The sequence below is a fragment of the Gemmobacter denitrificans genome, from assembly GCF_036964905.1.
In the GTDB taxonomy this organism is placed as follows: Bacteria; Pseudomonadota; Alphaproteobacteria; order Rhodobacterales; family Rhodobacteraceae; genus Gemmobacter; species Gemmobacter denitrificans.
The window spans coordinates 1-56281 of sequence record NZ_JBALHR010000009.1 but is presented as its reverse complement, the minus strand read 5'-3'; the positions used below and the strand labels follow the sequence as shown (position 1 = coordinate 56281).

54 protein-coding genes (1 of these 54 cut by a window edge) are annotated in these 56281 nt (G+C 62.6%); 25 read left to right on the top strand and 29 right to left on the bottom strand.

The features are described from left to right. The 5 genes from V6590_RS14295 to V6590_RS14275 form a co-directional block, all read right to left on the bottom strand. Positions 1 to 725, bottom strand: the 5' portion of a protein-coding gene (locus tag V6590_RS14295) for an alkane 1-monooxygenase (protein WP_335424251.1). It extends 388 nt beyond the left edge of the window; only the first 725 of its 1113 coding nucleotides appear in the window; its start codon is at positions 723 to 725; its stop codon lies off the left edge, out of view. A 71-nt stretch (positions 726 to 796) separates the two neighbouring features. Then, positions 797 to 1831 (bottom strand): A/G-specific adenine glycosylase, encoded by a 1035-nt coding sequence (mutY, locus tag V6590_RS14290; protein ID WP_335424249.1) that lies wholly within the window; start codon positions 1829 to 1831, stop codon positions 797 to 799. A gap of 65 nt (positions 1832 to 1896) precedes the next feature. Further along, positions 1897 to 2571, bottom strand: a complete 675-nt coding sequence (locus V6590_RS14285) for a pirin family protein (RefSeq protein WP_335424247.1) — start codon at positions 2569 to 2571, stop codon at positions 1897 to 1899. A gap of 21 nt (positions 2572 to 2592) precedes the next feature. Next, positions 2593 to 3198 (bottom strand): alpha/beta hydrolase, encoded by a 606-nt coding sequence (locus V6590_RS14280; RefSeq protein ID WP_335424244.1) that lies wholly within the window; start codon positions 3196 to 3198, stop codon positions 2593 to 2595. Positions 3199 to 3202: 4 nt separating this feature from the next. After that, on the bottom strand, positions 3203 to 4132 hold the full coding sequence (locus V6590_RS14275) for a VOC family protein (RefSeq protein WP_335424241.1): 930 nt from the start codon (positions 4130 to 4132) through the stop codon (positions 3203 to 3205). Between the two features lie 179 nt (positions 4133 to 4311). Here V6590_RS14275 and V6590_RS14270 point away from each other — a divergent pair, with 179 nt between their 5' ends. Further along, a complete protein-coding gene (locus tag V6590_RS14270; RefSeq protein WP_335424239.1) occupies positions 4312 to 5052 on the top strand; it encodes a sulfite exporter TauE/SafE family protein in 741 nt (246 codons plus the stop codon). Then, a complete protein-coding gene (locus V6590_RS14265) occupies positions 5052 to 6194 on the top strand; it encodes an HPP family protein (protein ID WP_335424237.1) in 1143 nt (380 codons plus the stop codon). The genes V6590_RS14270 and V6590_RS14265 overlap by 1 nt, the downstream gene beginning before the upstream one ends. Before the next feature lie 83 nt (positions 6195 to 6277). Here V6590_RS14265 and adh read toward each other — a convergent pair whose 3' ends face one another. The 5 genes from adh to ahcY form a co-directional block, all read right to left on the bottom strand. Further along, the gene (gene adh, locus V6590_RS14260) at positions 6278 to 7798 is read right to left on the bottom strand and encodes an aldehyde dehydrogenase (RefSeq protein ID WP_335424235.1); all 1521 of its coding nucleotides are present in this window, start codon (positions 7796 to 7798) and stop codon (positions 6278 to 6280) included. Positions 7799 to 7945: 147 nt separating this feature from the next. Continuing rightward, positions 7946 to 8896, bottom strand: a complete 951-nt coding sequence (locus V6590_RS14255) for a GAF domain-containing protein (protein WP_335424232.1) — start codon at positions 8894 to 8896, stop codon at positions 7946 to 7948. 144 nt (positions 8897 to 9040) lie between these two features. Further along, on the bottom strand, positions 9041 to 9385 hold the full coding sequence (locus tag V6590_RS14250) for a DUF2853 family protein (RefSeq protein ID WP_335424230.1): 345 nt from the start codon (positions 9383 to 9385) through the stop codon (positions 9041 to 9043). A gap of 116 nt (positions 9386 to 9501) precedes the next feature. After that, complete coding sequence (locus V6590_RS14245; RefSeq protein WP_335424228.1) at positions 9502 to 10068, bottom strand: class I SAM-dependent methyltransferase; 567 nt, start codon at positions 10066 to 10068, stop codon at positions 9502 to 9504. 127 nt (positions 10069 to 10195) lie between these two features. Then, the gene (ahcY, locus tag V6590_RS14240; protein WP_335424227.1) at positions 10196 to 11596 is read right to left on the bottom strand and encodes an adenosylhomocysteinase; all 1401 of its coding nucleotides are present in this window, start codon (positions 11594 to 11596) and stop codon (positions 10196 to 10198) included. Between the two features lie 85 nt (positions 11597 to 11681). Here ahcY and V6590_RS14235 point away from each other — a divergent pair, with 85 nt between their 5' ends. Beyond that, positions 11682 to 12296: an HD domain-containing protein gene (locus V6590_RS14235; RefSeq protein ID WP_335424225.1), complete on the top strand. Its 615-nt coding sequence runs from the start codon at positions 11682 to 11684 to the stop codon at positions 12294 to 12296. Here V6590_RS14235 and V6590_RS14230 read toward each other — a convergent pair. From V6590_RS14230 to V6590_RS14220, 3 genes are all read right to left on the bottom strand, one after another. Beyond that, the gene (locus tag V6590_RS14230; protein ID WP_335424224.1) at positions 12293 to 12601 is read right to left on the bottom strand and encodes an H-NS histone family protein; all 309 of its coding nucleotides are present in this window, start codon (positions 12599 to 12601) and stop codon (positions 12293 to 12295) included. The two genes, V6590_RS14235 and V6590_RS14230, sit on opposite strands and share 4 nt — an antisense overlap. A gap of 96 nt (positions 12602 to 12697) precedes the next feature. Beyond that, on the bottom strand, positions 12698 to 13252 hold the full coding sequence (locus V6590_RS14225; protein ID WP_335424222.1) for an ActR/PrrA/RegA family redox response regulator transcription factor: 555 nt from the start codon (positions 13250 to 13252) through the stop codon (positions 12698 to 12700). 60 nt (positions 13253 to 13312) lie between these two features. Further along, the gene (locus V6590_RS14220) at positions 13313 to 13945 is read right to left on the bottom strand and encodes an SCO family protein (RefSeq protein ID WP_335424220.1); all 633 of its coding nucleotides are present in this window, start codon (positions 13943 to 13945) and stop codon (positions 13313 to 13315) included. A gap of 109 nt (positions 13946 to 14054) precedes the next feature. Between V6590_RS14220 and regB the strand changes: the two genes are divergently transcribed. The 7 genes from regB (at position 14055) to addA (ending at position 25471) form a co-directional block, all read left to right on the top strand. Next, entirely contained in the window at positions 14055 to 15413 is a 1359-nt protein-coding gene (gene regB, locus V6590_RS14215; protein ID WP_335424218.1) for a sensor histidine kinase RegB, read from the top strand. Positions 15414 to 15474: 61 nt separating this feature from the next. Further along, entirely contained in the window at positions 15475 to 17076 is a 1602-nt protein-coding gene (locus V6590_RS14210) for a PAS-domain containing protein (protein WP_335424216.1), read from the top strand. A gap of 42 nt (positions 17077 to 17118) precedes the next feature. Next, positions 17119 to 17583 (top strand): tRNA (adenosine(37)-N6)-threonylcarbamoyltransferase complex ATPase subunit type 1 TsaE, encoded by a 465-nt coding sequence (tsaE, locus tag V6590_RS14205; RefSeq protein ID WP_335424214.1) that lies wholly within the window; start codon positions 17119 to 17121, stop codon positions 17581 to 17583. Further along, positions 17580 to 18581, top strand: coding sequence for an aminoglycoside phosphotransferase family protein (locus V6590_RS14200; RefSeq protein WP_335424212.1), 1002 nt, complete (start codon positions 17580 to 17582; stop codon positions 18579 to 18581). The genes tsaE and V6590_RS14200 overlap by 4 nt, the downstream gene beginning before the upstream one ends. After that, positions 18560 to 19255, top strand: a complete 696-nt coding sequence (locus V6590_RS14195; protein ID WP_335424210.1) for a nucleotidyltransferase family protein — start codon at positions 18560 to 18562, stop codon at positions 19253 to 19255. The genes V6590_RS14200 and V6590_RS14195 overlap by 22 nt, the downstream gene beginning before the upstream one ends. Then, positions 19248 to 22175, top strand: coding sequence for a double-strand break repair protein AddB (gene addB / locus V6590_RS14190; protein WP_335424206.1), 2928 nt, complete (start codon positions 19248 to 19250; stop codon positions 22173 to 22175). Before V6590_RS14195 ends, addB begins: the two co-directional genes overlap by 8 nt. Further along, positions 22172 to 25471: a double-strand break repair helicase AddA gene (gene addA / locus V6590_RS14185; RefSeq protein ID WP_335424204.1), complete on the top strand. Its 3300-nt coding sequence runs from the start codon at positions 22172 to 22174 to the stop codon at positions 25469 to 25471. The genes addB and addA overlap by 4 nt, the downstream gene beginning before the upstream one ends. Here the strand turns inward: addA and V6590_RS14180 are convergent. Both V6590_RS14180 and V6590_RS14175 read right to left on the bottom strand, forming a co-directional pair. Next, positions 25468 to 26328, bottom strand: coding sequence for a ribokinase (locus V6590_RS14180; protein ID WP_335424202.1), 861 nt, complete (start codon positions 26326 to 26328; stop codon positions 25468 to 25470). The genes addA and V6590_RS14180 overlap by 4 nt on opposite strands. Before the next feature lie 15 nt (positions 26329 to 26343). Next, positions 26344 to 28599 carry an NADP-dependent malic enzyme gene (locus V6590_RS14175; protein WP_335424200.1) on the bottom strand — a complete coding sequence of 752 codons (2256 nt, stop codon included), beginning with the start codon at positions 28597 to 28599 and terminating at the stop codon, positions 26344 to 26346. Positions 28600 to 28725: 126 nt separating this feature from the next. Here V6590_RS14175 and mutS point away from each other — a divergent pair, with 126 nt between their 5' ends. Next, positions 28726 to 31365, top strand: coding sequence for a DNA mismatch repair protein MutS (gene mutS / locus V6590_RS14170; protein ID WP_335424198.1), 2640 nt, complete (start codon positions 28726 to 28728; stop codon positions 31363 to 31365). A 31-nt stretch (positions 31366 to 31396) separates the two neighbouring features. Here mutS and V6590_RS14165 read toward each other — a convergent pair whose 3' ends face one another. Further along, positions 31397 to 31930 (bottom strand): nucleotide exchange factor GrpE, encoded by a 534-nt coding sequence (locus V6590_RS14165; protein ID WP_335424196.1) that lies wholly within the window; start codon positions 31928 to 31930, stop codon positions 31397 to 31399. Positions 31931 to 31953: 23 nt separating this feature from the next. Then, positions 31954 to 33027: a heat-inducible transcriptional repressor HrcA gene (gene hrcA / locus V6590_RS14160; RefSeq protein ID WP_335424194.1), complete on the bottom strand. Its 1074-nt coding sequence runs from the start codon at positions 33025 to 33027 to the stop codon at positions 31954 to 31956. 117 nt (positions 33028 to 33144) lie between these two features. On the opposite strand from hrcA, the gene rph reads away from it, so the two are divergent. From rph to V6590_RS14140, 4 genes are read left to right on the top strand one after another with little or no spacing between them, the layout of a single operon-like run. Next, the gene (gene rph, locus V6590_RS14155; RefSeq protein ID WP_335424192.1) at positions 33145 to 33858 is read left to right on the top strand and encodes a ribonuclease PH; all 714 of its coding nucleotides are present in this window, start codon (positions 33145 to 33147) and stop codon (positions 33856 to 33858) included. Between the two features lies 1 nt (position 33859). Beyond that, the gene (gene rdgB, locus V6590_RS14150) at positions 33860 to 34468 is read left to right on the top strand and encodes an RdgB/HAM1 family non-canonical purine NTP pyrophosphatase (protein ID WP_335424190.1); all 609 of its coding nucleotides are present in this window, start codon (positions 33860 to 33862) and stop codon (positions 34466 to 34468) included. Then, positions 34465 to 35646 carry a radical SAM family heme chaperone HemW gene (gene hemW, locus V6590_RS14145; protein ID WP_335424188.1) on the top strand — a complete coding sequence of 394 codons (1182 nt, stop codon included), beginning with the start codon at positions 34465 to 34467 and terminating at the stop codon, positions 35644 to 35646. The genes rdgB and hemW overlap by 4 nt, the downstream gene beginning before the upstream one ends. Then, positions 35646 to 35999: a YbaN family protein gene (locus tag V6590_RS14140; RefSeq protein ID WP_335424186.1), complete on the top strand. Its 354-nt coding sequence runs from the start codon at positions 35646 to 35648 to the stop codon at positions 35997 to 35999. Before hemW ends, V6590_RS14140 begins: the two co-directional genes overlap by 1 nt. Here the strand turns inward: V6590_RS14140 and V6590_RS14135 are convergent. The 7 genes from V6590_RS14135 to hemJ all read right to left on the bottom strand — a co-directional run bounded on the left by V6590_RS14135 (position 35974) and on the right by hemJ (position 43360). Then, on the bottom strand, positions 35974 to 36894 hold the full coding sequence (locus V6590_RS14135) for a ParB/RepB/Spo0J family partition protein (protein WP_335424184.1): 921 nt from the start codon (positions 36892 to 36894) through the stop codon (positions 35974 to 35976). The genes V6590_RS14140 and V6590_RS14135 overlap by 26 nt on opposite strands. Before the next feature lie 2 nt (positions 36895 to 36896). Next, on the bottom strand, positions 36897 to 37721 hold the full coding sequence (locus V6590_RS14130) for a ParA family protein (protein ID WP_335424182.1): 825 nt from the start codon (positions 37719 to 37721) through the stop codon (positions 36897 to 36899). Further along, positions 37714 to 38331 carry a 16S rRNA (guanine(527)-N(7))-methyltransferase RsmG gene (gene rsmG, locus V6590_RS14125; protein WP_335424180.1) on the bottom strand — a complete coding sequence of 206 codons (618 nt, stop codon included), beginning with the start codon at positions 38329 to 38331 and terminating at the stop codon, positions 37714 to 37716. Before rsmG ends, V6590_RS14130 begins: the two co-directional genes overlap by 8 nt. Beyond that, complete coding sequence (gene mnmG, locus V6590_RS14120; RefSeq protein WP_335424438.1) at positions 38328 to 40190, bottom strand: tRNA uridine-5-carboxymethylaminomethyl(34) synthesis enzyme MnmG; 1863 nt, start codon at positions 40188 to 40190, stop codon at positions 38328 to 38330. The genes rsmG and mnmG overlap by 4 nt, the downstream gene beginning before the upstream one ends. Positions 40191 to 40201: 11 nt before the next feature. Continuing rightward, positions 40202 to 41494, bottom strand: coding sequence for a tRNA uridine-5-carboxymethylaminomethyl(34) synthesis GTPase MnmE (gene mnmE / locus V6590_RS14115; protein WP_335424178.1), 1293 nt, complete (start codon positions 41492 to 41494; stop codon positions 40202 to 40204). Between the two features lie 16 nt (positions 41495 to 41510). Then, a complete protein-coding gene (rho, locus tag V6590_RS14110; RefSeq protein WP_335424436.1) occupies positions 41511 to 42782 on the bottom strand; it encodes a transcription termination factor Rho in 1272 nt (423 codons plus the stop codon). A gap of 128 nt (positions 42783 to 42910) precedes the next feature. Continuing rightward, positions 42911 to 43360 carry a protoporphyrinogen oxidase HemJ gene (gene hemJ, locus V6590_RS14105; RefSeq protein WP_335424176.1) on the bottom strand — a complete coding sequence of 150 codons (450 nt, stop codon included), beginning with the start codon at positions 43358 to 43360 and terminating at the stop codon, positions 42911 to 42913. A gap of 406 nt (positions 43361 to 43766) precedes the next feature. On the opposite strand from hemJ, the gene V6590_RS14100 reads away from it, so the two are divergent. Genes V6590_RS14100 through dnaQ form a run of 4 tightly spaced genes read left to right on the top strand, consistent with a single transcriptional unit; the run spans position 43767 to position 46483 of the window. Next, positions 43767 to 44366 (top strand): Maf family protein, encoded by a 600-nt coding sequence (locus V6590_RS14100; protein WP_335424174.1) that lies wholly within the window; start codon positions 43767 to 43769, stop codon positions 44364 to 44366. Then, the gene (locus V6590_RS14095; RefSeq protein WP_335424172.1) at positions 44363 to 45202 is read left to right on the top strand and encodes a shikimate dehydrogenase; all 840 of its coding nucleotides are present in this window, start codon (positions 44363 to 44365) and stop codon (positions 45200 to 45202) included. Before V6590_RS14100 ends, V6590_RS14095 begins: the two co-directional genes overlap by 4 nt. Continuing rightward, entirely contained in the window at positions 45199 to 45795 is a 597-nt protein-coding gene (gene coaE / locus V6590_RS14090; RefSeq protein WP_335424169.1) for a dephospho-CoA kinase, read from the top strand. Before V6590_RS14095 ends, coaE begins: the two co-directional genes overlap by 4 nt. Continuing rightward, positions 45788 to 46483, top strand: a complete 696-nt coding sequence (gene dnaQ / locus V6590_RS14085) for a DNA polymerase III subunit epsilon (protein WP_335424167.1) — start codon at positions 45788 to 45790, stop codon at positions 46481 to 46483. Before coaE ends, dnaQ begins: the two co-directional genes overlap by 8 nt. Here dnaQ and secB read toward each other — a convergent pair whose 3' ends face one another. Next, positions 46484 to 46978, bottom strand: coding sequence for a protein-export chaperone SecB (secB, locus tag V6590_RS14080; protein WP_335424165.1), 495 nt, complete (start codon positions 46976 to 46978; stop codon positions 46484 to 46486). 52 nt (positions 46979 to 47030) lie between these two features. Beyond that, positions 47031 to 47501, bottom strand: a complete 471-nt coding sequence (locus V6590_RS14075) for an FxsA family protein (RefSeq protein ID WP_335424163.1) — start codon at positions 47499 to 47501, stop codon at positions 47031 to 47033. A 97-nt stretch (positions 47502 to 47598) separates the two neighbouring features. On the opposite strand from V6590_RS14075, the gene V6590_RS14070 reads away from it, so the two are divergent. The 3 genes from V6590_RS14070 to V6590_RS14060 are packed head-to-tail and all read left to right on the top strand — an operon-like array spanning position 47599 to position 49881. Beyond that, on the top strand, positions 47599 to 48255 hold the full coding sequence (locus V6590_RS14070; RefSeq protein WP_335424161.1) for a Tim44/TimA family putative adaptor protein: 657 nt from the start codon (positions 47599 to 47601) through the stop codon (positions 48253 to 48255). Further along, the gene (gene mltA, locus V6590_RS14065) at positions 48255 to 49277 is read left to right on the top strand and encodes a murein transglycosylase A (RefSeq protein ID WP_335424159.1); all 1023 of its coding nucleotides are present in this window, start codon (positions 48255 to 48257) and stop codon (positions 49275 to 49277) included. Before V6590_RS14070 ends, mltA begins: the two co-directional genes overlap by 1 nt. A gap of 1 nt (position 49278) precedes the next feature. Continuing rightward, positions 49279 to 49881 carry a Smr/MutS family protein gene (locus tag V6590_RS14060; RefSeq protein ID WP_335424157.1) on the top strand — a complete coding sequence of 201 codons (603 nt, stop codon included), beginning with the start codon at positions 49279 to 49281 and terminating at the stop codon, positions 49879 to 49881. A 3-nt stretch (positions 49882 to 49884) separates the two neighbouring features. Here the strand turns inward: V6590_RS14060 and V6590_RS14055 are convergent, their stop codons facing one another. Genes V6590_RS14055 through hslV form a run of 3 tightly spaced genes read right to left on the bottom strand, consistent with a single transcriptional unit; the run spans position 49885 to position 52919 of the window. Continuing rightward, positions 49885 to 51012, bottom strand: coding sequence for an alpha/beta hydrolase (locus V6590_RS14055; RefSeq protein ID WP_335424155.1), 1128 nt, complete (start codon positions 51010 to 51012; stop codon positions 49885 to 49887). A gap of 60 nt (positions 51013 to 51072) precedes the next feature. Continuing rightward, positions 51073 to 52365, bottom strand: a complete 1293-nt coding sequence (gene hslU / locus V6590_RS14050; RefSeq protein ID WP_335424153.1) for an ATP-dependent protease ATPase subunit HslU — start codon at positions 52363 to 52365, stop codon at positions 51073 to 51075. Beyond that, the gene (hslV, locus tag V6590_RS14045; RefSeq protein ID WP_335424434.1) at positions 52362 to 52919 is read right to left on the bottom strand and encodes an ATP-dependent protease subunit HslV; all 558 of its coding nucleotides are present in this window, start codon (positions 52917 to 52919) and stop codon (positions 52362 to 52364) included. The genes hslU and hslV overlap by 4 nt, the downstream gene beginning before the upstream one ends. Positions 52920 to 53055: 136 nt before the next feature. Between hslV and glf the strand changes: the two genes are divergently transcribed. From glf to V6590_RS14030, 3 genes are all read left to right on the top strand, one after another. Continuing rightward, the gene (gene glf, locus V6590_RS14040) at positions 53056 to 54201 is read left to right on the top strand and encodes a UDP-galactopyranose mutase (protein ID WP_335424150.1); all 1146 of its coding nucleotides are present in this window, start codon (positions 53056 to 53058) and stop codon (positions 54199 to 54201) included. Between the two features lies 1 nt (position 54202). Beyond that, the gene (locus tag V6590_RS14035) at positions 54203 to 55165 is read left to right on the top strand and encodes a glycosyltransferase (protein WP_335424148.1); all 963 of its coding nucleotides are present in this window, start codon (positions 54203 to 54205) and stop codon (positions 55163 to 55165) included. Between the two features lie 394 nt (positions 55166 to 55559). Next, positions 55560 to 56281: BapA prefix-like domain-containing protein (locus V6590_RS14030; RefSeq protein ID WP_335424146.1), on the top strand; the 722-nt coding region annotated here is incomplete at its 3' end.

Here is a 56281-nt window from a genome sequence, read left to right as displayed (position 1 = left end):
AAGGCAAAGAGAAACACGCCCAACCAACCGCCGATAGCATAGGCCAGCACCAGCGCCAGCGCCTGCAATGCCGTATAGCGCCAGAACGGGTTGGACAGATGCCAGACCGACCTGCCCGCCCGGTTTTGCCGCGCGGTCTCGGCTTGCCATGCCGATGCCGGACAGGAACGCAGCACGCGTAGGAAAAACCGGTGAAAACCTTCGTTATAGCGGGCCGTCACCGCATCGCGGGGTGTGCCGACATGGGTATGATGCACCAGCAGATGTTCACTGCGGAAATGGCTGTACAGCACCAGCGCCAACAGCAGATCAGCAAGCCAGCGTTCCATCCGGTCGGCCTGGTGCATCAATTCATGCGCATAGACGATGCCAATCGACCCGGACATGACCCCGATCCCGAAGAACAGGCCCAAAAGCTCCGGCCAGGAATACCCGGCGCGGCTGGCCCACCAGATGCCACCATAGATGACCAGCGCCTGCAAAGGCAGCCAGATCAGCGTGATCGCGCGATACCAGAACAGATCCTCATCCTCGGTCTCGGGGTCGGGATTGTGGGTGTCGTGGCCCAGCAGAACATCGAGCAGCGAGGTCAGCGCCCAGGCATAGGCCGGGATCAGGATCACCCACCAACCGCCCTGCGTGATGGCGAGCAAGGCCAGCGGCAACAGGCCGACCGACAGCCAGAAAGGCAATGCGGCACGAAGCGAGGCGAATTCGGCAGGCATGGGGGTTCATCCGTTTTGCGCCGATGATAGGGGGCAGGCCGGGGGCACTCAACCGGCAAAAAGGCGCAGGCTCAGGCGATCAGGCTCCAGGCCTTGCGCATCACCGTGGGCAGGCTGGCCGGGCTGAAGCTGCTGCGCGGCTGGAACTGACCGCGCAGCGGGCTTGCCATGGTTTCGGCGGCCAATACCGTCAGGATCAGGTGAAAATGCGTGAAGGTATGGCGCACCTCGCCCACCGTCTGCCACTCTGCCCTCAGGGGGGCGGGCAGATCGGTGCCATCCCAGCCGGTGGAGGGAAAGCCCGCCATCCCGCCCAGAAGCCCGCTGTCAGGCCGCTGTTCCAGCAGAATCGCACCATCGCCGGGCCGCGTTGCGATCCAGATCTGACCGTGACGCACCGGCTTGGCAGGCTTGGCCAGTTTGCGCGGCAGGCTGGCCGCGATCCCCGCCGCGCGACCCGCGCAATCCGCCATCCAGGGGCAAAGCCCGCAGACCGGTGACCGGGGGGTGCAGATCGTGGCGCCAAGGTCCATCACCGCCTGCGCATAATCGCCCGGGCGATCCTTGGGCGTCAGCGCGGCGGCCAGTTCGGTCAGCCGGGGCTTGACCGTCGGCAACGGGGTTTCCACCGCATGAAGCCGCGCCATCACCCGTTCGACATTGCCATCAACCACGGTCTCCGGCCGGTCAAAGGCAATCGCCGCCACGGCGGCGGCCGTATAGGGGCCGATCCCGGGCAACTGGCGCAGCACCTCCAGCCGCGAGGGGAACTGCCCGCCATGATCGGCCACCACGGCGCGCGCGCATTTCAGCAGGTTGCGGGCCCGGGCGTAATAGCCCAGCCCCGCCCATTCCGCCATCACATCCTCGTCGCGCGCTGCGGCCAGATCGGCCACCGTGGGCCAAAGCGCGGTAAAACGTCGAAAGTAATCGCGCACCGCCGCAACCGTGGTTTGTTGCAGCATCACCTCGGACAGCCAGACCCGATAGGGATCAGGCACCACACCTGCCTGCCGGTCGGCAGGCGGCACCCGCCAGGGCATGGAGCGGTGGTTTCGGTCATACCAGGCCAGCAACTGGCCCGCGAGGGGGGCTGTATCGGTCATAGGCGCAAGATAGGCCACCGGCTGCCATATGCCAGCCCCGAAAGGCCTGCCATCATGTCACCGGATCAAGGCATGTCGAACAACAGGGCAAAGCCATCGCTGTGCCAGTGCAGATCATGCGCGGGTTCATCGGCCAGTTGCACACCGTCCCCGCCGCGCAGCCGTTCCTGCCCCAGCCATGCCAGACCTTCGACCAGGTGAAGAAAGGTCTTGCGCGGTGCTGTGGCCTGCAACCGGGTGACCGCCCCTTCGCCGGGCCGCAACACGGTGACCCTGGTATCTGACCCCAGCGGCAACAGCCCGCCAGGGCCTGCCAGCACCGCCTCGCCCTTGGGCAAGGCCGCCTGCGCATAGCCCGGCACGCCACCGCGCCGGTCGGGGATCAGCCAGATCTGCAGCAGGTGGGTGGGTTCGGTCTCTGACGGGTTACGTTCAGAATGAACGATCCCGGCCCCGGCCTGCATCAACTGCGCCTCGCCCGCCCGGGTGATGCCGCGATTGCCCAGATTATCCTCATGCGCAATCGCGCCTGACAGAACGATGGTCAGAATGTCCATGTCGGCATGATCATGCGCGGGGAACCCGGCACCGGGGGCGATATGGTCCTCGTTCAGCACGCGAAGCCGGGCAAAGCCGGGCCGCTTCGGATCGGCAAAGCTGCCAAAGGCAAAGCTGTGCCTTGCATCCAGCCATCCGGTCTGGGTGCGTCCGCGCGCGGTGGAATCATGGATCAGCAGCATGGCCGCCGCCTTTCTGCGGGATCACCCCGCCTGAAGAAATGTTGTGATGCGCGCAATCTCTTCGCCGCGCACCTCATGCCCGCCGTCATGCAGCGCCAGATCGACATCGGCACCCTGCCCCTGCAGCCATCCGGCGAGCCTTTCGGTGAGCGGCAAAGGGCAGATCGGATCACGGCGACCTGCTGTCATCAGGCACGAAAAGCCGTTTAGAGCCACATTTGGCGTCGGATCAAAGGGGATCAGCGGATGCATCAGCACCGCACGGTCGAACAGTCGTTCTGCGGCGAACAGGACAGAGGCAAGGATATTCGCCCCGTTGGAATAGCCCAATGCATAGACCGGGCCGTCATGCCCCTGACGATGGGCCCGCACAAACCCCGCCATTTTGCCAGTGGCGCAGGAAAGATCGGCCATGTCATAAACACCTTCGCCAGTGCGACGAAAGAACCGCGCCGCGCCATGTTCCGATACATCACCCAAGGGCGCGACAATCCCGGCGCGGGGCAGGATACCCTCCAGCAGGCCGGTAAACTGATGTTCATCGCCCCCCGTTCCGTGAAAGGCAAAGATCAACGGCTGCCCGGGTTCGGGTGCCTTGAAATAGTGTCTATATGCCGACTTAGACATGGTTTCAGTCCTTCAACGGGGGCAGCAGACGTTCGATCTCGGCCCGCAGATGCGCATGCTGCGCCGGGATTTTCAGCGCTTCGCCCAGATGTGCGCTGTCTTCATCGCGGTCAAATCCGGGTTCGTTGGTCGCCACTTCGAACAGAACCCCACCGGGCGTGCGGAAATAGATCGCCCAGAAGTAATCGCGGTCGATCACCGGCGTTACCTGCCAGCCGGTATCCAGCAGCGCCTTGCGCACTTCGGCCTGCGCCGCGCGGTTATCCACCGCAAAGGCCACATGATGCACCGAACCGGCCCCAAGCCGCGCCCCGGTCAGCCCCGGCAAGGTTTCCAGTTCCACAATATCGGCCCCATTGCCGCCCTGCACCGCAAAGCGCGTCAGGTTGCCCTGCCTGTCCACCTCTTCATAATTCATGAAGCGCAGCAGTTCGGCCATGGCCCCGGTATCGCGCAAGCGGATCGAAACGCCGCGAAACCCCTTGATGCCCTGATCTGCCGCAACCGGCCCGGCAAAGGCAGGGCGGGGATCATCTTCCACCTCGATCAGTTCAAAACCGTCCCTATCCGGCCCTTTGAAGGCAAGCCGCGCCTCGCCAAAACCGGTGCTTTCGGTCAGTCCGGCCACCCCCAACCCGGCAAGCCGGTCGCGCCAGAAACCAAGGCTGCCCTTCGCAACGGCGAATTGGGTGGCCCCAACCTCGCCCGTGCCTGCGCGCCCCGGGGCCATATGCGGAAAGGGGAAATAGGTCATCACCGAACCCGGCGTGCCGCGTTCGTCCCCGTAGTAAAGGTGATACACCTCGGGCGCGTCAAAGTTCACCGTCTTCTTCACGCGGCGCAGACCAAGCGTGCGGGTGAAGAAATCATTGTTCGTCTGGGCATGCGCCGCCATTGAGGTGACGTGATGCAGGCCCCTGATCTGATGCAACATGGTCGTTTCCCCTTGTTTGCCGTTGCCCCAAAGATGGGCGCGGCAGCCCTGCGCGTAAATCGGGCAAGGGCGGACAAGTCTTTGGCGATTTTCGCACAGATCCGACGCAAGGGCGGCGGTTCAGCGCTTTTCCTTTCGGCCCAAAACTGCGCAATCTGCCGGAAAGAGGGGGACAATCGATGATCGAGATCGCCGCCATGTTTGCCGCCGGGTTTCTGGCCGGGGTGCTGAATGCGATTGCCGGGGGCGGCACCTTCATCACCTTTCCCACGCTGGTCTGGCTGGGTGTGCCGGTCATTTCGGCCAATGCGACCGCCACGCTGGCCGCCCTGCCCGGCTATGCCGGCAGCGCCTGGGCCTTCCGGCAGGACATGGCGGGGCTGCCCTTGCGGCGGCTGATGCTGCTGACGGCATTTGGCGGGGCGATCGGGGCTGCTTTGCTGATCGTCACGCCGCCGGGCGTGTTTCGCGGCATCGTGCCCTGGCTGTTGCTGGCGGCGACGCTGCTGTTTGCCTTTGGCCCAAGGCTGCTGGCGGCGCTGCGCGCGCGGGGGCGGGGCGATGCCGGGCCGGTCACTGCCGGGGCCGCGCTGCTGGCTGTTGCCATTTATGGTGGTTATTTCAATGGCGGGCTGGGCATCGTTTTGCTGGCGGCCTTCAGCCTGCTGGGGCATCAGAACCTGCATGCGATGAACGGCATGAAGAACCTGGCCTCGACCGTGCTGTCGGCGATTTCGGTGCTGGCCTTCATCGCCGCGGGCCTGATTGCCTGGAAAGCGGCGGCGGTGATGGCGCTGGCCACCACCTTGGGTGGCTATGCGGGCGCGCGGATCAGCCGGCGCATCACCCGCACCGATCTGCTGCGCCATTTCGTTGTGGCGGTGGGGCTGGCGATGACGCTGGCTTTTCTGGTGCTGTGATGGCGCTCTGGCGCGGGCTTGGGCCTGCCATCCCGCCCGGCAACCGGTCCGACACGATCCGCGCGGTCATCGGGGCGTTGATCGGGCTGGGCCTGACGGAACTGGTGCTGTCCCCCATGGCAGACCCGATGCTGGGCCTGTTCCTGATTGCCCCGTTCGGGGCCACCGCCGTTCTGGTGATCGCCGTTCCCAACAGCCCGCTGGCACAGCCCTGGTCGGTGGTGGTCGGCAATGGTCTGGCGGCGCTGGCGGGGGTAACGGTGGCGCTGCTGGTTCCGTCGCCCATGGCTGCGGTGCCGATCTCGGTCGCGCTGGCGATCGCGGCGATGATCCTTGCCCGCGCCGTGCATCCGCCTGCGGGTGCGATTGCGATGACTGCCGCGATGAATCCCGATCTGGTGGCTGCCTTGGGTTATGGGTTCGCGCTGTCGCCGGTGTTGCTGGGCAGCGCGATGATCGTGGGGTTCGGCATGATCTGGGCGCGGCTGACCGGGCGGCGCTATCCGTTCCGGCAATTTGCCGAACCCAATGCAGCCCGCACTGCAGACCCTGCCCCGATGGCCCGGATCGGCCTGACCGAAACGGAACTGACCGATCTGCTGCAAACCTATCGCCAGTCGCTGAACCTTGGCGTCGAAGATCTGGTGCGGCTGATCGGGGCGGCGGCGGCACAGGCAGCCAGCAATCGCCTTGGCCCGCTGACCGCTGCGGATGTGATGTCGCGCGACCTGATCACGGTCACCCCCGAAACGCCCCTGCCCAGGGTGACCGATCTGTTCCGCCGCCACGGCTTTGCTGCGCTGCCTGTGGTTCAGCAAGACCAGCGTTTTGTCGGGCTGATCTTTCAAATCGACATGATCCGAACTGCAGGGAAAGGCAGCGCGCCGAGACAGGGGAAACTTGCGGCGGCCATGCGCCATCTGGCCAGAAAGCGCCGCGCAGAGCCGATTCTGGCACAGGATATCCTGACACGCACCGCGCCGCAGGCCAGCCCGGATATGCCGATTGGCACCCTGCTGCCACTGCTGGCCCAGGGGCATGACAGTGCCGTTCCGGTGCTGGAGGGCGAAAGGATCATCGGCATCGTGACCCAGACAGACCTGATCACCGCGCTCGTGCGGTCGGGCCTGTGCCCGGACTGAACGCGAAAAGGGGCACCTTGCCGGTGCCCCTTTCGATCTGATGATCCGATGGTGACCGGGGGCAATCCGCTCCCGGACCTGGCTCAGAAGAAGCCGAGCTTGTTGGGGTTGTAGCTGACCAGCATGTTCTTGGTCTGCTGATAATGGTCCAGCATCATCTTGTGGGTTTCGCGCCCGATGCCCGACTGTTTGTAACCACCAAAGGCTGCATGGGCCGGATAGGCGTGATAGTTGTTGACCCAGACGCGGCCCGCCTCGATCGCGCGGCCAAAGCGGTAGGCGCGGGTTCCGTCCCGGGTCCAGACACCGGCACCAAGGCCATACATCGTGTCATTGGCGATCTGCAGCGCCTCGGCCTCGTCCTTGAAGGTGGTGACCGACACGACCGGGCCAAAGATTTCTTCCTGGAAGACCCGCATCTTGTTGTGGCCTTTCAGGATCGTGGGCTGGATGTAATAGCCCCCGGCCAGATCACCGTTGAAGCGCGCGGCATCGCCGCCCACCAGAACCTCGGCGCCTTCTTCGCGGCCAATGGCCAGATAGGACAGGATCTTTTCCTGCTGCTGCAGGCTGGCCTGTGCGCCAACCATGGTTTCCATGCTGCGCGGATCGCCCTGCTTGATCGCCTGAACCCGGGCAATGCAGCGGGCGATGAATTCCTCGTAGATGTCTTCCTGGATCAGGGCGCGCGACGGGCAGGTGCATACCTCGCCCTGATTGAAGGCAAACAGCACGAAGCCTTCGACGGCCTTGTCAAGGAAGGCGTCATCCTGTGCCATCACATCGCTGAAGAAGATGTTGGGCGATTTGCCCCCAAGTTCCAGCGTGACCGGGATCAGGTTCACGGTCGCCGCTTCCATGATCTTGCGGCCCGTTGCGGTGGAACCGGTGAAGGCGATCTTCGCGATCCGGCCCGAGCGGGCCAGCGCGTCACCGGCTTCGGCCCCGCGACCATTGACGATGTTCAGCACGCCGGGCGGCAGCAGATCACCGATCAGTTCGGCCAGAACCATGATCGCGGCCGGGGTCTGTTCGGCGGGCTTCATCACGATGCAATTGCCAGCCGCCAGCGCCGGGGCCAGTTTCCACGCCGCCATCAGGATGGAAAAGTTCCACGGGATGATCTGGCCGACAACGCCCAGCGGTTCGTGGAAATGATAGGCCACGGTGTCGTGGTCGATCTCGCTCATCGTGCCTTCCTGGCTGCGCAGGACGCCGGCGAAATAACGGAAGTGATCCACCGACAGCGGGATATCGGCAAAGGTGGTTTCGCGGATCGGCTTGCCATTGTCCCAGGTTTCGGCGGCGGCCAGCAGCGGAAGATTGGCCTCGATCACATCGGCGATCTTCAGCAGGACGTTCGACCGGTGCGCAGCGCTGGTCTTGCCCCAGGCGTCTTTGGCGGCATGGGCGGCATCCAGCGCCAGGTCAATATCCGCCTTGTCGGACCGCGCGACTTCGCAGACCTTTTCGCCGGTGATCGGGGTGATGTTGTCCATGTAATGGCCGTTCACCGGGGGCACGAACTTGCCACCGATGAAATTGTCGTAGCGGGTCTTGAAAGGCGAAGCCAGCAGCGCGGCCGGATCGGTCATGACGTTCATCTTGAGTCCTCCTCCTGGGCCGCCTCCTCGCGGCCGATGGGAGAAGGATGGGGCCTGGCCCTGAGTCGGTCACCGGGGGGGCAAGCCGCCGATCCTCCTGACTGTCGCAATCCTGCGACAGGGGCGGGGTGTGATTTCACACCCGTGTCAGGATCGGCCCAACTTGCGGTGCAACGTGGCGCGGCTGAGCCCAAGCGCCCGTGCCGCAGCCGAAACATTGCCCGAGGCGCGGGCCAGCGCACGGTTCAGCACCGCCCTTTCGCCGCCTTCCAGATTGTCATGGGCATCAAGGCCCAGAAGATCGGCCAAGGGCATCGGCTGGGCAGACAGGTCGCCCTTCAGGCCCAGATGGCTGCGCGCGGCACGGGTGGCACCGATCACCAGATCATCGGCATCAACCGCCAGCAACGCGCCCAGACCGCGATCCAGCCCCGGCACCAGCACCATGCGCGCCCGGGGAAACCGGGCATGGAACAGATCGGCCTCAACCTTGCGGGCGGCTTCGGTCACCGTATGGCCCAGAAGTGTGGCAACGGCCTCGGCCATGTCGGCCTTGGCGGTGGATACGTCGATCACCGCCGCCAGACGCCCATCCGGGCCATGAACCGGCGCCGATGAACAGCTCAGCCCGGTATTGCGGGCCAGAAAATGCTGATCGCGATGGATGGTGATGCTGCGGCCTTCAACCATGCAAGTGCCGATGGCATTGGTGCCGACATCCGATTCGGTCCACCGGGTGCCTGTCCACAGGCCCGCCGCCGCAAAATCGCGGTCCTCGGCCGGGTTGCCGCGCCGATCCACCGCGACGCCTTGCGCATCGGCCAGCACCACACAGGCCCCCAGCCCGCCGACAATCTGGAACAGCCGGTCCAGATGCGGCTGGGCACTGGCCAGAAGCGGCCCCAGCCGATCGCGCGCCAGATGCAGCTCTGTCTCGGTCAGTCGGTCCGCGCGGGGGCGTTGCGCGGGGTCCAGTCCGTAAAGCTGCGCCGACCGCGCCCAGGACGCCCCAAGCGCCGACCGCGCCGCCAACCCGCCATTCAGCGCCGTTTCAATTCGTGTGGCATGGTGGGTGGAAGGCAGCGGCATCTTCGTCATCTCCGGGCGGCAGGAACGCCGCCAGCATGGCGCAATACGCAGCGCAGGCAATGGGACGATAGTCGCACCCCCAACGAAAAAGCCCGTCGGAAGAACCGGCGGGCGTAATGGCGGCGCTTGGCCGCAAAGGTCGGCAGGCAGGGCTTACTTTGCGTAAACCGCTTCCTTCCCGAAATGCTTGGTCAGCATGTAATAGACGACGGCGCGGTATTTGTTGCGCTCGGACCGGCCATAGATGTCGATCACCGCATTGATTGCTTCCATCAGCGCCGGGCCATCGGCCAGACCCAGCTTCTTCATCAGGAAGTTGGTCTTGACCCGCTCCAACTCGGCGTCATCTGACGCGGCAACGGTTTCTGCATCGGCATTGTAGATGGCCGGACCACACCCGATGGTGACCTTGGTCAGCAGGTCCATATCGGGTTCCATCTTGCACTTGTCGCGCAGGGCGGTGGCATATTTCTGGATCAGTTCGTCGCGTTTGCTCATGCAAATCTCCTGTCTGTCGTCCCCTTCACGGGGATCATCCCCCGCCACGGGCGGGAGATTAGGCCAGGACAGGCTGCATACAAAGGGAATAATCCGCGCTTATTCCCCCGCAGGCATCAGGCCGCCGGTCGATCCAGCTTGACCATCCACTGATTGGCCATCAGCGTCAGCTTTGCCTGATCGCCCAGTTCGGCCAGCATCTTTTCAACGGCGGTTTTCACCGGGGCGCCCTGTGCATCGGACATCCAGTTGAAATCGTCTCCGGCAATGATCCCGTCATGCTTCACCTTCTTCAGCGACATGGCGATGTCATTGTCGATGAAGGGCGCATTGTGGTTGCCGTCCAGATAGACCCAGTCGAGCGAGGCATCAGGCAGCGCCGCCAGCGCCGCATCCGACATGGCGCGATGGATCTTCACCCGGGCGTCATCCTTGAACTTGGCGACGACGTCCTGGTATTTGACCTCCATCAGCTCTTCGTTCTTCTTGCGGCCAAAACCGGTATTGCCGAATTCCGGCTGATAGAGCCATGGGTCGATCAGGTGCAGTTCCGTCGGCGCACAGATCTCCAGGATCACTTCGCTGAACGCCCCCTCCCAGACGCCGACCTCGGCCACACGGGCCCCTTTCGGCAGGGCGGCCAGAAGCTTGCGGCGCACCTTTTCACGTTTGGTCATTTCCATCTGTCTGCCCTCACACCTCTTGCGCTTTTGCGCATGTTTTACACTGACAATAGCCGGTTTCCGGCGTTTTCCACAGAAAAGGCGGGCCAGTGCCGATGCAATCCGGCCCGCCTGATGCAAACCCGCCTCAGTAGCGGTAGTGATCCGACTTGAACGGCCCTTCGACCTTCACGCCGATATAATCGGCCTGATCGGGGCGCAGTTCGGTCAGTTTCACGCCGATCCGCTTCAGATGCAGACGGGCGACCTTTTCATCCAGCGCCTTGGGCAGGATATAGACGCCCGGCGCATAGTCCTGGCCCTTGGTCCACAATTCGATCTGAGCCAGAACCTGATTGGTAAAGCTGGCCGACATCACAAAGGACGGATGGCCGGTGGCATTGCCCAGGTTCAACAGACGGCCTTCGGACAGCAGAATGATGCGATTGCCCGAAGGCATTTCGATCATGTCCACCTGATCCTTGATATTGGTCCATTTGTGGTTCTTCAGGGCAGCCACCTGAATTTCATTGTCGAAATGGCCGATATTGCCGACGATGGCCATGTTCTTCATCGCGCGCATATGCTCGATGCGGATCACGTCCTTGTTGCCGGTGGTGGTGATGAAGATGTCGGCGCTATCGACCACATCTTCCAGCAGCACGACCTCGAATCCGTCCATTGCTGCCTGCAGCGCGCAGATCGGATCGACCTCGGTCACCTTCACCCGGGCACCCGCACCCTGCAGCGAGGCGGCAGAGCCCTTGCCCACATCACCATAACCGCAAACCACGGCAACCTTGCCGGCCATCATCGTGTCGGTGGCGCGACGGATGCCATCGACCAGCGATTCCTTGCAGCCGTATTTGTTGTCGAATTTCGACTTGGTGACGGAATCGTTCACGTTGATCGCCGGGAAAGGCAGCTGGCCCTTCTTGTGCAGATCATACAGGCGATGCACGCCGGTGGTCGTTTCTTCCGACACGCCCTTGATTTCGGCGCGCTGCTTGGTGAACCAGCCGGGGCTTGCAGCCAGACGCTTCTTGATCTGGTTGAACAGGCAGACCTCTTCTTCCGAGGTCGGCACTTCGATCAGGCCGGTTTCGCCCGCTTCGACGCGTGCCCCCAGCAGGATGTACAGCGTCGCATCGCCGCCATCATCCAGGATCATGTTGCAGGTGCCGCCTTCGCCGCCGAACTGGAAGATCCGGTCGGTATAATCCCAATATTCCGCAAGGGTTTCGCCCTTGATCGCGAAGACCGGGGTGCCGCTTTCCGCGATCGCCGCCGCCGCGTGATCCTGTGTCGAAAAGATGTTGCACGAGGCCCAGCGCACATCGGCACCCAGCGCCTTCAGCGTTTCGATCAGCACGGCGGTCTGAATGGTCATGTGCAGGCTGCCCGCGATGCGTGCGCCCTTGAGCGGTTGGGCCGAGCCATACTCTTCACGCAGTGCCATCAGCCCCGGCATTTCGGTTTCCGCAATATCCAGTTCCTTGCGGCCAAAACCTGCCAGCGCGATGTCCTTGACGATGTAATCCTTCGGCATCCGCCGCTCTCCTTGCCTTGTCATTTGGTGCTGAGATAGCACTCTGATGCGATGCGGACAATGTTCAGGGAAAATTGGTCGAATTATGACGGAAAAGCGAAACAATCGCGCAAAGCCCGCGCGGGCCTGGCAGCGCATGCTGTCGGGGCGGCGGCTGGACTTGCTGGACCCGACGCCGATGGACATTGAAGTGGCCGATATTGCCCATGGCCTGGCCTTTGTCGCACGCTGGAACGGCCAGACCCATGGCGACTATCCCTATTCCGTGGCCGAACATTCCCTGCTGGTCGAGGCGATCTTTGCCGAGCAGAACCCCGGCATCGGCGCGCGCTGGCGTCTGGCGGCCCTGCTGCACGACGCGCCCGAATATGTGATCGGTGACATGATCAGCCCGGTGAAAGCGGCAGTAGGCCCGGCCTATGGCGAATTGGATGCCAGATTGACAGCGGCCATTCATATCCGCTTTGGCCTGCCCGCCCAATTGCCTGCGCCAATCAAAAAGGCGATCAAGGCCGCCGACAAGGTTTCCGCCTGGATGGAGGCAGTTCAGATCGCAGGCTTTTCCGTGGAAGAAGCGAACCGCCTGTTTGGCAGGCGGCCCGCGCTTTGCGATCGGTTTGAAATCCGGTTGCGTCCTGCGCCGGAAGTCCGGGCCGATTATACGGCCCGCCATGCGGCCTTGTTGGCCGAAATGGGTTAGGCCGACAGATCTTCGGGCGTCTTGCCTTCGGCCAGAGCCTCGGCAAACCAGCGCGGCTTGCGGCCACGTCCCGACCAGGTATCCGACGGATTGGCGGGATTGGCATATTTGGCCGAGGCCGGTGCGCGCTTGCGGGTCACCTGCACGCCGGTCAGTTCGGCAAGGGTGAACCCCATTTCGCGCGCCCGCTCTTCCAATTCGGCCAGCGCTTCTTTCTTCTTGCGGTCTTCGTAACCTGCGATCGCCTTGGCGACCTGGTTCTGCAAATCCTTCAACTCTTTAAGCGAAAGGGCATTAAGATCCATGATACGGTCCTCTGGGTTCCAGAGGGCAGAAATTGTCCTCTGGCCGATTTAGTGGTGCCGCATTTTATGGATCAACAATCGCGCTCTGGCAATTGATTATTTCGGGCTGCGCTTTGCGAGAATACGCTGCAGGGTGCGCCGGTGCATATTCAGCCTCCGGGCAGTTTCTGATACGTTCCGATCGCACATTTCGTACACCCGCTGGATATGCTCCCAGCGCACTCGGTCTGCCGACATCGGATTTTCCGGCGGTTCGGGCAGCAATTCCCCACGCGCCAAAAGCGCATTCGTTACTTCATTTGCATCTGCTGGTTTAGAAAGATAATCAATCGCGCCAATTTTAACGGCCGCAACAGCAGTCGCAATTGCACCATAACCAGTCAGCACAACGATGCGACAATCGGGGCGCCGTTCGCGCAGGGCTTCGACCACATCCAGGCCGTTGCCATCTTCCAGCCGCAGATCGACGACCGCATAGGCGGGGGCGCGCGCCATGGCGATGGCCTTACCAGCAGCCACGCTTTCTGCGGTTTCGGGGATGAAACCGCGCTTTTCCATGGCCTTGGCCAGACGCTTTACAAAGGCCTCGTCATCATCGACCAGCAGAAGGGATCTGTCCGGGCCAAGTTCGGCCGTCATGTCCTCAACCATCTTGCGTCACCCTTCGCATTTTCCCATCAGCGGCAAACCTAGGGCGGTATGACCGGAAGGTCAATTTTTCACAAGCTTTTGCGCGGCATCGACATAACAGGCGACGTTATCGGCCATCTGCTGCGGCGTGGTTTCGCGCTTGTAGAATTCGGCAAAGCCGGTGCCGGGCAGAACCAGATAGGTAAAGGTCGAATGATCGACCAGATAGAATTCATCCTCGGCCGGTTGCGCCTTGAAATAGGTCTTGTAGGCCTGCGATGCCGCCTTCACCTGTTCCGGGCTGCCGGTCAGACCGATCATCTTCGGGTGCAGGTTTGCCGCAAAATCCTTCACCACTTCGGGCGTATCGCGCTGCGGATCGATGGAAATGAACACCGGGGTCACATCAACCCCCTTGGCATCCAGCAGATCGATCGCCTCGGCGTTGCGGGCATTGTCCAGCGGGCAGACATCGGGGCAGAAGGTATAACCGAAATAGACCAGCGAAGGCTTGGTGATCACCTCGGCATCGGTCACCGTTCGGCCATCGCCATTGACCAGCGTGAAGGGTCCGCCAATCGCCCCGCCCCCGACGGCACCTGCCCGGCAGGCGGCAAAGGGGTCAGAGTTGCGGGGCATCTGGGTATAAACGATCAGCCCCCCGATCATGGCCACCACTGCCGCCATCGCAACCCCTGCATACAGCCTTTGCATCCCGCTCTCCCGCGCTATGTGACGTGATCCGCATCCGGCCGCATTGATCCACCAGTTGCGCCCCGGTAACAATGCCAAAGTAACCGCCTGCGACAGCATGGGCCAGCATATGAACCTTCCCGATATCGTGAACATCGCGGCTGACAGCCGGACCGATTTCCTGCGCCTGCGCACCCTGACCCTGATCCGCTGGACCGCGATTGCCGGGCAGGTGGCGGCGCTGCTGGTGGCCGATCCGATCTATGGCATCGATCTGCCCCTGGGGATGTGCCTGTTGGTTGTCGGGGCTTCGGCCATTGCCAATCTGGTGTTCACCTTTCTCTATCCGCAGAATACCCGGCTGACCGATCAGCAGGTGTTTCTGGTGCTGCTGTTCGATCTGGCGCAACTGGCGGCGCTGTTGTGGTTGACGGGCGGGCTGAGCAATCCTTTTGCGCTGCTGATCCTTGCCCCCGTCACCATTTCGGCCACCACGCTGGAAGGCCGCGCCACGATGATCCTGGGCGCAACGGCGGTGGCGCTGGTATCGGTATTGGCCTGGTCGGCCCTGCCGCTGGTGTTGCCGGGCACGGGTGAACTGGCCATGCCGCCACTGTTTGCCGTCGGGTTCTGGCTGGCCATCGTCATCGGCATTGCCTTTCTGGGAAGCTATGCGCACCGGGTTTCCGCTGAAATCCGGTCGATGCAAAAAGCCTTGCTTGCCACGCAGATGGCGCTTGCCCGCGAACAGAAGCTGACAGATCTGGGCGGGGTGGTGGCGGCAGCAGCGCATGAGCTGGGCACGCCTCTGGCCACGATCAAGCTGGTCAGCGCCGAGCTGATGGAAGAGCTGGACGATCTGCCCGATCTGCGGGCCGATGCCGAACTGATCCGCGAACAGGCCGACCGGTGCCGCGATATCCTGCGGTCCATGGGACGTGCGGGCAAGGATGATCGCCATTTGCGGCAGGCCCCCTTGTCGGTGGTGCTGCGCGAGGCGGCGGAACCGCATCTGTCCCGTGGCAAGACCGTGCATTTCCTGCTGGAAGGCCCCGATCCTGCCGAAAGAGAGCCTGACATCCTGCGCCGCCCCGAAATCATCCACGGGCTGCGCAACCTGATCCAGAACGCGGTCGATTTCGCCGCCAGCGACGTCTGGGCCGAGGCGCGCTGGTCAGACGGCCATCTGACCCTGCGCATCGTGGACGATGGCCCCGGCTATCCGCCGCATGTGATTGGCCGGATCGGCGATCCGTTCATGCGCAGCCGCAGGCCCTCTGACACGGCGCAGCGCCCGGAATATGAAGGGATGGGCCTAGGCCTGTTCATCGCCAAAACCCTGCTGGAACGCAGCGGTGCCGAACTGACATTTGCCAATGGCGGCCCCGAAGCCGCGCCCCGCAGTGGCGCGATTGTCGAACTGACATGGCCCATGGCGCGCATCGCTGCCGCGCGCGAGGCGCTTGGCGAGAACACGCCAAATCACTGACCGATCAAAACCGGGTGACCTTGATTAACCACGCCTTAACCCTTTTCCCGACATCCTTGGCTTGATACGTCTTGAACTGGGGGAAAAGATGGATCTGGATCTGCCGATGGCCCTTGGGCTGCTGGTGACCTCGATACTGGCGGCGATCACCGGGGTGCTGGCGGTGGCAGCGCTGCAAAAGCGCGGCGACAGCCGCCGCGGCACCATCTTTGCAGATCGCGGGGGCGGAACCACGTTTCTGTTTGACGGCGATGCGCTCGTCGATGCGACCCCCAACGCCCGCGCCCTGCTGTCGCTGGGCTCGGCGGGTGGGGCGGCCTGGTCACGGCTGCGCGCCCATATGCAGGACCGTTTTCCCGATTTCGACAGGGCGCTGGACAGATTGCCCGACGAAGGGGTTCTGGCGCTGACAGCCACTGACCGATCCATGGTGCTTTCTGCCGAAATGCGCGGCGGGCTGACCCGCATCACCTTGATGGATATGGAAGAAGAACTGTCCAGCGGTGGTGCCGATCTGCTGACACTTCGCGCGATCACCGAGGAACTGGCGCAATTGCGTTCGGTTCTGGCACAGGCCCCGATCATGGCCTGGCGTGAATCGGCGCAGGGGCAGATCGTCTGGGCCAATTCGGCCTATCTGCTGCGCGCCAGCCAGGACCTTGATCCCGGGCAAGACATGACCTGGCCCCTGCCCCGACTGTTCGAAACCGGCGCTGCGCCCCACAATGGCAGCAACCAGCGCCAGAAACTGCAACGCAGCGGCGGCAAGGAAAACTGGTTCGAACTGGTGCAGCATCAGGACGGCCAGAACCAGGTGAATTACGCCCTGCCCGCCGATGCGCTGATTGCGGCCGAAGATGCACTGCGCGATTTTACCCAGACGTTGACCAAGACCTTTGCCCATCTGCCAATCGGGCTGGCAATCTTTGACCGGCAGCGCCAACTGGCCCTGTTCAATCCTGCCCTGCTGGAACTTACGGGTCTGCCGCCGGATTTCCTGTCAATGCGCCCCACGCTGTTTGCCCTGCTGGACGGGATGCGCGAACGCAACATGATCCCGGAACCCAAGGATTACCGGACCTGGCGCAAACAGATGGTCGATCTGGAAAAGGCGGCCTCCAGCGGCCTTTACGAAGAAACCTGGAGCCTGCCGGGCGGCCAGACCTATCGCGTGATCGGGCGGCCGCACCCCAACGGGGCCATGGCACTGATGATCGAGGATATCTCGACCGAGATTTCGCGCATCCGCCGCTATCGTGCCGATCTGGAACTGGGGCAGGCGGTGATCGACGAATTTGATCAGGGCTTGGCCGTGTTTTCCTCAACCGGGCAATTGGTGATGACCAATGCCGCCTATGACGATCTCTGGGGCAATGATCCGTCCACTTCGGTTATCAATGCCACCATTTCCGGCCTGTGCAATCATTGGCGCGATCATTGTGCCCCCACGACGTTCTGGGCCGAAGCGGCCAGGTTTCGCACCTGCGAGATCAGCCGCGATCAAGGTCTGCATAGCGAATTGCGTCTGGTCGATGGCCGTTTGGTGGAGTGCCGGTTCAGCGCCCTGCCCGGCGGATCAACCCTTGTCCGGTTCCGTCTGCTGGGGCGGGATGGCAGCGGTTTGCAAGGCGATACCCGCAGTCCCGCGCTGAAGACCGCCTGACACGGGCTTGCAGCCGCAGCGGGGGCGGGTAAGATCGCGGCCATGACCCGTCTTGATCTTTTCCTGCCCGATGACACGGCAACCACGCGGCTGGGCCAATGCTGGGCGGAACAGGCAGGCCCGGGCATGACCTTGCTGCTGTCGGGCCAGATCGGTGCCGGAAAGACCCATTTTGCGCGCGCCCTGATTCAGTCCCGGCTGGGGGCGGGGACCGAGGTGCCCTCACCCAGTTTCACCCTGATCCAGACCTATGAAGATGACCGGGGCGATATCTGGCATGTCGATCTGTACCGCCTGTCCCATCCCGATGAGGTGATCGAACTGGGGCTGGAGGCAGCCTTTTCCAGCGCGATCTGCCTGATCGAATGGCCCGACAGATTGGGCAAGCTCGCCCCGCAAGACGCAATCAGGCTGGAGTTTTACGTCGAAGGCGACGGGCGACGGGTTGTCATGACAGGGCCAGAACCCATCCTGACGCGGCTGTCCGACGATTGGGGCCGGGCATGACCACCCGCCGCGATCTGTCAGACCGGTTCATCACCCGCGCCGGATGGGCGCAGGCCGAACGGCGCTTTCTGGCGGGGGATGCATCGGACCGCAGCTATGATCGCCTTGTGATGGCGGGGCAAAGCGCGGTCTTGATGGATGCCCCCCCGGGCAAGGGCGATGATCCTGCCGCCTTTATCGCGATTGCGCGGCACCTGACGGGCCTTGGCCTTTCGGCCCCGCATATTCTGGCGCAGGATCTGGATCATGGCTTTCTGCTGATCGAGGATCTGGGCGATGCGCTGTTTGCCAGACTCCTTGCGCAATCGCCCGGGCGTGAGCTGCCGCTTTATGCGCTCGCCGCAGATGCCCTGCTGCATCTGCAGGCCACCCCCGCGCCCCCCGGCCTGATCGACCTGACCGCTGCCGAATGGGCGGAAGCGGCCACCTTTGCGCTGGATTGGTATCGCCGGGGAATCACCGGCGATACGGGCGACCGTGCCGGATTTGTCCGGGCGCTGACCGATGCGATGGGCCGCCACGCCGATGGGCCGCGCGTGCTGATCCTGCGCGATTTTCACGCCGAAAACCTGCTGCACCTGCCCGACCGTTCCGGGGTGGCGCAGGTTGGTCTGCTGGATTTCCAATTGGCGCAGATGGGCCAGCCCGCCTATGATCTGGTGTCGCTGCTGCAGGATGCCCGCCGCGACGTCAGCCCCGACACCGAAGCGGCGATCCTAGCCCGTTTTGCCGCCCGAACCGGCACGACAGAGGCCGCCTATGCCACGCTTGGTGCGCAACGCGCGCTGCGCATCATCGGCGTTTTTGCCCGGCTGTGTATCCATGGCGGCAAACCGGGCTACCTGCGGCTGCTGCCCCGCGTCTGGGGCCAGTTGCAGCGCAATCTGGCCCATCCCGCGCTGGCCGATCTGGCCGCAATCTGCCGCGACACGCTGCCCGAACCCAGCCCCGACCATCTTGCAAGGATTGCCGCGCAATGCCCCAGCCCCGCGCCCTGATGCTGTTTGCGGCGGGCTTTGGCACCCGGATGGGCGCCCTGACCGCCGACCGGCCCAAACCGTTGATCCCGGTTGCGGGCCGGGCGCTGATTGATCACGCGCTCGATCAGGCCGAGGGGCTGGCGCTCGATCGGATCGTGGTCAATGTGCATTACCGCGCCGATCAAATCCGCACCCATCTGGCAGGCCGACCCGATGTGATGATTTCCGACGAAACAGCCGCGATCCTTGAAACCGGCGGCGGGCTGCGGGCGGCCCTGCCGCTATTGGGCGCAGACCCGGTCTTTGTCATGAACAGCGACAGCGTCTGGACCGGGCAGAACCCGCTGGTGCAGCTTGCCGCCGCATGGGATCCGGCGCGTATGGATGTGCTGCTGCTGCTGCTGCCCGCCGCCGATTTCACCGGCCATCGCGGCAGCGGCGATTTTCTGATGGATGCCGATGGGCGGTTGCAACGCGCCGCAGGGCAGCCGGGGCTGACCTATATCGGCGCCCATATCACGCAAACCGACCGTCTGGCCGATATTCCACAGCAGGTCTTTTCGCTCAATCTGCTCTGGGATCAGGCGATTGCCCGTGGCCGGGCTTTCGGGTTGATCCATCAGGGTGGCTGCGCCGATGTGGGCCGCCCGGACAGCATCCCCCTGGCCGAGGCCCTTTTGGCCGATGTTTGACCCCAGCCCCAAACCCCGCGTCTTTGCCCTGGCCCCCGGCGTGGATTTTCCCGCCGGTCTGGTACAGGGCCTGACCGAACGCATGCAGGGCCAGCCGCCCGAGGCGATGGCGCGGGTGCAGCTTTTCGTGAACACGCAAAGGATGCGGCGGCGGATCACCGAATTGCTGACCCGGTCGGGCGCGCGCTTTCTGCCGCGTATCCGTCTGGTCACCGATCTGGCGCTCGAGGCTGCCTTGCAAGGCATCCCCGCCGCCGTGCCCCCCCTGCGCCGCAGGTTGGAGCTGACGCAACTTGTGGCGCGGCTGCTGGATGCGCAGCCCGATCTGGCCCCGCGATCCGCGCTGTTCGATCTGGCCGACAGTCTGGCCGGGCTGATGGATGAAATGCAGGGCGAAGGCGTGCCGCCCGAGGTGATCCAGCACCTGGATGTATCGAACCATTCGGCGCATTGGACGCGGACGCAATCCTTCATGCAGATCCTTGCGCCGTTTTTCGGCACCGACGAGGCCCCGGACCCCGAGGCCCGGCAACGCCGCGTGGTCGAGGCTTTGGCGCAGCTGTGGCACACCGCTCCGCCCGCCGATCCGGTGATCGTGGCCGGGTCAACCGCTTCGCGCGGCACGACGCTGCTGTTCATGCAGGCCGTCGCCGCGCTGCCGCAGGGGGCGCTGGTGCTGCCCGGCTATGACCGCGACCTGCCCGCGGCGATCTGGGACAGCATGGCCGATGCGCTGACCGCCGAAGACCATCCGCAATACCGGTTTCGCCGGTTGATGGACCGGCTGGCCCTGACCCCGGATGACATTGACGACTGGACCGACCTGCCACCCCCCAGCCCGGCGCGCAACCGGCTGGTGTCCTTGTCGCTGCGCCCCGCGCCGGTGACCGATCAATGGCTGGTCGAAGGCGCGCGGCTGGATGATCTGGCCGAAGCCACATCGGGCATGACGCTGATCGAGGCTGAAAGCCCGCGCGACGAAGCGCTGGCGATTGCCCTGATCTTGCGCGAAGCCGCCGAAAACGGCACTGTGAGCGCCCTTGTGACCCCCGATCGGAACCTGACCCGGCAGGTAACCGCCGCGCTGGACCACTGGGGCATCGTCCCCGATGACAGTGCCGGGCGGCCGCTTGCGCTGTCTGCGCCCGGTCGGCTGTTGCGCCACATCACGCGCGTGATGGGCACAAGGCTGACGGCCGAGGCCCTGCTGACCGTGCTGAAACATCCGCTGGTGGCCAGCGATGCCCGGCGCGGCGAACATCTGCGGCTGACGCGCGAGCTGGAACTGAAGCTGCGCAAATATGGCCCGCCCTTCCCTGATGCCGAAAGCCTGCGGCACTGGGCCAGCCAGCATGACGATGGCCCGGTCTGGGCCGAATGGGTGATCGACACGCTTCTGGGGCTGGAAAGCCTGGGGCGCGCAACCTTGGTAGATCACCTGGCGGGCCATCTGACACTCGCCGAACGGCTGTGCCGCGGGCCATGGGGCAAGGGGACCGGTGCGCTCTGGCTGCATGCGGCGGGGCAAGAGGCGGCCAGAGTGGTGGGTGCCCTGCAGGCCGAAGCTGCAGCAGGCGGTATTCTGGGGCTGGCCGATTACCGCGATCTGTTCGATGCGGTAATCAGCCGGGGCGAGGTGCGCGAAGACATCCCGCCGCCGCATCCGCATCTGATGATCTGGGGCACGCTGGAGGCCCGGGTTCAGGGCGCCGAACTGGTGATCCTGGGCGGGTTGAACGATGGCATCTGGCCGCAATTGCCGCCGCCCGACCCCTGGCTGAACCGCAAGATGCGCAAGGATGCGGGTCTGCTGTTGCCGGAACGCCGGATCGGCCTGTCGGCACATGATTACCAACAGGCCATCTGCGCCCCCCGCGTGGTGCTGACCCGCGCCCGCCGCGATGCCGAGGCCGAATGTGTGCCTTCGCGCTGGCTGAACCGGCTGACCAACCTTCTGGGCGGCTTGCCGGACAAGGGCGGCCCGGCGGCACTGGCCGCGATGCGGGCGCGGGGGGCAGAGTGGCTGCGTCTGGCCGATGCGCTGGAACGCCCGGTAGCCGAGGAACCCATGGCCCATCGCCCGGCCCCGCGTCCCCCGGTGGCGCATCGCCCGCGTGAACTGGCGCTAACCCGCATCGCCACCCTGATCCGTGACCCCTATGCCGTTTATGCCCGCTATATCCTGCGGCTGAAAAAGCTCGACCCGCTGCATCGCAGCCCGGATGCAAGGCTGCGCGGCACCATCCTGCATGAAATTCTGGAACGCTTTGTCAAAGAGCGGGAACCCGAAACCCGGGCCGGGGCACGCCTGCGCCTGTTGTCGATTGCCGAACAGGTTCTGGGGGAAAAAGTGCCATGGCCCGCCGCCCGCGCCCTGTGGCAGGCCCGGCTGGACCGCGCAGCGGATTTCTTTCTGGATCATGACAGCATGGCCGGTGGCATTCCGGTGAGCCTTGAGAAAAAAGGCTCTGTTCGGCTGGAGCCGCATGATTTCACGCTGTCCGGCACGCCCGACCGGATTGATGAACTGCCCGACGGGCGGCTGCATATCATTGATTACAAGACCGGCACGCCGCCCACGCAAAAGCAGCAGGCGCAATTCGACAAACAGTTGTTGCTGGCCGCAGCCATGGCCGAAAGGGGCGGGTTTGACCGGCTGGGCCCGCGTGAGGTGGCACGGATCAGCTATGTCGGGCTGGGGTCAAAGCCCAAGATCGAGGCCACCGAGATCACGCCCGCAATCACCGGCAAGGTGTGGGAGGATCTGCACCGCCTCATCGCCCGCTACATGCAGCGCGACACCGGCTATACCGCCCGCCGCGCCGTATTCGAAAGCCGTTTTCCCGGCGATTATGACCATCTCGCCCGCTTTGGCGAATGGGACATGACCACCCAAGCCAAAGCCGAGGATGTCGGATGATCCGCAACGCCGCCAGCGAAAGGCAGGTTCAGGCCGCCGATCCGCATCATTCCACCTGGCTGGCCGCCAATGCAGGTTCGGGCAAGACCCGGGTGCTGACCGATCGCGTGGCCCGGCTGCTGCTGGCGGGGGTGGAACCCGCGCGCATCCTGTGCCTGACCTATACCAAGGCCGCAGCGACCGAGATGCAGAACCGGCTGTTCCGGCGTCTGGGCGAATGGGCGATGAAACCCGAGGCCGATCTGCGCAAGGCTCTGGTCGATCTGGGCATCGCGGGCGATGTGTCACAAACCACGCTGGCCGAGGCGCGGCGGCTGTTCGCCCGCGCCATTGAAACGCCGGGGGGGCTGCGGATTCAGACGATCCACAGCTTCTGCGCCACCCTGCTGCGCCGCTTTCCGATGGAGGCGGGTGTTTCGCCCCAATTCACCGAAATGGATGACCGGGCGGCCACGCTGCTGCGCGACGAAATCGTTGAGGAAATGGCCGATCATCTGGCCCCCGAAGCCGTGTCTGATCTGGCAAGCCTGTATACCGGCGAGGATTTCGCCCAGCTGACCGCCGAAATTGCCCGCAACGCGGCCCAATTCGTGCCGCCCCTCGGCCCGGCGGAATGCGCGGCGCTGTTCGGCTTGCCCCCGGACATGACCGAAGCCGCGTTATTGGATGCGGTCCTGCTGGGAGGAGAGGCCGAATTGTTGGCCGATGCCGGCAATATCCTGCTGGGCGGTTCCACGAATGATGCCAAGACCGGGGCAAAAATCGTCTCTATTCGGCTGGAATCGCCAGGTATGGCCACTCTGTCCGATCTGGAATCCGCGCTGCTGTTTGGCGAATCCAAGGTTGAAGGCAAAAGCTATACCGCGCGGCTGGAGGCCATTGCCACCAAGGCAACCCAGCCGAAACTGGCACATCTGCAGGATCGCCTGAACGCGCTGATGCTGCGGGTCGAGGCGGCCCGGCCCTTGCGCATCGGCCTGCAGGCCGCGCGCAAGACCGCCACCTTGCACCGCTTTGCGGCGGCCTTCCTGCCGCTTTATTCTGCGCGCAAACAGGCACGCGGGGCGCTGGATTTCGATGATCTGATCGCCCGCGCCAAGGCACTGCTGACCGATCCTTCGGTCGCGCAATGGGTGCTGTTCCGGCTGGATGGCGGGATTGACCATATCCTGGTGGACGAGGCGCAGGATACCTCGCCCGACCAATGGAAGGTGATCGAACTTCTGGCGCAGGAATTCACCTCGGGTCAGGGCGCGCGGGATGTGGAACGCACGATCTTTGTCGTCGGCGATCAGAAGCAATCGATCTATTCCTTTCAGGGGGCCGATGTTTCGGCCTTTGCCCGCATGCGCGACAGCTTTGCCGAACGGCTGGCGCTGATCGACGCCCCATTCCAGTCGATGCAGTTGGAATATTCCTTCCGGTCTTCGCCCGCGATCCTGTCTTTGGTCGATCGCACCTTTCCGAATGCCGCACATGCGGCTCTGGGCGGCGCTTCGAGACATATTGCCTTCCGCGATGCCATGCCCGGACGTGTGGAAATCTGGCCCCCCATCCCGGCGGGCGAAACCCCGGAAGATGAGGATTGGACCAATCCGGTTGACCTGATTACCGGCGAACATCACGCGGCGCAACTGGGCCGCCGCGTGGCCGAACGGATCAAGGCCATTCTGGAAGCCGGAACGGCAATCCCCACCGAAGAGGGCCCCCGCCCTGCCCATGCCGGGGATTTTCTGGTTCTGGTGCGGCGTCGGTCCCCCCTGTTTGCCGAGGTGATCCGCGCCTGCAAGGCCGCTGGCCTGCCGATTGCCGGGGCCGACCGGCTGCATCTGGGCGGCGAACTGGCGGTGAAGGACATCAGCGCGACACTGGCCTTTCTGGCCATGCCCGAAGATGATCTGGCACTGGCCGAGGCGCTGCGCTCGCCGCTGTTCGGCTGGACCGAGGCGCAGCTTTATGCGCTGGCACAGCCGCGCAAGGGCTATCTCTGGGCCGCCTTGCGCGGGGCCGAGGGGCACGAAGAAACCCGGGCAATCCTGCAGGATCTGCGGGATCAGGCCGATTATCTGCGCCCCTTTGACCTGATCGAACGCCTGCTGACGCGCCATGATGGCCGCCGCAAATTGCTGGCGCGGCTGGGGGCCGAGGCCGAAGACGGAATTGATGCCCTGCTTGCCCAGGCGCTGGCCTATGAACGGTCGGATGTGCCCAGCCTGACCGGGTTCCTGACCTGGCTGCAAAGCGATGATGTGGATATCAAGCGCCAGATGGACAGTGCCGGGCAAAAGATCCGGGTGATGACCGTGCATGGCGCCAAGGGTCTGGAGGCGCCTATCGTCATCCTGCCTGACACCGCCGATTACACCGCCCGCGACCGGGATGAAGTGCTGCGCCTGGCAGGCACCGCGGTGTGGCGCATGGCAGGGGCCGAAAGCCCCGCCGCCATGGCCTTCGCGCAGGGCGAACGGTCGGCGCTGGCCAAGGCCGAAAGCCTGCGGCTGCTCTATGTCGCGCTGACACGGGCGCAAAGCTGGCTGATCGTGGCGGCTGCGGGCAAGCTGGCGGCGCAGAAATCCGACGATGCGCCGCCCGCCTGGTATGATCTGATCCGCAGCGCCGCGATGGACCTTGGCGCGACAGCAGATGCGGCGGGGGGGCTGAGCTATCAGTTCGGAGACTGGCCCACAGCCGAAAACGTCTCTGTTCCTGCGGAATTGGGCGCTCCGATTGGCCTGCCGGACTGGGCCATCCGCCCCGCAGCGCCACCTCCGCCTGTGGAAAAGACCATCAGCCCGTCCGATCTGAGTGGCGCAAAGACCATTCTGGGTGACGCCGAGGGCGAACAGCCGGATGCCCGTCAGCGCGGCACCTGGCTGCACGCCCTGCTGGAACATCTGCCGGTGATCGACGCCGCCGAATGGCCGGCGATTGCCGCCGCACTGATCCCCGATGCAGGGCTGCGCGACACCTTGCTGGCCGAGGCCGCCGCGCTGATCACGGCCCCGCACCTGAAGGATATCTTCGCGCCGGATGCGCTGACCGAGGTCGCTGTCACGGCAGACCATGAGGGGCAGCGGCTGTTCGGCACGATCGACCGGCTTCTTGTGCGGCCTGATCATGTGCTGGTGGTGGATTACAAATCCAACGCCATCGTCCCCGACCGGGCCGAGGATGTGCCCGAAGGTCTGCTTCGGCAGATGGCGGCATACCGGGGGGCCTTGGCGCAAATCTATCCTGACAAGCGGATCGACTGTGCGATCCTCTGGACCCGAACCGCGCAGCTTATGCGGCTCTAACCCGCCATAAACGCATCCACTTCGGCAGCCGAGGCGATCGCCTGTGCCGCCCCCGGGCGCGTCACCTGCAGGGCCGAGGCCGCCGCCGCCCTGCGCATGGCCGATACCCGGTCAAGGCCAAGATCAAGCGCCGCCGCGAGCGTGCCAATGAAGGTATCCCCCGCGCCGGTGGTATCGACCGGATCAACGCGGAAGGCGGGCACGAAAAGCGGCTCCGTTCCAGCCGAAATCCATTCGGCCCCCTGCGCGCCTTTGGTGATGAGACAATCCATCTGCGGCAGTGCCCCCAACGCGGCGCGGGTCTGTTCGGCCTCGATTTCATTCATCACCATCAGGCCCGTATGCGGCAAGACCGCCCGGACCGCTGCAATATCAAAGGGGGCCGCCGAATAGATCACACACAGCCCGCGCGCCGCCGCAATTGCCGCCGCCTCGGTCTGGGCCGAGGTTTCGTTCTGGATCAGCAGCGTATCGCCGGGGCCAGCGCCATCCAGCGCGGCCTGCACCATGGCGGGCGTCACCGCCCGATTGGCCCCGGGATAGATGACGATGGCATTTTCGGCCCCAGGATCGACATTGATGATCGCATGGCCCGTGGGTTCGGACAGCAGGCTGACGCCCGACAGATCAACGCCATAGGCGCGCAGCTGATCCAGCACCCAGTCACTGTTCGGCCCTATTGCCCCGATATGCACGGCCCGCGCCCCGGCCCGTGCAGCGGCAACGGACTGGTTGGCGCCCTTGCCCCCCAAACCCTGCGCATAGGCCTGCGCCGAAAGGGTTTCCCCCGGCGCAGGCAGGTGCGGCACGCGGTAAACATGGTCGATATTGATCGAACCCAGATTGTATACCGTCATGGCCCGCGCCCCCTTTTAGCCGATCTTGCAGGCAGCCAGCGCTGCCATGTTCAGGATATCGTTCACCGTCGAATTGGTCGAACAGATCTGGATCGGCTTTTTCACCCCAGTCAGAATCGGGCCGATCACGGTCGCCCCGGCCATTTCCTGCATCAGCTTGACCGAGATCGAGGCCGAATGCCGCGCCGGAACCACCAGAATATTGGCCGGGCCCGACAGGCGGCAGAACGGATATTGCGCCATGGCCTGCGGGTTCAGCGCCACATCCACGGCCATTTCGCCATCATATTCGAAATCGACCTTCATATCGTCCAGCACGCGCGGCGCATCATGCATCTTGGTTGCACGTTCCGACACCGGATAGCCGAAGGTCGAAAAGCTGACGAAAGCCACGCGCGGCTCCAGCCCCAGACCGCGGGCCACGCTCGCCGAGCGGACAGCGATCTGCGCCAGATCTTCGGCATCGGGCCATTCATGCACCAGCGTATCGCTGATCAGCACGATCCGGCCCTTGTGCAGCAGCGCCGTCACCCCCACGGCCCCATCTGCCGCCTTGGCATCGAAGACATGGTTGATAAGGCTGAGAACATGGGCCGATTTGCGGGTGGCCCCGGTGATCAGCCCGTCGCCATGGCCATGCGCCAGCATGAGCGAGGAAAAGACGTGCCGGTCGCGGGTGGCCAGACGGCGGATATCGTGATCGTCAAACCCCTGCCGCTGCAGACGTTTGTAGAGAAAATCCTTGTACTGGTCGAGATGGCGGGAATTGCCGGCATTCACCACTTCCAGCTCGCGCACGGCATCCTGCAGACCTGCGCCTTCCAGCTTTTCGCGCACGTCGCTTTCGCGGCCCACCACCAGCGCCTTGCCCAGACCAGCGCGCTGATAGGCGACGGCGGCGCGCAGCACGCGGGGATCATCGCCTTCGGCAAAGATCATCCGGGCCTGCGCGGCCTTGGCGCGGGCATGCACCCCCTGCAGGATCGAGGCGGTCGGGTCCATCCGCGCCTTCAGGCTGGCCTCATAGCCCTTCAGATCGATGATCGGGCGGCGGGCCACGCCGGTATCCATGCCCGCCTTGGCAACGGCAGGTGGGATGACATGGATCAGACGCGGGTCAAAGGGCGTCGGGATGATGTAATCGCGCCCGAAAGAGAGCTTGCGGCCATAGGCCATCGCAACTTCATCCGGCACATCCTCACGCGCGAGGGCAGCGAGGGCCTTGGCGCAGGCGATCTTCATCTCGTCATTGATCGCGCGGGCATGAATATCCAGCGCCCCCCGGAACAGATAGGGGAAGCCGAGGACGTTATTGACCTGGTTCGGATAATCGCTGCGCCCGGTGGCCACGATGGCATCGGCGCGCACGGCATGGGCCTCTTCGGGGGTGATTTCCGGATCAGGGTTGGCCATGGCGAAAATGACCGGATTGTCGGCCATGCTGGCCACCATTTCGGGCGTCACCGCGCCCTTGGCCGAAACGCCCAGGAAGACATCGGCCCCGACCATCGCCTCTTCCAGCGTGCGGGCATCCGTGCGCGCGGCATGGGCCGATTTCCACTGGTTCATGCCCTCGGTACGGCCCTGCCAGATCACGCCCTTGGTGTCGCACATGATGCAATTGTCATGCCGCGCCCCCATCGCCTTGAGCAGTTCAAGACAGGCTATGCCCGCCGCTCCTGCCCCGTTCAGCACGATGCGCACATCTTCGATCTTCTTGCCGCTGATCTCCAACGCGTTGATCAGACCGGCGGCGCAGATCACCGCCGTACCGTGCTGATCGTCATGGAACACCGGAATGTCCATGATCTCTTTCAGGCGCTGTTCAATGATGAAACATTCCGGCGCCTTTATGTCTTCAAGGTTGATGCCGCCGAAGGTCGGCCCCATCAGCGAAACGGCCTTGATGATTTCATCGGCGTCTTCGGTATCAAGCTCGATATCGATGGCATTCACATCGGCAAAGCGCTTGAACAGCACCGCCTTGCCTTCCATCACCGGCTTGGACGCCAGCGCCCCCAGATTGCCAAGGCCAAGGATCGCTGTCCCGTTGGAAATCACCGCCACCATATTGCCCTTGACCGTATAGTCATAGGCGGTTTCCGGGCGTTCCGCGATGGCCTGCACCGGCACGGCAACGCCGGGGCTGTAGGCGAGGCTCAGATCGCGCTGCGTGGCCATCGGGGTCGAGGCGACGATATCGTATTTGCCCGGGCGCGGTTCCAGGTGATAGGCAAGCGCCTCTTCGGGGGTGATCTTGGTTTTGGTCATCAGGGGGCCATCCTGTGGGGTTTCCCTGCCCTCTTAACGCCCCACAGGGCCTGTGCCAATTGCGGTTTGGCGCTTTTCGCCGCGCGGGCGCTTTTGTAGGGTCGCGGGACTGCAGGAGGACAACCCGTGACCGATGACGCCGTAACGCCGATGATGGCGCAATATCTGGAGATCAAGGCCGGCTATGCCGATGCGATCCTGTTCTACCGGATGGGCGATTTCTACGAGATGTTCTTTGCCGATGCCGAAGCGGCGGCGGCGGCCCTGGATATTGCGCTGACCAAGCGCGGCTTTCATCTGGGCGAACCGATCCCGATGTGCGGCGTGCCGGTCCATGCGGCCGAAGGCTATCTGCTGGCGCTGATCCGCAAGGGCTTTCGTGTGGCCATTGCCGAACAGATGGAAGACCCGGCCGAGGCCAAGAAGCGCGGATCGAAATCGGTGGTGCGGCGCGATGTGGTGCGGCTGGTCACGCCGGGCACCCTGACCGAAGACAGCCTGCTGGAAGCGCGGCGGCATAATTATCTGGCGGCCTTTGCCGAGGTGCGCGACGAAGGCGCGCTGGTCTGGACCGATATTTCCACTGGCGAATTGCGGGTCATGCCCTGCCCGCGCAACCGCCTGTCGCCGGAACTGGCGCGGCTTTCCCCGCGCGAAGTGCTGGTGAGCGAAGGCCTGATGGCCGAACTGGCCCCGATCATCACCGATCTGGGGGCGGCGGTCACGCCGCTGGCGCGGGCGGGGTTTGACAGCACCGGGGCCGAGCGGCGGCTGTGCGCGCTGTGGCAGGTGGGCACGCTGGAGGCTTTTGGCAGTTTCGGGCGGGCCGAGCTTTCGGCCATGGGGGCGCTGGTCGAATATCTGGATCTGACGCAGCGCGGCAAACTGCCCCTGCTGCGCCCACCCCTGCGCGAAGCCTTGGGCGGCGCCATGCAGATCGATGCCGCCACGCGGCGCAATCTGGAAATCAACGCCGCGCTGTCAGGCGGGCGGGCGGGATCGCTGCTGGACTGTGTGGACCATACGGCCACGGCAGGCGGTGCGCGCCTGCTGGAGCGGCGGTTGTCGGCACCGTCCTGTGATCTGGCGCTGATCGCCGAACGGCATGGCGCAGTTGCGCTGCTGCTCGATCACCCCCGGCTGCGCGAGGATCTGCGCAACGCCCTGCGCCGGGTGCCAGACATGGACCGGGCCCTGTCGCGGCTGGCCTTGGACCGGGGCGGGCCGCGTGACCTTGCCGCGATCCGAAATGGCCTGTCGCAGGCCGGATTGATTGCCGATCTGATGTCGGGGCAAGACAGCGCCTTGCTGGCCCGATCCAGCCAAGGGCTGCGCGGGCATGACAACCTTATTTCCCTTCTGGATCAATCACTTGTGGATGAACCTCCGCTGCTGTCGCGCGATGGCGGCTTTATCGCCAGCGGTTTTGACCCCGAATTGGACGAAACCAGACGGCTGCGCGACGAAGGCCGTGGCGTGATCGCCGGGATGCAGGCCGAGTTCATCACACGAACGGGCATACAGAGCCTGAAGATCAAACATAATAATGTGCTGGGATATTTCATCGAAACCACCTCGACCCATGCCGAACGGATGCTGGCACCGCCGCTGAATGAAACCTTCATTCACCGCCAGACCACCGCCAACCAGGTGCGCTTTACCACGGTGGAGCTGAGCGCGCTGGAAACCCGCATCCTGAATGCGGGCAATCATGCGCTGGAACTGGAGAAGCGCCACTTCGCTGCGCTGCGGCAGGCGGTGCTGGATCACGCCGGGCCGATTGGCGTGGCGGCGGCCGGGCTGGCCGAACTGGATGTCGCGGCAGGCTTTGCCGATCTGGCTGCCGCCGAAGATTGGGTCTGCCCAAAGGTGGATGGCTCGCGCGCCTTTGCGGTGCAGGCCGGGCGGCACCCGGTAGTTGAACGCGCGCTGCGCCGTCAGGGCGGCGCCCCCTTCATCGCCAATGACTGCGGGCTGACCGAAAGCGGCACGCCGGCCATCTGGCTGCTCACCGGGCCGAACATGGCCGGTAAATCGACCTTCCTGCGGCAGAACGCCCTGATCGCACTGCTGGCGCAAGCCGGATCTTTCGTTCCGGCGCGGGCCGCGCATATCGGACTGGTCAGCCAGTTGTTCAGCCGGGTTGGCGCGAGTGACGATCTGGCGCGCGGGCGATCCACCTTCATGGTGGAAATGGTGGAAACAGCCGCGATCCTGAATCAGGCCGACGACCGCGCGCTGGTCATTCTGGACGAAATCGGGCGGGGCACCGCAACCTATGACGGCTTGTCAATCGCCTGGGCGACGCTGGAACATCTGCATGATGTGAACCGCTGCCGCGCGCTGTTCGCCACCCATTACCACGAAATGACGGCGCTGGCAGGCAAACTGCCCGGCGTGGAGAACGCAACCGTCAGCGTCAAGGAATGGGAAGGCGAGGTGATCTTCCTGCATGAGGTCCGCAAGGGTGCCGCCGACCGCAGCTATGGCGTGCAGGTGGCACGGCTGGCCGGGTTGCCCGCTGCGGTGATCGACCGCGCCAAGGTGGTTCTGGAGGCGCTGGAGGCGGGCGAACGCGCGGGGGGCGGCAAGGCCAAGGCCCTGATCGACGATCTGCCGCTGTTCCGCGCAGCGCCGCCACCGCCCCCCCCTGCCCCGGCCAGACCTTCGGCGCTGGAAGCTGCCATCAAGGCAGTGAACCCCGATGAGTTGACACCGATGGCCGCGCTGAAACTGGTCTATGAATGGAAACAGGCGCTGGAGTGACCAGCGCCTGTCAGAAACCATCGGGCCGGGATCAGCCAGCGGTATTGGACGACACGCCGACCTGCGCCGGGCGCAACAGGCGGTCATGGATCAGGAAGCCTTCGGTCATCACCTGGATGATCTGACCGGCCTTGGTACCCGGCAGCGGGGCTTCGAACATGGCCTGATGCAGGTTGGGATCGAATTGGTCGCCCACTGCAGGCATGATCGGCGTAACACCGTGCTTGCCCAGCACCGAAATCAGCTCGCGCAGCGTGAGCTCCACGCCTTCGATCAGCGCAGCGGATTGGGCACGATTGTCATCCGTCACGGCATTCAGGGCGCGGCGCAGATTGTCATAAACCGGCAGCATGTCACGGGCGAGTTTTGACCCGCCAAACTGCTCCGCCTCGCGCCGGTCACGTTCGCCCCGCTTGCGGCTGTTTTCCGCATCTGCAAGGGCGCGCATGAATTTGTCGCGATATTCGTCGCGCTCTGCCCGCAGTGCTTCAAGCTCATCGGCCCCGATGAACTCTTCCAGCCCTTCCAGATTGATGTCGTTCGAACCGGCCTGGTCCTGCGCCATTTCCAAATCCTTTACCTTCGTCTTCATCCCCGGCTGCGATCGGATAGCAACCGGCCGACCAACTGCGCGGTGTAATCGACCACCGGAACCACCCGACCATAATTCAGCCGAGTCGGCCCGATCACCCCCACCGCGCCAATGATCTTTCGATCCGCGTTCATATAGGGAGAGACCACCAGAGAGGAACCCGAAAGTGAAAAGAGTTTGTTCTCAGACCCGATAAAAATGCGCACACCATCGCCCTGTTCAGTCAGGTCCAGCACATCGGCGATATCGCGGGTGCGTTCCAGATCATCAAACAGGCGGCGGATGCGGATCAGGTCTTCTGCTTCGGCCGTGCCTTCCAGCAGATTCGCCCGGCCCCGGATGATCAGGCGTTCGCTGACTTCGCCCGCGTCTTCCCAAAGCGCAAGGCCGCTATCCACCAGCGCGCTGGCCAGAACATCAATTTCGCGGCGGCGCAATTCGATGTCACGGCGAACCGATCCGCGCAAATCGCTAAGCGTGCGCCCACCTGCCAGCGCATTGAGGAAATTCGCCGCTTCGCGCATGGCCGAAGGCGTGAGCCCCGGCGGCGGGGCGAACAGCCGGTTTTCCACATGGCCATCGGCAAAGACCAACACCACCAGCGCCCGGCCCGGGGCGAGAGAGACGAATTCGATGTGGCGGATAGGGGCCTCTTCATGCTTGGGCGCCAGAACAAGGCTGGCCCCGCGCGTGATGCCTGACAGCGCCGACCCGACCTTGTCGAGCAGACTCGTCACATCGGGGCTGTTTTCGCCCAGGGTGGCATCAATCCTTTCGCGGTCTTCGGTGGCAACGCTGCCCATCTCCAGCAGGCCATCGACGAACATGCGCAGGCCCATCTGGGTGGGAATACGCCCCGCCGAGACATGCGGGCTGTCCAGCAGGCCCAGATATTCCAGATCCTGCATGACATTGCGGATGGTCGCCGCGCTGATCTTTTCAGAGAAATCCCGCGTGAGCGTACGCGATCCGACCGGATCACCCGAAGCGAGATAACTTTCCACCACCCTGCGAAACACTTCGCGGGAGCGATCATTCAGATCGGAGAGGAGGTTGGAACTCTCGGTCATGGCCTTCACCTTCGGTGCCTGACGACGTTAAGGGCTGCGGCGGTGCAGCGTCAATAACGGTTGCGTTTGCCATGCGGCGGTGGGTATCTGGAAAAAGATATGCACAAGGATACCCACATGCGCCCCTCTGGCCGTTCGTTGAACCAATTGCGCCCCGTCAGCATCGAAACCGGGATCACCAAACATGCGGAAGGATCCTGTCTGATCCGGATGGGCGATACCCATGTTCTGTGCACGGCGACGATCGAAGACAAGGCCCCGCCCTTTCTGAAAAACACCGGTCTGGGCTGGGTGACGGCGGAATATGGCATGTTGCCGCGCGCGACCAATAGCCGGACCCGCCGCGAGGCCGCCGCCGGAAAGCAAAGCGGCCGCACCCAGGAAATTCAACGCCTGATCGGGCGGGCGTTGCGGGCAGGCGTTGACCGGTCGGCCCTGGGCGAGCGTCAGATTGTGGTGGATTGCGATGTAATCCAGGCAGATGGCGGAACCCGTTGCGCGGCCATCACCGGAGGGTGGGTTGCGCTGCGTCTGGCGGTGAACAAGCTGCTGAAGGCCGGAACTGTGGTTTCCGACCCGATCATCGACCATGTCGCCGCCGTGTCCTGTGGCATCTATGCAGGGCAGCCCGTACTGGATCTGGATTATGCCGAAGATTCATCGGCTGGAACTGACGGCAATTTCGTTCTGACCGGGGCGCGGCGGCTGATCGAGGTTCAGATGTCAGCCGAAGGGGCGACCTTTTCGCGCAGCGAGATGCTGACACTTCTTGATCTGGCCGAAGCGGGGGTTGCAGACCTGATTACGGCCCAGAAGGCTGCGGTGGGCTGAGATGCGCAAGTTTCGGGAACCCAAGCTTGTGATTGCCACGCATAATCGTGGCAAGTTGGAGGAGATCTCGGCGCTGTTGGGGCCCTTTGGCGTTGAACTGGTTTCGGCCGGCGAGCTTGGGTTGCCCGAACCGGCGGAAACCGAAACCACCTTTGTCGGCAATGCGCGGATCAAGGCCCATGCTGCCGCACAGGCGAGTGGCCTGCCCGCGCTGGCGGATGATTCCGGGATTTCGGTTGATGCGCTGAACGGTGCACCTGGTGTCTATACAGCCGATTGGGCCGAAACACCGCAGGGGCGCGATTTTGAACTGGCGATGCAGCGCACCTGGACCGAACTGGAGCGGGTGGATGCCCCCTATCCTCGGACGGCTGCTTTCAACTGCACTCTGGTTCTGGCCTGGCCAGATGGTCATGACGAAGTGTTTGTCGGTCGGATGCCTGGTCAGGTTGTCTGGCCGATGCGCGGTACCGAGGGGCATGGCTATGACCCGATCTTTCAACCTGATGGCTATGACCTGACTTTCGCCGAAATGAATCGCTGGGAAAAGAACCGGATCAGCCATCGCGCCGATGCTTTCCGAAAACTCGTAGACGGGTGTTTCACGTGAAACATCCGGGTGGGCGGGCCGAGGATTGGACGGAGGGCGGATTTGGTCTTTATGTGCATTGGCCATTCTGCCAGTCCAAATGCCCCTATTGCGATTTCAACAGCCATGTGGCCGCGCGGAACGATCAGGATGCCTGGAAAACTGCCTATCTGACAGAAATCGCGCGGGTCGCCCATTTGACCCAAGGCCGGCGGCTGCAAACGATCTATTTCGGAGGGGGAACCCCGTCCCTGATGGAACCCGCAACGGTGGAGGCCATCATTGCCGCGGCCCTGACCTCATGGCCCGGCACGAACGATCCTGAAATCACGCTTGAGGCCAATCCCGGCTCGGTCGAGACCGCGCGCTTCACTGCATATCGAAGCGCTGGCGTGAACAGGGTGTCACTTGGTCTGCAAGCGTTGAACGATAGCGACCTTCGCCGCCTGGGTCGCACGCATGACGCGCGGCAGGGCCTGCGCGCACTGGACATCGCCCTTTCGGTCTTTGACCGGGCGAGCTTTGATCTGATCTATGCCCGGCAGGACCAAAGCCTGAAAGATTGGCAAACCGAGCTGAAGTTGGCGATCGATCTTGGGGCATCCCATATGTCGCTGTACCAACTGACCATTGAACCTGGGACAGTGTTCAACGAACGGCACCAACGTGGCCAGCTGAAAGGGTTGCCAGATGACGAATTGGCCGCTGACTTTTATGATCTGACCAATGCTATGATGGAGGATGCTGGCTTGCCCGCCTATGAAATCTCCAATCATTCGCGCGCCGGTCAGGAATCCCGGCATAATCAGATCTACTGGCAAGCCGGAGACTATGCCGGGATTGGCCCGGGTGCGCATGGGCGCCTGACACTGCAAGGCATCCGCAATTCCACAGTCGCCGAACGCCAACCCGATCGCTGGCTCGCCGCGGCGCTTTCGCCGGCAGGTGTGAAGGATCTGGATGGCGTATTATCCGATGAAGACCGTGCAATAGAATATCTGCTGATGGGGCTTCGGCTGCGAGACGGGATTGATATAGCACGGCTTGAACGCATGATGGGCAGAAAGTTCCCCGCTGAGCCACTACAAGAGCTTGTTGGTCTTGGGATGGTCAGCCTGTCAGAAAACCGGTTGCAAGTGACAAAACAGGGAAGGCCCCTGCTGAATGCCGTCTTGCGCAAGCTGACAGAGGCACTGTGATGGCATATCTTTGGGCCATGGCTGGAATTGCGTCCTTGGCCCTCGCCCTCGTGGGGATCGTTACGCCGATCCTGCCAACAGTGCCGTTTCTGCTGCTGGCTGCCTTCTGCTTTTCAAAGTCATCGCCGCGCCTGCACCACTGGCTCGTAACCCACCCGAGGCTTGGACCGCCAATTCAGGATTGGCAAGAGCGCGGCGCCATCTCGCGCCGCGCAAAACATTACGCAACAGTATCGCTGGTTCTGGTTCTGGGCTTGTCTATCTGGTTTGGCCTGCCGACCTGGGTATTGCTCCTCCAGGCGGCGATCATGGGCCTCGTAGCCCTGTTCATATGGACCCGTCCCTCGGTGTAAGCGACAGAACGCGACAGATCAGATCCAGATCTTCCAAGGTGTTGTAGCGGATAGAGATCACGCCACGTTCGCCGCCAGCCTCGTGATTGATCGTTACCGCCATTTTCAGATTGGCAGAAAGATCGGCCTCCAACGCTCGGGTATCAGGATCCTTTTCCTGATGACGCGAAGATGCTTTTCTGCCCTGCCCCGGCTCCTTGCCGTCAGTCCGCCGCGCCAATTCTTCGGTTTCACGAACCGAAAGGTTTCCGGTCAGCACCTGCGCAGCCAGCATGGAAGGGTTTGGTGCCGTGATCAGCGCCCGCGCATGGCCAGCAGTAAGGCGTCCATCCCTGACCAGACCCTGCACATCTTCGGGCAAGTTCAACAGGCGCAACAGGTTGGCAATATAGCTGCGGCTTTTCGAAAGCGCCTCGGCCAGCTTTTCCTGCGTATGACCAAAGCGTTCCATAAGCTGACGAAACGCCTGCGCCTCTTCGATCGGGTTCAGATCCGCGCGCTGGATATTCTCGATGATGGCAACTTCCAGCACTTCGGTATCGGAGAATTCCCGCACCAGAACCGGAATCTCGTGCAATCTGGCCATCTGGGCGGCGCGCCAGCGACGTTCCCCCGCCACGATTTCATAGCGGTTTTCGTCCATCCTGCGAACGATCAGAGGCTGCAGCACCCCCTTGGCACGGATGGATTGCGCCAGATCCTCCAGAGCATCTGCCGAAAACTGGCGTCTGGGCTGCAACGGGTTGGGGAAAACGTGTTCGATGGGCAGCATATCCGGCTTTCGTGCCGACACTGCCGACACATCAACCTCTGCCGCTGCCGGTGCGATATTGATGTCTGCCATCAGAGCGGAGAGACCGCGCCCCAGACCACGACGTTCGGTTTTCTTTTCCATGTTCAGACTTTCTGCTTCAGGCCGAGACTCGCACCGTGCCGGGATGCGATTTCACTCGCCAGTGCCCGATATGCCTCGCTGCCTTTCGATGCTGGATCATAGGTCAATACAGGCATCGCAAAGGACGGGGCCTCACTGACCCTGACATTGCGTGGAATGACCGTGCGGAAGACGAGATCACCCAAGGTTTCGCGAACATCGCTTTCCACCTGGAGCGACAGGTTGTTGCGGCCATCATACATTGTAAGAAGCACGCCCTCGATCCGAAGGTTCGGATTAGCAGTTTCCCGGATTGTCCGAATGGTGAGCATGAGCTGCGAAAGGCCCTCTAGTGCAAAGAATTCGCTTTGCAACGGGATCAGAACAGAATGGGCCGCGCAAAGCGCATTCACAGTCAGCAGGCTCAGCGAGGGCGGACAATCAAGCAGCACGAAGTCGAGTGCAAAGGCGTCAATCTCGCGCTGGCGCAGGGCATCATGCAGAAGGAAGCTGCGCTTCTCGTTCGCAACCAATTCGATATCCGCCGAAGCAAGGTCTGCATTTGCCGGGCAAATGAGCAGGTTCTCGATATTGGTCTGCAGAATGGTTTGGCTGATTGGCGCATCTTCCAGCAAAACATCATAGCTGGTCAGACGACGTTGACCGACTTCAATGCCCAGCCCGGTCGATGCGTTGCCTTGTGGATCAAGATCCACCACAAGAACACGATGTCCGATCATGGCGAGGCCCGCCGCAAGATTGATGGCTGTGGTCGTCTTGCCAACACCGCCCTTCTGGTTGGTGATCGCAATGATCTTTGGCTGGCGTGGCCGAGATAGATCAGACATGGCGGATGTTCTTCAATTTGAGGATCTGTGAGCCGGTGTTTGTCATACTCGGTACTGCCTGAAGATCGAAGGCCCAAGCCTCCTTTGCCAGCGTAATTTCTGCCTCTGCCGCCTCTCCCTTGGGAAAAAGCGCGATCCCATCAGGTTTAAGATGTCGATGGGCAAATGCGCAGAGCTGCGCCAAAGGCGCCAGGGCTCTGGCAGAAATCACATCTGCGTTCTGAGGCAACAAGGATTCAATCCGACTGCATTCCACCTTCGCAGCCAGTTTCAGCTGGATGATCGATTGCCGGAGGAATGTTGCCTTGCGTTGATCTGACTCTACTAGGGTAAACCTGACTTCAGGCGCTTTTTCCTGGGCAATGATGGCCAGCACGATGCCAGGAAGACCGCCGCCACTGCCCAGATCGAGCCAATGTCCTGCCATGGGCAATTCCGTAGCCAATTGTGCACTATCAACGATATGGCGCGGCCAGACCTCGCTCAGCGTACTGCGCGAAACCAGATTTATTGCCGGGCTCCACTTGATCAGCAGGGCGACGAATGCGTCCAAGGTTGCGGTTGTTTCACGTGAAACATCCATAAAGGGCAACAGCGATGATCCGCTCATGACGCCTTCTCTGTCGGACCGCGCTTGAGCCTGGACAGGATGAGCACCAGCGCTGCAGGAGTAATGCCTTCGATCTTGGCCGCCTGCGCGAGATTCTCTGGCCGCCGACGCGTCAACTTCTCCGTCAGCTCCCCAGACAAGCCTGACAAAGAGGAATAGTCGAATTCCGGAGGAATTTCGACCGCTTCATCACGCCGAATAGCCTCAGAATCGGCCAGCTGGCGATCAGCAAACCGCTCATAGAGCGAATCGACCCGAACCTGCTCCTTCACACTATCCGATATCGAAGACAGTTCCGGAATAATGGCATCGAAGACAGTTGTTTCAACATCCGGAAATGTCATCAGTTCCAGCGCTGTTCTGCGACCACCATCCTGGCTGACCGATATGCCGAGTGCTGCGGCCTCCTTGGGAGCAACGGTCCTCCCCCCAAGGATGCTACGCGCAGTTCCAACAGCTTCCATCTTGCTGAAGAAGCTCCGCTGACGCCGCTCCCCTACGCAACCTACTTGTATCCCGATGGGCGTCAGCCTCTGATCAGCATTGTCGGCGCGAATCGAAAGCCGGAATTCGGCGCGAGACGTGAACATACGATATGGCTCGGACACGCCAAAATTACGCAGGTCATCAATCATGACGCCAATATAACTCGAGGTCCGACTGAAATGCAGTGGCTCACGGCACAGAACCGCCAAGGCAGCGTTCAGCCCGGCGACAAGCCCCTGCGCCGCAGCCTCTTCATACCCTGTCGTACCATTGATCTGACCTGCGAGATACAATCCAGCATGATCACGGCATTCCAGAGACTGACTCAACGACCGAGGGTCAAAATAGTCGTATTCAATCGCATAGGCCGGCTGCAGGATCTTTGCCGCCTCCAGGCCAACAATCGACTGAACATATGCCTGCTGAACCTCCACCGGCAAAGAGCTCGATATCCCATTGGGGTACACGGTGTGATCATCGAGCCCTTCCGGCTCCAGAAAGACCTGGTGGCTTTCCTTCTCCGCAAAGCGCACAACCTTGTCTTCGATCGACGGGCAATATCGCGGGCCAACGCCTTCGATATGCCCCCCGTACATCGCCGACCGATCAAGGTTCCGGCGGATAATCTCATGCGTTTTTACGTTGGTATGCGTGATTCCGCAGGAAATCTGACGCACCTCGGGTTTGGTGTTCAGAAAACTGAACATCACTGGCTGGTCATCGCCCTCCTGACGCTCCAAACGCGACCAATCAATGGTCCGGCCATCGAGCCTTGGCGGCGTTCCCGTTTTCAGCCGTCCGCGCGGCAAGCCAAACCCAGCCAAACGATTGGCCAGGTGAATTGACGGACGATCATTCATCCGTCCGGCACTCTGTTGCTGATCCCCGATATGGATGATCCCATTCAGGAAGGTTCCGGTCGTCAGAATCACGCGATGCGCCGAAACTTCTGCGCCGTCCGCCAGACGAACTCCGGTTATCCGGCCCGCATCTTCCATCAGATCGGCCACTTCGGCCTCGATGATTTCCAGCTGAGGATAGCCAGAAAGCTCGGCCTGCATCGCGCAACGATACAGCGCACGATCGGCCTGCGCCCGCGGCCCCTGAACCGCAGGACCCTTCCGACGGTTCAACAACCGAAACTGAATTCCGGCCCGATCAGCAACACGCCCCATCACGCCATCCAGCGCGTCGATCTCGCGAACAAGGTGCCCCTTGCCAAGACCGCCAATGGCCGGGTTGCAGGACATTGTGCCAATATCCTGCTTGCGCATGGTGATCAGTGCAGTACGCACGCCCATACGCGCCGCAGACGCAGCCGCTTCGCAACCGGCATGGCCGGCACCTATCACAACAACGTCGAAGTGTTTCACGTGAAACATCCTCATTTGCCGATACAGAAGCTGGAAAAGATCTCTCCCAGCAGATCTTCCGTTCCGATTTTGCCAATCAAAGAATCGAGGGCGCGCATGGCCCGACGAATCTCCTCCGCCACAAGCTCGGCCCGCATATGCCAGCTATCTACCTCAGCCAAGGCCAAATCCAAAGCCCCGACTGCCAGCACCACAGCTTCACGATGCCGTGCCCTGATCAATGAAGACCCCTGCAAGGTGCGGCGGCTCAATATGTCACCGATTCGCACGACGAGCATATCCAGGCCCTGTCCTGTCAAACCGGATACAGCCAGGCCATCCATTGGCCCTGCGCGATCCACCTTTGCCAAGACGACCAGATCGTCTGCCTCAAGGTCCACGGGTATCGGATCGCCAAAAGTTTCAACCAGAACAATGCGTAGATCAGCCTGCGCCGCACGCTCCATCGCTCGCGATATCCCGATCGCTTCAACCCGATCCCCGGTCTCCCGAATCCCTGCCGTATCCAGCAGGGTCACCGGTAAACCGGCGATCTCCATCCTGACTTCGATCACATCGCGGGTCGTTCCCGCAATTTCAGACGTGATCGCGGCCTCGCGCCCCGCAAGCGCATTCAACAATGTCGATTTGCCCACGTTCGGCGCACCGATGATCGCAACCTCAAACCCGTCACGAATTCGCTCCGCGATCTCCGAGCCCGAAATTTCGGCGCGCAACTCATCCAGCAGAGTACGCAGCAAGCCGCGAACTTCTGGCGTAACGTCAACCGGCACATCCTCATCGGCAAAATCAATTGTCGCTTCGATCAACGCACCTGCGCGCAAAATCCGCTGCCGCCAGGCCTCTACCTTTTGCCCGATATGCCCTGACAGCACCCGCAAGGCCTGCCGGCGCTGTGCCTCGGTCTCGGCATCGATCAAATCGGCCAGACCCTCGACCTGCGCCAGATCGAGACAGCCGTTTTCCAGCGCCCGTCGGGTAAACTCCCCCGGTTCTGCAAGCCTCAGACCAGGCATCAGCCCCAGAACACGCAACAGCGCGGCGACAACTGCGACAGAACCATGAACCTGAAGCTCGGCCACATGCTCCCCGGTGAAAGAGGCGCCCTCACCGAACAGGATCACCAAAGCCTCGTCCAGAACCTCGCCCTGCCAGATCAGGCGCCGCAAGGCCGCCTGTCGCAAGGCGGGCAAGTCGCGATCTGTCAGCTGTCGCACTGCTTCATGCGCGCCCTTGCCGGACAGACGCACAACAGAAACACCGGCTCGTCCCCGCGCCGAGGCGAGGGCATAGATCGTGTCCATCCTGCCCTCCCGAAGGTCAGGTATTCATCGAATCGAAGAATTCGCCATTGGTCTTGGTCTGCTTCAACTTCCCGATCAGGAATTCGATCGCATCCGTGGTGCCCATCGGGTTCAGGATACGGCGCAGCACATAGGTCTTCTGCAGGTCAGCCTTTTCAACCAGCAGATCTTCCTTCCGGGTCCCGGATTTCAGAATATCCATCGCCGGGAAGACACGCTTGTCCGCAACCTTGCGGTCCAGAACGATTTCGCTGTTCCCAGTGCCCTTGAATTCTTCAAAGATGACCTCGTCCATCCGGCTGCCGGTATCGATCAGGGCGGTTGCAATGATGGTCAGACTGCCGCCTTCCTCGATGTTGCGTGCAGCACCAAAGAACCGCTTCGGCCGTTGCAGCGCGTTCGCATCCACACCGCCGGTCAAGACCTTGCCACTCGATGGCACAACCGTGTTGAAGGCCCGGCCCAGACGCGTGATCGAATCCAGCAAGATCACCACATCGCGCTTGTGTTCGACCAGACGCTTCGCCTTTTCAATCACCATTTCCGCAACGGCAACGTGCCGGGTTGCCGGTTCGTCAAAGGTCGAAGACACCACTTCGCCCTTCACGCTGCGCTGCATGTCGGTCACTTCTTCGGGCCGTTCGTCGATCAGCAGCACGATCAGGTAACATTCGGGGTGATTCACCTCGACCGACCGCGCGATATTCTGCAACAGAACCGTCTTGCCCGTCCGCGGAGGGGCCACGATCAGCGCGCGCTGGCCCTTGCCGATCGGCGCCACCAGATCGATGATGCGGGCCGAACGATCCTTGATCGTCGGGTCCTCGATTTCCATCTTCAGCCGCTCATCCGGATAAAGCGGTGTCAGGTTGTCGAAATGCACCTTGTGCTTGGCCTTTTCCGGATCGTCGAAATTGATCCGCTCGGCCTTCACCAGGCTGAAATACCGCTCATTGTCACGCGGGGCCTGAATCACGCCCTCGATCGTGTCACCGGTCCGCAGGCTGAAAATGCGGATCATCTCGGGGCTGACATAAATGTCATCCGGGCCGGGCAGATAGTTCGCCTCCGGGCTGCGCAGAAAGCCAAAGCCGTCCTGCAGCACTTCCAGCACGCCATCGCCGCCGATTTCCCAGCCTTCCTCGGCATGTTCCTTCAGGATCGAGAACATCATCTCGCCCTTGCGCATGCTGGGCGCGTTCTCGATTTCCCATTCCTCGGCCATGGCCAGCAATTCAGCCGGGGTCTTGGCCTTGAGGTCGGAAAGGTTCAGCCGCTCGATCGTCATGGGAATGCTCATCCGCGCCTGCCCCGGGTCCGGGGCACAGGAGATTTCTGTCAAAAGGGAAAGGCGTCAGGCCGGACGGCCCCGCTCAATCCGCCAGATAAGCGTGCCAAAGCCCAAAGTCAACGGATTCAGAACTTCACGATGACCGAAGCCACAATGACCAGCATCAGCAGCGTCGGCACTTCGTTCATCATCCGGTAGCGGCGGCCGGTCAACTGGTTCTGTCCGGCGGCAAAATCCTTGCGCCGCGCCGCCAGCCACATGTGAAACCAGGTCATCGCCACAACCGATGCCGCCTTGGTCCAGGGCCAGACCATGCTCCAATCAACGATTCCGGGTGTCATCACCAGCATCAGGCCAAAGATCCATGTGGCAATCATTGCAGGGTTCATGATCGCCCGCAGCAGGCGCCGCTCCATGATCTGAAACAGCGCGTCAGTCTGGGTTCCACTGCCAGCTTCCTCGGCGTGATAGACAAACAGCCGCGGCAGATAGAACAGCCCCGCCATCCAGCTGATGACGGAAATTACATGCAGGAATTTGACCCAAGGATAGGTCTCGGCCAGAAAATCGCCCATGATCACTCCTTTGTTCTCTTCTTCTTAAAGAAAAGATTAAAGAAAGGAATGATGTTGATAGGGCCGGTGGATAACAGGATGTCGCAGATGCCCCACGATCCTGTCCACAAGTGCCAAAGCGTGGATAAGTGATCTGTCAGACGTGGACAGACCGCACAGCAATCCGGCGCGCACAGCCAAAAATCCTGAGGTTTCTCGGCAGCTATCCTGCCCTCGACAAGCCATCCCCAGCCTGTGGATGATCAAGGCTTTCCCCAGACCCCCGGAAACAGCTCCCACAGGTGGACAATTCTCGCCGCAGTCTTGACAACCCGGCCCCCTGACCGGCACCTCTTCGCCAAGGCCGGTTTCGCCCTCACTCGGGCCCCCGGAACAAAACAGGTTTTTCCACAAGGCCGCCCCCAAGATGCCGCGCCCCCTGCTGCTTGCCTCTGCCTCTGAAACCCGGCTGTCGCTTCTGCGCAATGCCGGGGTTCAGGTAACTGCCCTGCCCGCCCGGATCGACGAGGAAACCATCCGCAGCAGCCTGGAGGCCGAAGGGGCCCATCCGCGCGACATTGCCGATGCGCTGGCAGAGATGAAGGCCCGCAAGCTGGCCGACAAACACCCCGATGCCCTTGTTCTGGGCTGCGATCAGGTGCTGGAATTTGATCGCCGCGCCTTTGGCAAACCCGCCAGCATGGAGGATGCCCGCCAGCAATTGCAGATGCTGCGCGGCCAGTCTCATCGCCTCTTGTCGGCGCTGGTCGTCTATGATGGTGGAAAACCGGTCTGGCGTCACATTGGCCGGGTTGATCTGACCATGCGGCACTTTTCCGATCTCTGGCTGGAAGGTTACCTGACTCGCAATTGGGACAGCCTGCGCCACTCTGCCGGGGGCTACAAACTGGAAGAAGAGGGCATCCGTCTTTTCTCTGCCATCGAAGGCGACTACTTTACAGTTCTGGGTCTGCCGCTTCTGCCCCTCCTCTCCTGGCTTGAACTCCGAGGTTTCATAGACGCATGACCGATCATCCGCGCATCCCGCTGGCAGGCGTCATCGGTCATCCGGTGGCGCATAGCCGGTCGCCCGCACTGCACGGCTTCTGGCTGCGGCGCTATGGCCTGCAAGGTCATTACATTCCGCTGGATATCGCGCCCTCCGATTTCGAAGCCGGTCTGCGCATGTTGCCCAGGCTTGGTTTCGTAGGCGTTAACGTCACCCTGCCACACAAGGAAAACCTGCTGCGCATCGCCGATATTGTTACCGATCGTGCGGCGCTGATCGGGGCGGCGAATACGGTCATCTTCCGCAAGGATGGCAAGATCCATGCCGATAACACCGATGGTCTGGGCTTCATTGCCAATCTGCGGCAGAACGCACCCGATTGGCAGCCGAAATCCGGCCCGGCGGCGGTGTTCGGTGCGGGCGGCGCGGCCCGGGCCGTGGTGGCAGCCTTGCTGGAGGTCGGTGTGCAGGAACTGCGCATTGCCAATCGCACCCGGTTGCGCGCCGAAGGGTTTCGCCATGATTTTGGCGCCAAAGTGGTGGTCTATGATTGGACGCAAGCCGGGCAGATGCTGGAAGGGGCTACGACGGTGGTCAATACCACGTCCCTTGGCATGACCGGCAAGGCCGATTTCACCATTCCTCTGGATGGGATGGAACCCGGCGCGCTGGCCACCGATATCGTCTATACGCCCCTGAAAACCGGCTTCCTGATCGAGGCCGAAGCCCGCGGTGCCCGTGTCGTTGATGGGTTGGGCATGTTGCTGCATCAGGCCGTGCCGGGCTTTGAACGCTGGTTCGGTCAGCGCCCCACGGTGGATGAGGAAACCCGCCGCGTGGTGCTGTCGGCATGACCTGTTTCCGTCTGGGCCTGACCGGTTCCATCGGCATGGGCAAATCCACCACGGCCGGGTTTTTCGTCGCTGCGGGTCTGCCGGTCTGGGATGCCGATGCCGCCGTTCATCGTCTCTATGCGGCGGATGGTGCCGCAGTTGCCCCGATTGCCGCGCTTTGCCCGGATGCCATCCAGAACGGTGCGGTATCGCGTGATCGGCTCAAATCCGCATTGGCGCAAGACCCAGGCCTGCTGGCGCAACTGGAACAGATCGTCCATCCGCTTGTCGCTGCGGATCGCGACGCATTTGCCGCGCAATGTGTCTCTGACATTGCGGTTTTTGACATTCCGCTGCTGTTTGAAAAGGGAACCGAGGCGATGATGGATGCCACGCTTCTGGTGACGGCCCCCCCTGCCCTGCAGAGTGCGCGTGTCCTGGCCCGCCCCGGCATGACCGAACAGCAATTTGCCCTGATCCTGTCGCGCCAGATGCCCGATGCCGAAAAGCGCGCCCGCGCCACCCATATCGTGGAAACCCTGTCGATGGATGCGGTGGGCGCCTATGTCACGGCCCTGATCGCCCATATCCGCCACGGCCGCAGCCATGCGTGAAATCGTTCTCGATACCGAAACCACCGGGTTTGAGCCGTCAGAAGGCCATCGCATCGTCGAAATCGGCGCGGTGGAGTTGTTCAACCACATTGCCACGGGCCGCACTTTCCATGTCTATCTGAACCCCGAACGACCCATGCCGAAAGAGGCCTTCGAGGTGCATGGGCTGGGTGATGATTTCCTGCGCGACAAACCGCTGTTCCGGCAAGAGGCGCAGAATTTCCTCGATTTCATCGGCGATGCGAAACTGGTCATTCACAATGCCAGTTTCGACATGAAATTCCTGAACTGGGAATTGCGGGCGCATGGTTTTCCGTCCCTGCCGAATGACCGCGCGATTGATACATTGATGATCGCACGCAGCAGGTTTCCGGGGTCGCCCGCCTCGCTCGATGCGCTGTGCCGCCGTTTTGGCATCGACAATTCGATGCGCGAAAAGCATGGTGCGCTGCTCGATAGTGAAATCTTGGCCGAGGTTTATCTGGAACTGATCGGCGGTCGGCAGCCCGATCTTGTGCTGGCCCCGGCAGGGGGTGCCCCCGTCGCAGGGCAGACCCGCAGCACCGAAGAATGGCGCCCCCGACCGCGCCCGGTGCCGCTGGCACCGCGCCTGACCGAAGACGAAGCCGCCGCCCATGCGGCCTTTGTGGCCAAGCTGGGCGACGGCGCGATCTGGCTCAAACGCTGATCAGTTCACCATTTCCGGCGTCTGGGCAGCGGCACGACGGGCCAGTTCCTGGCGGTAAAGGGCCAGATAATCCACGGAATCGATGTTCAGCGGCGGGAAGCCACCGTCGCGCGTCACATCCGAAATGATCCGCCGCACATAGGGGAACAGCAGGCGCGGGCATTCGATCAACAGGAACGGGTGCAGCTGTTCTTCCGGCACGCCTTCCACATGGAAGATGCCCGCATATTCGATTTCCAGAAGGAACAGCGTGTCGCCATTCGCCTTGTTCTTCGACGTGACGCGGAACTTGTTGATCACCTCGAACTGGTGTTCGGTGCTGCGCTTGCGCGCATCAAGGCTGACCGCAACCTGAACGTCGGGCTGCACTTCCCCGGTGTTCAGACCCTTCTGCGCCACGACATTCTCGAACGACATGTCGCGCACGAACTGGGCCAGCACGCTCATTTTCACCTGCGGTGCGGCGCTTGGCGCGGCTTCCGGCGTATCGGTCATCTCTCACTCCTCAAGAAAAGGCAAAAAGCTCTGCCCTTCTGTAGCGTCCGCATCAATGCCGTGTCCAGCCTGACGGCCCGCGCGGGGGCGTGGTTTCGTCCAGCTCGATGAACTCGCCGTCGATCACCACATCCGGTCGGCCTGCCTGATGCTGGCCAAATCCCGCATGATGCACCGTGACGGGTGGCATCCGCCGCGCCACGGCTGCGGCCAGCAGGGCCTGAACCGGTGGCAGCAGCAGGATCAGCCCGGCCATGTCACCCAGAAACCCCGGCAGCACCAGCAGGACCCCGGCCAGAAGCGCCATCGCCTGCCCGGCCATGGTGGCGACGGCCCGCGCCGGATCGGCCATTGCGCCCTGCACGCTCATGCGGCGGGGGCGGCGCAGCACGGCTGCGCCCAGAATTGCGGTCAACAAGATCACGGCAAGCGAGGCCAGAACCCCGATCGCCCCGCCGATCACGATGAATGCGGCGATCTCTGCCAGCATCCACAGCAGCGCCAGAACGCCGAATTTGCGCATCTTTCCTCTCTTCTTGCGGCAAAGGTGGACTTGGCTCCACCCCTTCCCTACATAGGATGGAACAGATCATACACCAACCGCCCTTCCGAGGTTTCGCATGAACAACGCGCTGATCCAACTTCTTGTCCTGGCCGGGATCGCCGTTTTCCTGATACTCAAGCTGCGCTCGGTTCTGGGCACGCGCGAGGGGTTTGAAAAGCCGCCCCTGCCGCCCGAAGCCGCGCGCCCTGCGCATCGTCCGTTCGAAGTGATCGAAGGCGGCCCCGACCGCGATATCACCGATCATGCCGAAGATGGTTCGGCTTCGGCCAAGGCGCTGGCGGGCATGAAACTCGCCGAACCCGGCTTTACGGTGAACACCTTCCTGCAGGGTGCGCGCGGCGCCTATGAAATGATCCTGATGGCGTTTGAACGCGGGGATCTGTCACAGGTGCGCGGCTTTCTGGATAGCGATGTGGCGGAAAGCTTCGATGCCGCGATTGCGGCGCGCGAAGCTCAGGGCTTGACCATCGAGGCCAATTTCGTTGGACTGCGCGGCCTGAAATTGGTCGAGGCCACCTTTGATCGTGACAGCCGCCGCGCCGAGGTGACGGTGGAATTCATCGGTGAACTCACCTCCATCGTGCGCAACAAGGCCGGCGAGATCATCGAAGGTTCGGCCACGACGGTGAAGAAACAGCGCGATGTCTGGACCTTTGCCCGCACCATGGGCAATGCCGATCCCAACTGGCAACTGGCCGCGACGTCGGAGTGATGCTTGCGCTGCGCCGCGCCCTTGCAGCCCTGTTTGTCTGTGCGGCCATGACAGCACAGGCGCAGGTCCTGCATTTTGACGAATTGGAGGGCTGGCGCGACGATGATCCACGCCCGGCGCTTGCGGCCTTTCTGACGACCTGCGATCTGCTCAAGGCCCCCGAATGGGGGCCGCTTTGCGCGCTGGCCCGCGATGCGGGCGACACGCCCGAAAGCGCGCGCGCCTATTTCGAACTGTTCTATCGCCCCGTGCTGATCGGCACCCCGCCCGCGCTGTTCACCGGCTATTATGAACCCGAACTGAACGGCTCGCCCGTGCGCACCCCGCGCTTTGCCTGGCCGATCTATGCCCGCCCGCCGGAATTGCGCGATGGTGTGGTTTATCATTCCCGTTCGGCCATCGAAAACGGGGCCTTGCGCGGGCGCGGGCTGGAAATCGCCTGGCTGGAAGACCCGGTCGAGGTTTTTTTCCTTCATATTCAGGGTTCTGGCCGCATCCGCATGCCCGATGGGCGGGTTATCCGGGTTGGATATGCGGGCAAGAATGGCCATCCCTACCGATCTGTCGGGCAAGAGATGGTGCGTCGTGGCACGCATCGCCCCGATCAGGTTTCGGCGCAATCCATCCGGTCCTGGGTGCGGGCCAATCCGGGGCCGGGCCATGCCATGCTGGATCATAACCCGTCTTACGTCTTTTTCCGCAAGCTGCCCGACCTGCCGCCCGAAAAGGGGCCGATCGGGGCGATGGGCCGGTCGATCACCGGAATGCGCTCCATCGCGGTGGACCCGGCCTATAATCCGCTGGGGGCACCGGTCTGGATCGAAAAGTCTGGCCGCCAGCCCCTGCATCGCCTGATGGTGGCGCAGGATACCGGCGGGGCGATCAAGGGCGCGCAGCGGGCCGACATTTTCTTTGGCACGGGTGATGACGCGGGCGATGCTGCCGGAACCGTCAAGGATGGCGGCCGGATGTTGGTCTTGCTGCCCATTGATCTGGCTTTCGCGCTGGAGGCAGGGCTCTGACATGCGCCGCCGTACCCTGCGCCCGGACGAGGCCGAACTTTGGGCCCATGTGGCCCGCACAGCCAAGCCGCTGCATGCACCGCGCGCTCCCTTGCCCCGGCCCGAACCCGAAGAGCCGGTCCTGCATCCGCGCCCCGAGATTTTGCCCACCCCGCCCGAACCTGGGCTGAACCGGTTTCGTGTGGGCGAACGCGCCCGGCCCGCCACTGGCCATGATGTGCTGCCGCCCCTGCCCGAACGGCTGGCTACGGCGCCGGTGCTGATGGATGCCAAGAACCATGCCCGCATGATCCGGGGCAAGCTGACACCCGAAGCCCGGATCGACCTGCATGGCATGACGGTGGCCGAGGCCCATCCCGAATTGATCCGTTTCGTGATGAACAGCTGGTCAGCCGGGTTGCGGCTGGTGCTGGTCATCACCGGCAAGGGCAAGCAGGGGCCGGACCATGGCCCGATCCCCATGCGCTATGGCGTGCTGAAACATCAGGTGCCGCATTGGCTGCGCCTGCCGCCGCTGGGCCCCTGTGTTCTGCAGGTGACCGAAGCGCATCTGAAACATGGCGGGGCCGGTGCCTATTACGTCTATCTGCGCCGACCGCGCTAGGCGTTATTCTGTCAGCCCCTGAGCCACCGCGCCGACCGGGGCCAGCACCACCTGTGTGGCACTTTGTACGGTCAGTACCACACCGGGCAACAGGCCGACGCGGCCTTTCTGATCTGCGCCAAAGGCCGCATCCACATCGCGGATCCGGCTCAGCAATTGCAGCAGCGCCGGGCTGTCGCCGACATTGAAATGCCCTGCCCCCGCATTGAAGGCCTGCGTGTCCACGAAGGTCACTTTCAGATCGGCCACCCGCGACACATCGCGCAGATTGCCCAGCCGTTCCGGCTGGCCGGTCAGCCGCGCCGAAAGCCCCAGCAGCGTGTCGCGATCCGATCCGAAGATCAGGAAGGGCTGCGGCAGCGGGCCAAAGGATTTGGCTTGCGTGCGGAACAGGTCCACATCCACATCGGGGGAAATCAGGATCACCGCATCCAGTTTCTGCTTCAGCCGCGCATCACCCCGGATCGCGATCTGGCGCAGGGTTTCCATCGTCAGGGCAGACCCCATCGAATGGGCCACAAGCACGATACGTTCCGCCCCCGAAGCGGCGGCCTCGCGGATCAGAAGTTCCAGCCCGTCGCGGGCAAACATCGCGCTGTCACGATCCGCCACATAGCCCAGCGGATTGCCGACCGAGGGCCAGCTGTAATGCAGCGTGACCCCCGGCATATCCAGATCATTCGAAAGCTGCGCGATCCGATAGATGCCTTCAGCGAAGGTATTGTTGAACCCATGCACATAGATCACCGCATCCCGCTTGCCCCGGGGCAATGCGGTCAGGGTTGCGCGCAGCTCCCTTGAAAAGGCGGCGGCATTTTCATGGATCATCACCGAGGTTGTCAGAAAGTGCTTTTGCGGATCGGGCTTTGCATGGCGCCCCGGAAAGGTGATCGTGCCCAGCTTGCGATCAGGCGGCACCGAAATGTCATATCGCGCCCAGGCCTCTTTCTCGGACCGACCGGTGCCGAAACTGCCCAATTCCGGATCAAAGGCCCGGGTCGTGCCGATGAAGATGCGTTCCACCTGCCCCACCTCGGCTGCAACAGGCAGAAGGGTGATCTTGCCGCGCTGCGCACAGGCAGCAAGCGCTGCCGTCAGGCCCAGGATCAGAAACAGCCGGTGAAAGGTCATCGTGCGAAAGCCCCCGCAGTTTGCCAAGCCTTGCCCGATCTTTACCACGCTGCCAAGGGTTCAGAGCACATAGCGGCTCAGGTCCGCCGATCTGGCCAGTGCCCCGACATGGGTTTCCACATAGCCCGCATCCACCGTGACCAGCTGCCCGCCCCGGTCGGGCGCGGTGAAGGACAGTTCTTCGAACACCCGTTCCAGAATGGTGTAAAGCCTCCGCGCCCCGATGTTTTCCACACTGCCATTTACCTCGGCGGCAATGCGCGCCAGGGCCGCAATCCCGTCTTCGGTGAATTGCACCGTCACCTCTTCGGTCGCCATCAGCGCCGCATATTGCCGGGTCAGGGCATTATCGGGTTCGGTCAGGATGCGAATGAAATCCGCTTCGGTCAGTGCCTGCAATTCCACCCGGATCGGCAGGCGGCCCTGCAATTCCGGCAACAGGTCGGACGGTTTGGCCACATGAAAGGCCCCGCTGGCGATGAACAGGATGTGATCGGTTTTCACCGGCCCGTATTTGGTGGATACCGTGGTGCCTTCGATCAGCGGCAGCAGGTCGCGTTGCACGCCTTCGCGGCTGACATCTGCACCCCGCGCATCGCTGCGGGCGCAGATCTTGTCGATTTCATCCAGGAAAACGATGCCATTCTGTTGCACCGCTTCCAGCGCCGCGGCCTTCACTGCCTCGTCATCCAGCAGCTTGTCGGCCTCCTGCCCCAGCAGGATGTCATAGCTGTCGGCCACGGTCATCCGCTTGCGGCTGGTGCGGCCGCCAAAGACCTTGAACAGATCCTGCAGCCCCTGCATCTGCATTTCCATCCCGTTGCCGCCCATCATCGGCATCGGCATCTGGTCCTGCACCTCCAGTTCGATCACCGTCTGATCCAGTTCGCCGGCCTTAAGCTTCTTGCGGAACATCTCGCGGGTCTGGTCGCGCGCCTCGGCCCCGGCGATGGCGTCGATCACCCGATCTTCGGCCGCCTTCAGCGCCCGGGCGCGGACCTCTTCGCGCATCCGTTCGCGGGTTTCGATCATGGCGGCATCCACCAGATCGCGGATGATGCTGTCCACATCGCGGCCCACATAGCCCACTTCGGTGAACTTGGTCGCCTCGACCTTCAGGAAGGGCGCCTTTGCCAGCCGCGCCAGCCTGCGGCTGATCTCGGTCTTGCCGACGCCGGTCGGGCCGATCATCAGGATGTTCTTGGGGTAAACCTCGTCCCGCAGGTCATCGCCCAATTGCTTGCGCCGCCAGCGATTGCGCAGCGCCACCGCCACGGCCCGCTTGGCATCGGCCTGCCCGATGATGAAGCGATCCAGTTCGGATACAATCTCGCGCGGGGTCAGATTGGTCACTTCGCGATCCTTTCCACGGTCAGATTGCCATTGGTGTACACGCAGATATCGGCGGCAATCGCCATGGCCTTGCGGGCGATGGTTTCGGCATCCCAATCGGTTTCCATCAAGCCCCGCGCGGCGGCCAGCGCGAAATTGCCGCCCGATCCGATCGCGGCCACGTCATGTTCGGGTTCCAGCACATCGCCTGCGCCTGTGATCACAAACAGGTCGCGCCCGTCCGTCACAATCAACATGGCCTCAAGATTGCGCAGATATTTGTCCATCCGCCAATCCTTGGCCAGTTCCACGCAGGCGCGGGCGAGTTGCCCTGGCGCGGCCTCCAGCTTCTTTTCCAGACGTTCCAGCAGGGTGAAGGCATCGGCGGTGCTGCCGGCAAAACCGCAGACCACCTCATGCCCGCCGGGTGCCAGACGGCGCACCTTGCGCGCGCTGCCCTTGATCACCGTCTGCCCAAGGCTGACCTGCCCGTCACCCGCCACGACCACCATGCCGCCCCGGCGCACGCCGATGATCGTGGTGCCATGCCAGCCGGGAAACCTGTCTTCCGCCATATCTGCCTCCGCCTTTGTGCCTATATGGCTTTCCGTTATCCGGGCGGCAAGGACCTGCGGGCCGGGCTGCATGCGGCGGGTTTCCCTGCGCCACAGGCTGTGATAGGCGAGGCCAGAGTTTTCTGGGGCTTTTGGCATGACTAAACACTGTCTGATGGTAGGGGCCGGGCTGTCCGGTGCGGTGATCGGGCGCCTGCTGGCCGAGGCAGGGCACAAGATCACCATCCGGGATACCCGCGATCATGTGGGGGGCAATTGCCATACCCTGCGCGACCCTGAAACCGGGGTTCTGGTCCATGTCTATGGGCCGCATATCTTTCACACCGATGATGCCGAGGTGTGGGAGTATGTGAACCGGTTTGAAACCTTCCTGCCCTACAAGAACCGGGTCAAGACCACCTCGCAGGGCGCGGTCTATTCGCTGCCGGTGAACCTGCACACGATCAACCAGTTCTTCGGCCAGACCCTGCGCCCTGATGAGGCCCGGGTTTTCCTGGAGGGCAAGGCCGACACCACCATCACCGATCCGCAGACCTTTGAAGATCAGGCGCTGCGCTTTGTGGGCCGCGATCTGTATGAGGCCTTCTTCAAGGGCTATACGATCAAGCAATGGGGCTGTTCGCCCACCGAACTGCCCGCCTCGATCCTGAAGCGGCTGCCGGTGCGCTTCAACTATGACGACAACTATTTCTTCCACAAATTCCAGGGCATGCCGGAAAACGGCTATACCGCGATGATTGCCCGCATCCTCGATCATGACAATATCATGGTCGAGCTGAACACCCCCGTCACCCGGGCCGAGGCCGAGGGCTTCGATCACGTCTTCTATTCCGGCCCGATCGACGGCTGGTTCGATTTCCGTCTGGGGCGGCTGGGCTATCGCACGCTGGATTTCGAACGCTTCGATTATCAGGGCGATTATCAGGGCTGCGCCGTCATGAACTATGGCGATGTCGATGTGCCATGGACGCGGATCACCGAACACAAGCATTTCGCCCCGTGGGAAAGCCATGAAGGTTCGGTGCTGTATCGCGAATTTTCGCGTGCCTGCGGGCCGGATGACATTCCGTATTACCCGATCCGTCAGGTGGCCGAAAAAACCTTGCTGGCCGATTACGTCGAACTGGCCAAGGCCGAACGCAACGTGACCTTCGTGGGCCGTCTGGGCACCTATCGCTACCTTGATATGGATGTCACCATCCGCGAGGCGCTGGATTGCGGTCGGGCCTTCCTTGCCAGCAATGGCGCGGAGATGCCTGCCTTTACGGTGAACCCGCTGTAACATGGGCCAGTCTGCGCGCATCGCGGCGGTTGTGGTCACCTACAACCGCCTGCACCAGTTGCAACAGACGGTGACGCGCCTTCTGGCCGAACCGGTCGATCATCTGATTGTGGCTGATAACGGGTCCAGCGATGGCAGCCGTGATTGGCTGCATGCGATTGACGATCCGCGGCTGGAGATCCTCGAAATGCCGCGCAATCTGGGCGGTGCCGGCGGGTTCGAGGCCGGGATGCGCCATGCCGCGGCCCGGCATGATCCCGACTGGATTCTGGTGGTCGATGATGATGCGCGGCCCGAGCCCGGGGCGATTGCCGCCTTCCGCGCCAGTGACACGACCGGCTGGGATGCCGTGGCGGCCGCCGTCTATTTTCCAGACGGGCGCATCTGCGGCATGAACCGCCCGGTGCTGAACCCGTTCTGGCACCCCCGCATCTTTTTGCGGACGGCAACCGGGGGCGGGCGCGCGGCCTTTCATCTGACCGACAGCGATTATCAGCACCCCGGCCCCTTGCGGGTGGATGGCGGGTCGTTTGTCGGGCTGTTCCTGTCGCGCCGCGCTGTGGAACTGGCGGGCTTTCCTGATGGGCGGCTGTTTGTCTATGCCGAAGACGGGCTTTATTCGCTGGCCATCAGCGGGGCAGGCGGGCAGATCGGATTTTTCCCCGGGCTGCGTTTTGAACATGATTGTTCGACCTTTGCGCCGGATGGCCGGTTCACACCGGTCTGGAAGGCCTATTTCTATCACCGAAACCTGCTGCTGCTGTATCGGCGCGCGGCAGGTCTGTGGTTCTGGCCGGCGCTGCTGGCGGTCTTGCCCAAATGGGTCTGGCGGGCCATGCAGCAGGGGCCGGATCGCTGGCGTTTCTTGCGGTTGCTGGGTTGGGCGGTGCGTGACGGTCTGACCCGCCGCGTCGGCTGGACGCTGGACGATCTGCAGGATGAAATGCGTCGCAAAGGGTTGTGACCCCGTTCAACCTTTTCTTGCATGATCTTGGTGGCTGTGGTCGGGCAGCCACATTTTCGCGTCACCTGGCCGAAATTGCGGCAATTTTGTGGTCGCCCATCTAGGGGTAAGCCTGCGAATGATCGGCACACCCTGCCCAATAGGCACGATATATTGCGTGAACTTTGGTTTATTAACCTTTATCTGGGGGCATTTCGACGGGTTCCGCATCTGATCTGCCGTCTGACTCCACCCGGCATTGTGGCTGAAGGGCAGAGAAAATGTGGCAGCCTTCCAACTGACCCCTAGAAATTGTGTTGGATCACGGGTATTCCTTTTGGCAATCGGATCCCGAAAAGGGACCAATTCATAACATCCGGACGAGCAGAGTCCCGGTTTGAGGCGGAGTAGTAAGATGGTGCAGGCGATTGATTTCGCCGTCCGTAATTCCACGGGCGGTGTCGTGCAGGGCACGGCAGGCGGCAAAGGCAGCAATTTCATTCAGGTTGGTTCGGGCGAAAGTGTCTCGCTCAATCTCGCACAGTCCAGCGTTGTCGGTTACGAACGCCGGGGTGCCGATCTTGTCGTCAAACTGGTTGATGGGTCGGAAATCGTTCTCAGCGGGTTCTACGATGGCGCTGCGGGGCAGGCCAACCGGCTCTATCTTTCCGCCAATGGCGAGGTGACAGAGGTTCTGCTGCAGGATACGGGCGCGAATGGCCCGATTTATGCGCAATATGGGCCGGTTGACTCCTGGAACAAATTCTCCACCGTGGATGACCTGCGTTTCGCCGAGGCGGATGGTCTGTCAGGTTCCGAAATCTATTCGGATGAACCGGCTGGCATGGGTTTCCTGGCACCGGGCGCGCTGGGCGTGGGTGGCCTGGGTGCAGCAGCACTGGCAGCGGGTCTGCTGGGCGGTGCCGCTTTGCTGGGCGGCGGTGGCGGCAAAGACCCGACCGATCCTACGGACCCGACTGATCCGACTGATCCCACGGACCCGACCGATCCGACTGATCCCACGGACCCGACTGATCCGACTGATCCCACGGACCCGACCGATCCGACTGATCCCACGGACCCGACCGATCCGACTGATCCCACGGACCCGACCGATCCGACTGATCCCACGGACCC

Excerpts from the sequence above, each read along its gene's own strand:
- V6590_RS14230 (WP_335424224.1), bottom strand. The coding sequence starts at position 12,601 with ATGGATCTTAATGCCCTTTCGCTTAAAGAGTTGAAGGATTTGCAGAAC.
- addB (WP_335424206.1), top strand. The coding sequence starts at position 19,248 with ATGTTTGACCCCAGCCCCAAACCCCGCGTCTTTGCCCTGGCCCCCGGC.
- rph (WP_335424192.1), top strand. The coding sequence starts at position 33,145 with ATGCGCCCCTCTGGCCGTTCGTTGAACCAATTGCGCCCCGTCAGCATC.
- regB (WP_335424218.1), top strand. The coding sequence starts at position 14,055 with ATGAACCTTCCCGATATCGTGAACATCGCGGCTGACAGCCGGACCGAT.
- V6590_RS14245 (WP_335424228.1), bottom strand. The coding sequence starts at position 10,068 with ATGGAAATGACCAAACGTGAAAAGGTGCGCCGCAAGCTTCTGGCCGCC.
- hemJ (WP_335424176.1), bottom strand. The coding sequence starts at position 43,360 with ATGGGCGATTTTCTGGCCGAGACCTATCCTTGGGTCAAATTCCTGCAT.
- V6590_RS14235 (WP_335424225.1), top strand. The coding sequence starts at position 11,682 with ATGACGGAAAAGCGAAACAATCGCGCAAAGCCCGCGCGGGCCTGGCAG.
- V6590_RS14255 (WP_335424232.1), bottom strand. The coding sequence starts at position 8,896 with ATGACGAAGATGCCGCTGCCTTCCACCCACCATGCCACACGAATTGAA.
- adh (WP_335424235.1), bottom strand. The coding sequence starts at position 7,798 with ATGAACGTCATGACCGATCCGGCCGCGCTGCTGGCTTCGCCTTTCAAG.
- V6590_RS14220 (WP_335424220.1), bottom strand. The coding sequence starts at position 13,945 with ATGCAAAGGCTGTATGCAGGGGTTGCGATGGCGGCAGTGGTGGCCATG.
- V6590_RS14095 (WP_335424172.1), top strand. The coding sequence starts at position 44,363 with ATGACCGATCATCCGCGCATCCCGCTGGCAGGCGTCATCGGTCATCCG.
- V6590_RS14135 (WP_335424184.1), bottom strand. The coding sequence starts at position 36,894 with ATGGAAAAGAAAACCGAACGTCGTGGTCTGGGGCGCGGTCTCTCCGCT.
- V6590_RS14100 (WP_335424174.1), top strand. The coding sequence starts at position 43,767 with ATGCCGCGCCCCCTGCTGCTTGCCTCTGCCTCTGAAACCCGGCTGTCG.
- V6590_RS14070 (WP_335424161.1), top strand. The coding sequence starts at position 47,599 with ATGAACAACGCGCTGATCCAACTTCTTGTCCTGGCCGGGATCGCCGTT.
- mutY (WP_335424249.1), bottom strand. The coding sequence starts at position 1,831 with ATGACCGATACAGCCCCCCTCGCGGGCCAGTTGCTGGCCTGGTATGAC.
- V6590_RS14225 (WP_335424222.1), bottom strand. The coding sequence starts at position 13,252 with ATGGTTGAGGACATGACGGCCGAACTTGGCCCGGACAGATCCCTTCTG.
- dnaQ (WP_335424167.1), top strand. The coding sequence starts at position 45,788 with ATGCGTGAAATCGTTCTCGATACCGAAACCACCGGGTTTGAGCCGTCA.
- glf (WP_335424150.1), top strand. The coding sequence starts at position 53,056 with ATGACTAAACACTGTCTGATGGTAGGGGCCGGGCTGTCCGGTGCGGTG.
- rho (WP_335424436.1), bottom strand. The coding sequence starts at position 42,782 with ATGACGATCGAGCGGCTGAACCTTTCCGACCTCAAGGCCAAGACCCCG.
- V6590_RS14250 (WP_335424230.1), bottom strand. The coding sequence starts at position 9,385 with ATGAGCAAACGCGACGAACTGATCCAGAAATATGCCACCGCCCTGCGC.
- hrcA (WP_335424194.1), bottom strand. The coding sequence starts at position 33,027 with ATGACCGAGAGTTCCAACCTCCTCTCCGATCTGAATGATCGCTCCCGC.
- mnmE (WP_335424178.1), bottom strand. The coding sequence starts at position 41,494 with ATGGACACGATCTATGCCCTCGCCTCGGCGCGGGGACGAGCCGGTGTT.
- V6590_RS14180 (WP_335424202.1), bottom strand. The coding sequence starts at position 26,328 with ATGACGGTATACAATCTGGGTTCGATCAATATCGACCATGTTTACCGC.
- coaE (WP_335424169.1), top strand. The coding sequence starts at position 45,199 with ATGACCTGTTTCCGTCTGGGCCTGACCGGTTCCATCGGCATGGGCAAA.
- V6590_RS14200 (WP_335424212.1), top strand. The coding sequence starts at position 17,580 with ATGACCACCCGCCGCGATCTGTCAGACCGGTTCATCACCCGCGCCGGA.
- V6590_RS14055 (WP_335424155.1), bottom strand. The coding sequence starts at position 51,012 with ATGACCTTTCACCGGCTGTTTCTGATCCTGGGCCTGACGGCAGCGCTT.
- V6590_RS14130 (WP_335424182.1), bottom strand. The coding sequence starts at position 37,721 with ATGTCTGATCTATCTCGGCCACGCCAGCCAAAGATCATTGCGATCACC.
- V6590_RS14275 (WP_335424241.1), bottom strand. The coding sequence starts at position 4,132 with ATGTTGCATCAGATCAGGGGCCTGCATCACGTCACCTCAATGGCGGCG.
- V6590_RS14265 (WP_335424237.1), top strand. The coding sequence starts at position 5,052 with ATGGCGCTCTGGCGCGGGCTTGGGCCTGCCATCCCGCCCGGCAACCGG.
- rsmG (WP_335424180.1), bottom strand. The coding sequence starts at position 38,331 with ATGAGCGGATCATCGCTGTTGCCCTTTATGGATGTTTCACGTGAAACA.
- V6590_RS14075 (WP_335424163.1), bottom strand. The coding sequence starts at position 47,501 with ATGCGCAAATTCGGCGTTCTGGCGCTGCTGTGGATGCTGGCAGAGATC.
- V6590_RS14270 (WP_335424239.1), top strand. The coding sequence starts at position 4,312 with ATGATCGAGATCGCCGCCATGTTTGCCGCCGGGTTTCTGGCCGGGGTG.
- V6590_RS14175 (WP_335424200.1), bottom strand. The coding sequence starts at position 28,599 with ATGACCAAAACCAAGATCACCCCCGAAGAGGCGCTTGCCTATCACCTG.
- ahcY (WP_335424227.1), bottom strand. The coding sequence starts at position 11,596 with ATGCCGAAGGATTACATCGTCAAGGACATCGCGCTGGCAGGTTTTGGC.
- tsaE (WP_335424214.1), top strand. The coding sequence starts at position 17,119 with ATGACCCGTCTTGATCTTTTCCTGCCCGATGACACGGCAACCACGCGG.
- mltA (WP_335424159.1), top strand. The coding sequence starts at position 48,255 with ATGCTTGCGCTGCGCCGCGCCCTTGCAGCCCTGTTTGTCTGTGCGGCC.
- hslV (WP_335424434.1), bottom strand. The coding sequence starts at position 52,919 with ATGGCGGAAGACAGGTTTCCCGGCTGGCATGGCACCACGATCATCGGC.
- V6590_RS14165 (WP_335424196.1), bottom strand. The coding sequence starts at position 31,930 with ATGGCGCAGGACCAGGCCGGTTCGAACGACATCAATCTGGAAGGGCTG.
- V6590_RS14035 (WP_335424148.1), top strand. The coding sequence starts at position 54,203 with ATGGGCCAGTCTGCGCGCATCGCGGCGGTTGTGGTCACCTACAACCGC.
- V6590_RS14060 (WP_335424157.1), top strand. The coding sequence starts at position 49,279 with ATGCGCCGCCGTACCCTGCGCCCGGACGAGGCCGAACTTTGGGCCCAT.
- V6590_RS14280 (WP_335424244.1), bottom strand. The coding sequence starts at position 3,198 with ATGTCTAAGTCGGCATATAGACACTATTTCAAGGCACCCGAACCCGGG.
- secB (WP_335424165.1), bottom strand. The coding sequence starts at position 46,978 with ATGACCGATACGCCGGAAGCCGCGCCAAGCGCCGCACCGCAGGTGAAA.
- V6590_RS14140 (WP_335424186.1), top strand. The coding sequence starts at position 35,646 with ATGGCATATCTTTGGGCCATGGCTGGAATTGCGTCCTTGGCCCTCGCC.
- addA (WP_335424204.1), top strand. The coding sequence starts at position 22,172 with ATGATCCGCAACGCCGCCAGCGAAAGGCAGGTTCAGGCCGCCGATCCG.
- rdgB (WP_335424190.1), top strand. The coding sequence starts at position 33,860 with ATGCGCAAGTTTCGGGAACCCAAGCTTGTGATTGCCACGCATAATCGT.
- V6590_RS14285 (WP_335424247.1), bottom strand. The coding sequence starts at position 2,571 with ATGCTGCTGATCCATGATTCCACCGCGCGCGGACGCACCCAGACCGGA.
- V6590_RS14195 (WP_335424210.1), top strand. The coding sequence starts at position 18,560 with ATGCCCCAGCCCCGCGCCCTGATGCTGTTTGCGGCGGGCTTTGGCACC.